Genomic DNA, 46,906 nt, shown 5'->3' on the forward strand with positions numbered 1-46,906 from the left:
TGAATCAACGGGACTGCCGGTCCGCCGGCATTCATCGCGTCCTGCCCGCGGGCGAGCATCCCCATCGAGATGTCGAGACCGACGGCCCGAGCACCGTGTCCGGCGAGCCATCGGGCACACGGCGCCGAGCCGCAACCCACTTCCAATATGTCTTTGTCGACTATGTCGCCGAGTAAGTGGTGATCGCCCTCGTGCAGCCCTTCGGGGCACCAGACGAATTCACCTTCCGCGCTGTTCACGCCCAGAAACTCGCCGTGGGTTCGGTGGTAATCGTCGGCGTCGGCGTCCCACCACGCACGGCTGGCACGGTCGCTGGCACTGGAATCGACACGGACCCGGCCGACACCGCTGGTGCCGAGAATGGAATTGGCGGCGGCATGGCGCTCGTCAGACATGAACAACACAGTAGAACGGGCGATGCGGGCGCAGGGTACCCGGGTTTGCCCGGCAAGATAGCCGACGCGTAGTCTTACTCACGCGAGTGTCTGTCATCCGACCGATTGTCTATACGGGATCTTTACCAAGGTCTCGGAATCAGTTGGACCGAGGGAGCTCGCGGTGCGCTTCCGTGGTGTGGGATGTGATCCGGTATTCGGTTGTTCGTTATTGATGCAGCTGGGTACTTCGATCTAGTACTTCACAAAAGTACTTCCAACATTTGTACGCCACAGTTGCGCATCTCGTCCGACAAAATCCATCAACCGACCACAACTCGTCCGGAGCAATTCAACATATGCCCTCCACAACCGTCACCTCGCCGCAGGTTGCCATTAACGACATTGGCTCCGCCGAGGACTTCCTCGCCGCCATCGATGCCACGATCAAGTACTTCAACGATGGTGACATCGTCGAAGGAACCATCGTCAAGGTCGACCGCGACGAGGTTCTGCTCGACATCGGTTACAAGACCGAAGGTGTCATCCCTTCTCGTGAGCTCTCCATCAAGCACGACGTCGACCCCAACGAGGTCGTCTCCGTGGGAGATGCGGTCGAGGCTCTCGTCCTCACCAAGGAGGACAAAGAAGGTCGACTGATCCTGTCGAAGAAGCGCGCTCAGTACGAGCGTGCCTGGGGCACCATCGAGGAGCTCAAGGAGAAGGACGAGGCCGTCAAGGGCACCGTCATCGAGGTCGTCAAGGGCGGCCTCATCCTTGACATCGGTCTTCGTGGCTTCCTCCCCGCTTCGCTCGTCGAAATGCGTCGCGTCCGCGACCTCCAGCCGTACGTCGGCAAGGAGATCGAGGCCAAGATCATCGAGCTCGACAAGAACCGCAACAACGTGGTCCTGTCGCGCCGCGCATGGCTCGAGCAGACTCAGTCCGAGGTTCGCAGCGAATTCCTGCACCAGCTCCAGAAGGGCCAGGTCCGCAAGGGCGTCGTGTCCTCCATCGTCAACTTCGGTGCATTCGTGGACCTGGGCGGCGTAGACGGTCTGGTTCACGTTTCCGAGCTGTCTTGGAAGCACATCGATCACCCGTCCGAGGTTGTCGAGGTCGGCACCGAGGTCACCGTCGAGGTTCTCGACGTCGACCTGGACCGCGAGCGCGTCTCCCTGTCGCTCAAGGCAACGCAGGAAGATCCGTGGCGTCAGTTCGCCCGCACGCACGCCATCGGCCAGATCGTGCCCGGCAAGGTCACGAAGCTGGTTCCGTTCGGTGCATTCGTGCGCGTCGAAGAGGGAATCGAAGGCCTCGTTCACATCTCGGAGCTCGCTGAGCGCCACGTCGAGGTTCCGGACCAGGTTGTCGGCGTCGGCGACGATGCACTCGTCAAGGTCATCGACATCGACCTCGAGCGTCGTCGTATCTCGCTGTCGCTGAAGCAGGCCAACGAGGATTACAACGCCGAGTTCGATCCGTCCAAGTACGGCATGGCCGACTCGTACGACGAGCAGGGCAACTACATCTTCCCCGAGGGCTTCGATCCCGAGACCAACGAATGGCTCGAGGGCTTCGACAAGCAGCGCGAAGAGTGGGAGAACCGCTACGCCGAGGCTGAGCGTCGTCACAAGATGCACACCACTCAGATGGAGAAGACCGCTGCAGACGAGGCCGCTGAGGCTGCCACCGCTGCTGCCGGCTACTCCTCGGAGACGGCTGCTGCAGACGATGCTGAGGCTCCGGCTGCTGCCGGCTCCGCTCCGGCAGAGTCCGCTGGTGGATCGCTTGCCAGCGATGCGCAGCTCGCCGCACTTCGCGAGAAGCTGTCGGGCAACGCATAAGGATTACCGCTTGATCTGATCAAGCGAGATCTTTGAAGAACCCCGCCCCTGCACTTGCAGCGGCGGGGTTCTTTTCTCGGTCAGGTACCACTGGCGCGCGAAGAACTCAGTGAGTGAACACAGAAATGACCGGCACCGTAGGGTTGCCGGTCATTTTGTACTTCGTGAAAAAACTCAGTTTGCGGGAGCAGGCACCCAGTAGGTGGCGGTCGCTTCGGCTGTGCGCTTACGCATCGATGCGAAGCTGTGTCGGCCTTGGCTCACGAGCATCGTGAACCACGTACGACGGTGCTCTGCCAGGGCAAAAGCAACTTCGGGAAACTCTATGCAGTGCACGCCGTTCGGCATTCCGAGGCGGTGCTGACCGTGATGGTCGCGATCTGCTCGCATGGCGTCCACTTTCTCGAGAAGGTGCAGGTACAGGTGCGTTCGCTAGAACATAACCGCACGGTCACCGAAATTGTGGTATTTGAGCCTCGAACGCCTCGGCGTGTTCGATCGGTAGGCGTGTCTCAATCTCTCGGGCGCGGAGATGAGAGACTGTCGAGTGTGTTGAGAGTAGGCCTCACTGGAGGCATCGGAGCCGGTAAGTCGACAGTGTCGAAAATCCTCAGCGAACTGGGAGCCGTCATCGTCGATGCCGACCTGATCGCCCGAGAAGTGGTCGAGCCCGGTACTCCTGGCCTTGCCGCTCTGGTCGATGCATTCGGCGACGGGATTCTGTCGGAGGACGGCAGCCTCAACCGCCCCGCGCTGGCCTCGTTGGCGTTTGCCGACGACACGTCACGCGGAACTCTCAATGGCATCCTTCACCCACTTATCGGTGCGCGGACGATGGAGCAGATCTCGTCTGCACCGTCGGATGCAGTGCTCGTTCAAGACATTCCGCTGTTGGTCGAGGGTTCGATGGCGCCGGCGTTCAACCTGGTCGTCATCGTCTACGTCGACGAGGAGGAACGAGTTCGACGCTTGGTGGGCTCACGCGGCATGCCGGAATCCGACGCTCGTGCGCGCATCGCAGCGCAGGCACATGACGATCAGCGTCGTGCGGTTGCCGACGTGTGGCTCGACAACAGCGGAGAGCCGGGTTCACTCGACGACGTGGTCCGCGACCTGTGGGCGAATCGACTTGTACCTTTCGAGAAGAACCTCCGCGAGCGCACGGTAGTACGTGCACTGCCGGAGCTGGCTCCAGCTGACCCGTCGTGGCCGGCACAGGCCGAACGGATCATCGGCCGGTTGTCGCTGGCGTCCGGCGACCGCGCGCGCCGTATCGATCACATCGGATCGACCGCGGTGCCTGGTCTCGATGCCAAGGACGTGATCGACATTCAGATCACTGTCGAGCACCTCGGCGTTGCCGACGACCTCGCGGAAGATCTGGCCGCTGCCGGGTTCCCCCGGATCGAGCACATCGCCGCCGACGACCCGAAACCGTCGTACCTCGGTGGTGAAACCGATCCGGCGGTGTGGGCAAAGCGGATTCACGGCAGTGCCGATCCAGGGCGCCGCGCGAATATTCACATTCGGGTGGACGGTTGGCCCGGTCAGCAGTTCGCGATCCTCTTCCGCGACTGGCTTCGCGCCGATGCGTCGGCGCGTGCCGAGTATGCCGAACTCAAGGTCAAGGCAGCCGAGAGTGCCGCAGGCATCGACGACTACGCCGCTGCGATCGACGCCTACCTGGGCGTCAAGACGCCGTGGTTCGACGCCGCTTTCCACCGGGCGTGGGAGTGGGCCGAGAAATCAGGCTGGTCCCTCTAACTGCTCAGCGCCACGTGACCGGCATGCCCACCGAGGTGAGCCAGGCGTCGAGATCGTGACCGTGGGCGGCGATGCCGTCGATAGCGCGGGCCGCGTTCAGCATCGCGCGCTCTGACGTCTTCGGGTCGAGAATCCCGGCGGTGTTCGCCTCGAGCAATTCGTCGACGTCGAGCAATTCGATGCTGTGTCCGGTCTGCACGATCAGGTCGAGGTAGTGGTCCTCGGAGGTCCAGACGTGCTCGCCGCGGATGAAGTCGCCGATGTCGACATAGAAATCCCAGTCGCGGACATGCTCTGGTGTGAAGTGGAAAATCGATGCTCGAATTCCGAGTTCGGGAATGATCCAGGACTCCAGGTAGTGAAACCGGGGATGGTCGGCGTGGCGCGCCATGTACAGCCCCCACGGTTCTTCGCGGTAGTGCTCGACCGGGCGAACGAAACCCTTGGGATCGACGTTGGTGCGAGCTGCGATGTCGAAGGTTTCGACCTTCGGCCGGTGAATGTGGGGACGTTCCTCGCTCATGGTCGAAGAACCTACCGCCGAACTGCATTTTCGGCTGAACGCGGACGAGCAGGCATTGTGTCGGTGGGTGCGCCTACCCTGGTTTCATGGCGTTTGCTTCCGAACATCCCGTGGTCGCGCATTCCGAGTTTCGGCCGGTTGGTGACATCGAGCGCTCAGACGCGCGCTTCGAGGTCGTCAGCCCGTACGAACCGGCAGGCGATCAGCCGGCAGCTATCGCCGAGCTTGAAAAACGGATCAATGAGGGAGAGAAGGACGTTGTCCTCCTCGGTGCGACCGGTACCGGTAAGTCCGCGACAACAGCGTGGTTGATCGAAAAGCTGCAGCGCCCGGCTTTGGTGATGGCTCCGAACAAGACCTTGGCGGCTCAGCTCGCGAACGAGCTTCGGGAAATGCTTCCCAACAACGCGGTCGAGTACTTCGTCTCGTACTACGACTACTACCAACCCGAGGCGTACATCGCCCAGACGGACACTTACATCGAGAAGGATTCGTCGGTCAATGACGACGTCGAGCGGCTTCGCCACTCGGCAACGTCCAGCCTTCTGTCACGACGGGATGTGGTCGTGGTGGCCTCGGTGTCGTGCATCTACGGCCTCGGTACACCGCAGTCGTATCTCGATCGCTCGATTCAGCTCGACGTCGGTGTCGAGGTACCGCGCGACGCGTTCCTCCGTCTGCTCGTCGACGTTCAGTACAACCGCAACGACATGGCGTTCACGCGAGGTTCGTTCCGCGTGCGCGGCGACACGGTCGAGATCATTCCTTCCTACGAAGAGCTGGCGGTCCGCATCGAATTCTTCGGTGACGAGATCGAGGCGCTGTACTACCTACATCCACTGACCGGGGACATCGTTCGCCAGGTCGACACGGTTCGCATCTTCCCGGCGACGCACTACGTCGCCGGCCCTGAACGCATGGAGCGTGCAGCCAAGGACATCGAGGCGGAACTGGAAGAGCGGCTCGCGGAACTCGAGGGCAAGGGCAAGCTTCTCGAAGCTCAGCGTCTGCGCATGCGAACGCAGTACGACCTAGAGATGATCAAGCAGGTCGGATTCTGCTCCGGCATCGAGAACTACTCGCGCCACATCGACGGCCGTGGCCCCGGAACTGCCCCCGCAACTTTGATCGACTATTTCCCCGAAGATTTCCTGCTGGTCATCGACGAGTCACACGTGACCGTTCCGCAGATCGGCGCCATGTACGAGGGCGATATGTCGCGCAAGCGCAACCTGGTCGAATTCGGATTCCGGCTACCGTCGGCAACCGATAACCGCCCTCTGACTTGGGAAGAATTCAGTAAGCGGATCGGTCAGACCGTCTACCTGTCGGCGACACCCGGTAAGTACGAGTTGGGTCAGTCCGGCGGTGAGTTCGTCGAGCAGGTGATTCGCCCGACCGGATTGATCGATCCCGAGGTCATCGTCAAACCCACCAAGGGGCAGATCGACGATCTCGTTCACGAGATCCGTGAGCGTGCCGAACGTGACGAGCGTGTGCTGGTCACGACGTTGACCAAGAAGATGTCGGAAGACCTGACCGACTACCTTCTCGAACTCGGAATTCGCGTCCGGTATCTGCACTCGGATATCGATACGCTCCGGCGAGTCGAGCTGCTCCGGCAGCTCCGCCTGGGCGAGTACGACGTGTTGGTCGGCATCAACCTCCTGCGTGAGGGACTCGACCTCCCCGAGGTGTCGCTGGTCGCGATCCTCGATGCCGACAAGGAAGGCTTCCTCCGTAGCTCCACCAGCCTCATTCAGACGATCGGTCGAGCGGCTCGAAATGTGTCCGGTCAAGTGCACATGTATGCGGACAAGATCACCGCATCCATGGCGCAGGCCATCGAGGAAACCGAGCGGCGGCGCGAGAAGCAGGTCGCCTACAACGAGAAGATGGGCGTCGACCCACAACCGCTACGCAAGAAGATCGCGGACATTCTCGATCAGGTGTACGAGGAGGCAGAGGACACTGCGGCGTCCGTGGACGTCGGTGGTTCGGGCCGCAATGCGACGCGTGGTCGGCGTGCGCAGGGTGAGGCCGGTCGTGCGGTCAGTGCCGGTGTGTACGAGGGGCGCGACACCAAATCGATGCCTCGGGCCGAATTGGCAGATCTGGTCAAGGAACTCACCGATCAGATGATGAACGCTGCACGCGACCTTCAGTTCGAGTTGGCTGGGCGATTGCGAGACGAAATCTCGGATTTGAAGAAGGAGCTCCGAGGGATGGACGCCGCGGGTCTCAAGTAGGTCGCCTCGCGTGGGTTCGTGCTCTCGACCGCTACGGTTTGAGGTATGGATGCACAGACTGCAGGCAAGACCGCGCGGACTCTCGAACTTCTCCACTCGTTGGCGTACTTCGTCCCGGAGACGGAGAAGGAGCTTGTCGGCGTCGGGTTGGAGCCCGGCCGAATGGTGTACTTCGCAGGGCGATCAGCACCGCTCGGCGCTCCACCGGCGACTGTCGTCACGGCCACCTTCTTCAACTTCAATCCCGAACTGATCGCCAGCGTCATCCCACGTGCCTGGGAATTGGCAAGGCCCACAGAGGTTGTCGCCGCGCGGTATCGGGCAATTGACGCGGCGTACGTCCGCCTGTTCGGTGCGGACGTGACAGGATCGGCAGACATGGCCGAGGCCGCCGAACTCGTGTCGATCGCGGCTCAGAACATCCCCGGAGTGGACGGCCGCCCCCTGTATGCGGGTTGGGCGTCGCTCGACTGGCCGACCGAACCGCACCTGCGTTTCTGGCACGCGCTGACACTGCTGCGTGAGTATCGCGGCGACGGCCACATTGCGGCTCTTCAGACCGCGGGATTGAACGGCCTGGACGCGTTGATCACGCACACCGCGACGGGAATCGGGTTTCAGCGCAAGTTCGCGCAGACTCGCCGCGGATGGTCGCAGGAACAGTGGGACGAGGCCGTCGAGAGTTTGAAGGACCGCGAACTGCTGGATCGTTCGTCCGGTGCACTGACCGAGGACGGGCAGGAACTGCGTGACGTCGTCGAAGACCTGACGGACGACCTCGCTTCGGCTCCGTGGGATGCGCTGGGTGAGGAGGGTGCCAAGCGGTTGCTGGAATTGGCGACGCCGTGGCGTACCGCCCTGGTCGAGCAGGAAGTTTTTCCGGCGGCGCTGTTCGGGCCCCGCTTCGGCAAACTTCGCTGAGTGGTCACCGCCGCACAAATGTGTCTGTGACGAAGAATCACATTCACTGCGGGCTTGTGGCGTGTACTGCAAATAACACTATCCGCGGCACAATCCCGCTAATGTCAGCGCAGCGGTTGTCGAGCGGGCGCAACAGCGTTGCGCTCGGTGCCGGCCGTACCGTCCGTCCCGTAACCATGGAGGAATGAATGAGTGCCTACCGGACCGTTGTCGTAGGAACCGATGGCTCCGAGTCGTCACTGAAGGCAGTCGACAGGGCTGCCGCCATTGCCAGTGGCTCGGACGCTCAGCTCGTCATCGCGTGTGCGTACTACCCGGCTGATCCCAAGGACGTGAGCGCTGCCGCTGATGCGTTGGGTAACGAGGCCTACCAGGTCACCGGTTCCGCTCCGACCTACGAGATCCTTCGCACCGCTCGTGAGCGCGCACATGCCCAGGGTGCAAAGGATGTTGTCGAGCGCGCTATCGTCGGCGCTCCCGTCGAATCGCTTCTCGCTTTGCTCGACGAGGTCAAGGGCGACTTGCTGGTCGTCGGAAATCGCGGACTGAACACACTGACCGGGCGTCTGCTCGGATCGGTGCCTTCCGATGCGGCGCGCAAGGCGACATCCGATGTCCTGATCGTGCACACCGTTCGCTGACCTACCGGCAGTAGTCGGCCTCGGCCGCATCGACGAACACTTCAGCCAGCTGATCGGCGCTGGGGGGCGTTGTCGATGCGGCCGAGTCGTTTCCGGTGGTGACCATCGGTTCGCTCGCGCCGTTCAGCGATACCGTCCGCAGATTCGCGATGATCATCGCTCGATCCGTGCCGGCCGCGAGCTGCTGGCAGACACCGTCACCGAGCGCCTGCAACATGTCGTCGGAAAAGGCTGGCTTGACCCCGGTAGATGCAAGCGCCGCCCGCAGCCGTTCTGCATCGTCTACCGGTTTTTCGGTCGGTGCGGCAGCAACGGCAGCGATGTCGTCGCTGCCTGCAGCAGCCGTTGAACTCGAATCATCCTCTGAACAACCGGCTGTCACCGCCGCAAGCATCCCGACACCGATCACCACGCGAGCGATCTTGCGGAAGGGTGCGGCGGAACTTGCGGGCAGGCCAAGCACGAGGGGTCATTCCTTCAGTCGTCGACACAAATTGGGGTGACACCACGATTCGTGGTGTCACGCACGAACCTACTCCGTGAGGCTCACGAATCGAAGGCCAACTCTGCTGCCGCGACGCCGTCGAGAACCGCGGGGAGCGACTCGACGTGAATGATGCCGAGCCTCTGGGTAGCGCGGGTCAACGCGACGTAGAGGTCGTTCATTCCGCGTGGTGACTCGTCGAGAATGTCGGCAGGTTCGACGATCAACACGGTGTCGAACTCGAGTCCCTTGACGTCCTTGACCGACAGGACACTTACGGTCTCACTCGCAATGCCCGCCAGATCGGCAACGACCTCGGAACCGGCGATCACTGCGGTGATACCGGGATGCGACTCGGACTCGATGCAACGGCGCACGGTCGATTCCAATTCTTCGGCCGTGGTCTTGAGTGCCCACGGCGCGAATCCGCTGTCGCGTACCGACCGGGGCACGGATTGCTCCGGGTCGATCTCTTCGAGCACACGGTGCGCGACATCCATGATCTCCGAGGGAGTTCGGTAGTTGACGGTCAGTTCGGTGAGCTTCCAGCGCTTGGCGACGTAAGGCTCGAGAATCTTCTGCCAGGACGAGGTTCCCGCGGGATCACCGGTCTGAGCTGTATCGCCGACCAACGTCATCCAGCGATTCGGTATGCGCCGCATCAGCATTCGCCACGCCATTTCGGAGAGCTCTTGGGCTTCGTCGACGATCACGTGACCGTAGGTCCAGGTTCGGTCGCCGGCAGCGCGTTCTGCCGTGGTCTGGCGCTGGCCCTGATCGTGGCGCTTGGCGAGTTGGCTGGCGTCGATCAAGTCGTACGCCATCAAGATCTCGGGGTCCATCTCGTCTTCGAGATCCTGTGGTGCAGAGCCGGTGAGGATGTCGAGGGCGCCCTGGGCGTCGGCGATCTGCGCGCGCCATTCACGTTGTGCGCGTTCGCGTTCGGCGGCATCGTCGACTCCGAGGATCTCGGCCAGTTCATCGAGGAGGGGAGCGTCTGCCGCACTGAAACCCGGTCCGACGCTCTGCAGAAGCTCGTCGCGTTGGGCGTCGTCGAGTTGCGGCGCTGCCTTGGCCAACCTCGCCGGAGAGGTCCACAGTTCCGCGAGGATTTGCTGCGGCGACAATTCAGGCCACAGCTTTCCGATGGCGGACATGATGTCCGCGTCCTCACGCATCTCGTCGCGAATGTCGGCGATGTCGTCGCGACTGAGGAGTGAGCCGCCGTCGACGAGGTTGCCGCCGATGAGTTCGGCCATCTGCAGTGCCAACGCCTCGATGACTGCTGCCACGAAGATCGGGCGCGCCAGGTTGTGTGGGCGACGCGACGACCGAGCACGTCCGCGAGCCTTCGTGACAGTCTTGCGATCCAGCTTCAAGTCGTACGTGTCGAATCGAAGGGTGATCGGCTTCGACGGGACTTCCTGCCGATCCCGGACGGCGTTCTTGAGTACGTCGAGGATCGCGAGGGAACCCTTGATCTCACCGGCGGCGAGGGAATCCGTACGAGTCGCACGCACTCCGGGGTACAGGTCCCCGATCGTCGAGAGCAGAACTCCGGTCTCACCGAGTGAAGGAAGGACCTGGCTGATGTAGTCGAGGAACGTCGCGTTCGGCCCGATGATGAGAACACCGGCCTTGGCCAGTTGCTGGCGGTAGGTGTAGAGCAGGAACGCGGCACGGTGAAGGGCGACTGCGGTTTTGCCGGTACCAGGACCGCCCTGGACCACCAGAACGCTTTTGTGCTCGGAGCGGATGATGGCATCCTGCTCACTCTGAATGGTCTCGACGATGTCGTTCATCTGACCCGTACGCGCTGCGTTCAGAGCGTCCAGGAGTGCGCTCTCACCGGCGACGCCGCCGGCTTCGGTCACCACGCCGGCGGCTCGGGCAGCGTCGAGGTCCAGGTATTCGTCGTTGATTCCGGTGACTGTTCGGCTCCGACTGCGGATATGGCGTCGTCGTTTCACGCCCTCAGGTGCCGCGGGCGTCGCCAGATAGAACGGGCGTGCCATCGGAGCTCGCCAGTCGAGCAGTAGCGTTTCGTAGTCGTTGTCGGTGTCCAGAATTCCGAGTCGGCCGACGTAGCGTCGCTCGTCGTCGAAGTCGATGCGTCCGAAACACATTCCGTTCTCGGCTGCGTCGTACTTGGCGAGATCCTCGGTGTACATGGCATTGAAGGATTCGCGTTCACTGCGTGCTTGCGGGGTTCCGCCGGTCTCGAGGAGGACCGTGCTCAAGCGAGTTTGGGCATACTTTCGAAGATCGTCGAGACGGGAGTACAACATCGTCACGTACTGCTGCTCGAGCTCTTGCTCGTTCAGTGACGGGTCCGCGTCGGGCAAAGGATCTCCTAGGCTTGATGAGAAATTCACGCGCTGCAAAAGCGCCAAGACAGTCTAGTTCCCCCAGATGAACTGCCGCATAGATACAGGTCAGGCCACCCGAAGGTGGCCTGACCGTGTTTTTCGGTGCACTCAGTGCGTCAATTCGTCCTTCTTGGCGCGAGCCTTTTCGAGCGCCTTCTCGGCGCGCTTTCGGGCACGCTTACCCAGCACCTCGGTCTGCTCCGACGCCGTTTCGGCCCACTCGTTGCTCTTTTCGAGCGCGAGTTCGGCGAACTCGGAGCTGCGCTTGCTCGCCAGCTCTGCCAGTTCGGCGCTGCGCTCACGTGCGGTCTCGGCCAGTTCGGAGCCGCGCTTCTGCGCGACTTCGAGGATGTCCGGGCCGCGTTCTTTGGCGACCTCTCCGAATTCAGCGGCACGCTTGCTCGCGATCTCCGCGAACTCGGAGCTGCGCTCCTTGGCAAGTTCGAGCCAATCCGTGCCGTGCGCCTTCGCGGTTTCGGCAAGTTCGGAACCGCGTTCGGACGCCACCGACAGAGCGTGTTCGACGCGATCGCTCGTGTGATCGGTCTGCGATGCGACCAACGGAAGTGCCGCGGCGATAGACGCCTGAGCCTTCTTCGCGGCGCGGCGGCCACGCCAGCCGAGCGACGGCTTGCCCTCGGTGTCGACGGACGCGATCATCAGTCCGCCGAGCAGGCTGACGTTCTTGATGAAGTTGGTTCGCTGCATCGCTCGCAGTGACGGATCAGTTTCGTTCCAGAAGTCGTGACCGGCAAGCGTGGTCGGTACCAGGCTCCCCGCGAGGACCAACGACGCGAGACGCGGCGCCTTGCCGGTGGCCAGCAGGGCGCCGCCACCGATCTGGACGGCTGCGTTGATCTTGACGAGTGTTTCCGGATCAGCAGGCACCTTCTGCGTCACTGCTCCTGGCAGCGTCTCGACGGATTTGTCGATCAGCGGTGACGCTTTGGCTGCTCGCTGAGTGGGGTTGCGCAAAGCATCGATTCCCCCGGCGATGAAGATCGTGGAAAGCAGTGGACGAGCAATTCGACGTACCAGCATGTTTCAAGCCTCCCGATGTAGGTTCGTTTTCCACCCTAGCGATCTCACAAGGAATTGGTCCGGTTCGGCGATCCCGCGACGCCTGACCCGGTTGACGGATTCCTGGTCGCCGAAGCGCGCTGTACTGCGTCGATGACTTCTCCACCGATCCGGACACACCGTTCTGAAGTATCCGTTACCGCGTATCCGCATACGGCGTGTTCGAAGGTGTCACACAATGCGCACCGTTCGAGCACGATGGTGTTGTGACCACGAAGGTATCGCTGAGCCGACGCCGTCCGTGGTCTTCGATTTGGGTGCGGTGCCAGCTGCGACTCCAGGGGCGTGGGCCGCTCGAGTTGATGCGATCAACGCCGAAGCGTTGCGCTGTTTTGTCATCGATTGGAACGACGATCCCAACTTTGTCGTCCTGGACTGGCAGCATCCGGGCTACACCTTCGACGCGGAGGCGCATGCTGCCGCGAAAGAGTTGGCGGAGTGGCGTGTCCCGATCTATCCGAACGGCGACTACTACATATTCAGTCGTGACGACTTCACGGAAGGGACCTTCGGCCATCCGTGGGAACGCACGCTGTGTGTGTTCGGGGAACGGATGGTCGAAGGACTTGGCCGGACTCTGTCGACCTGGCTTCCGTGACTTCGCGTCGACGGTGAACAGGTCGATAGTCAGGAAGTCGGTTAGCGGGGTCCAGTACGGAACAGGTGAAACGTCACCAACCGCGCTCGCGCCATTCCGCCAGGTGCGGGCGCTCGGTACCCAGCGTCGTGTCCTTGCCGTGCCCGGGGTAGACGACAGTCGCGTCGTCGTACCTTCCGAACAACTTGTTTTCCACGTCGTCGAGCAGGGAAGTGAACTTCTCGGGGTCGGCGGTCTTTCCGACGCCTCCGGGGAAGAGTGAGTCGCCGGTGAAGAGGTGAACCTGCCCATTCGGTTCGGTCAGAGCCAACGCAATGGAACCGGGCGTGTGGCCGGACAGGTGAATGACGTCGAGGCTCAGATTGCCAACTGTCACCTTGTCGCCGTCTTCGAGGAGTACGTCCGGGGTGACGGGAAGGACCTCCGCGTCGAGAGGATGAGCCGCGGTCGGCACCTTGGTGGCAGCGTGGACGTCCTGCAGAGCCAACCAGTGATCACCGTGTTGGTGGGTGGTGACGATGGAATCGAAAACAGGTGCTTCCTGTTCGATGAGCGCAATGATCTTCTCGGCCTCGTTGGCCGCATCGATCAGGAGAGATTTCCCGGTCGCGGAACAGACAACGAGGTAAGTGTTGTTGTCCATGGGGCCGACCGACATCTTCGTGATGACGGCACGGTCGACTGTGCGCCGCTGAGGGGCAGAATCGGGGGAGACCTGACCGGTGTAGGAGTCGTCGATCACGATGGGCTGATTCGTCATGAAACGCAGGCTACCTTCGAATAGGGGCAGGTAGAGCGATGGGCTCGCCTGGTGAGAAAAACGTGTCGGTGGCTCGGCCTACGATGACGATCGCTCGAGGACTCGCGTTTGCGAGGCCACTCGAGACTTCTCCGGGGGGACGGCCCCGGACGATTGACAATGAAGGGAATTGGTGTGGCGGATCGCCTGATCGTGCGGGGTGCGCGTGAGCACAATCTGCGAGGAGTCGATCTCGACCTCCCGCGAGACAGCCTGATCGTCTTCACCGGGTTGTCCGGCTCCGGCAAGTCCAGCCTCGCGTTCGACACGATCTTTGCCGAAGGTCAGCGCCGCTACGTCGAGTCACTCTCGGCATACGCGCGTCAGTTCCTCGGTCAGATGGACAAGCCCGATGTCGATTTCATCGAGGGATTGTCGCCGGCGGTGTCCATCGACCAGAAGTCGACCAACCGCAACCCCCGTTCGACGGTGGGCACGATCACCGAGGTCTACGACTACCTCCGGCTCCTTTATGCCCGCGCAGGTTCGGCGCACTGCCCGGTCTGTGGTGAGAAGATCGCACGTCAGACCCCGCAGCAGATCGTCGACCAGGTGCTCGAGATGGAGGAGGGCATCAAGTTCCAGGTCCTCGCACCAGTGGTCCGTACTCGTAAGGGCGAGTTCGTCGATCTCTTCGATCAGCTCAACACCCAGGGCTACTCGCGTGTGCGCGTCGACGGAGTCGTCCATTCGCTGGCCGATCCGCCGAAGCTCAAGAAGCAGGAAAAGCACGACATCGAAGTAGTGGTCGACCGATTGCAGGTCAAGGCGAGCTCGAAGCAGCGCCTGACCGACTCGGTCGAGACCGCACTTCGATTGGCCGAAGGCATCGTGGTCCTCGACTTCGTCGACCGTGAAGAAAATGCACCTGATCGTGAGCGTCGTTTCTCAGAGAAGCTGGCCTGCCCGAATGGCCACGCACTCGCGATCGACGATCTCGAACCGCGCTCGTTCTCCTTCAACTCGCCCTACGGCGCCTGCCCGGAATGCACCGGCCTCGGTATCCGCAAGGAGGTCGACCCGGATCTGGTGGTTCCGGACCCTGATCTGAGCCTCGAAGACGGAGCTATCGCACCGTGGTCGATGGGCCAGAGTTCCGAGTACTTCGGACGCCTGCTGTCCGGCCTCGGCGACATCCTCGGTTTCGACATGAAGACGCCGTGGAACAAGTTGCCGGCGAAGGCCCGCAAAGCCATCCTCGAAGGCAGTGAGGAGCAGGTGCACGTCCGGTACAAGAATCGGTACGGCCGTACCCGTTCTTACTACGCGGAGTTCGAAGGTGTGATGCCCTTCCTGCATCGCCGCCTCGAGCAGACCGAATCCGATCAGATGAAGGAACGCTACGACGGGTACATGCGCGACACCCCGTGCCCGGCGTGTGGTGGTGCTCGCCTGCGCCCCGAAATCCTGTCGGTAACTATCGCGGCGGGAGACTTCGGCAGTAAGTCCATCGCCGAGGTCTGTGAACTGTCGATCTCCGATTGCGCGGATTTCCTGAACAGCCTCACTCTCGGCTCGCGTGAAGAGGCAATCGCGGGTCAGGTCCTCAAGGAAGTTCAGGCGCGCCTCGGCTTCCTGCTCGACGTCGGCCTGGAATACCTTTCCCTCTCGCGAGCCGCGGGCACGTTGTCCGGTGGCGAAGCCCAGCGAATTCGCTTGGCAACACAGATCGGATCCGGACTGGTCGGCGTGCTTTACGTACTCGACGAGCCGTCCATCGGCCTGCACCAGCGTGACAACCGGCGACTGATCGAAACCCTGACGCGCCTGCGCGACCTCGGCAACACGCTGATCGTCGTCGAACACGACGAAGACACGATCCGTACATCCGACTGGGTGGTCGACATCGGACCGTACGCCGGCGAGCACGGCGGCAACGTCGTCCACAGCGGCCCGTACGAAGAACTGCTGACGTGTGAAGAGTCTTTGACCGGGGCCTACCTGTCGGGTCGCAGCTTCATCGAGGTTCCGGCCATTCGTCGGCCGGTGGATCGCAAACGCCAGGTCACGGTCGTCGGAGCTCGCGAGCACAATCTCGACGGCATCGACGTAAGTTTCCCGCTGGGTGTTCTCACCGCTGTCACCGGTGTCTCCGGTTCGGGCAAGTCGACGTTGGTCAACGACATTCTCGCGACCGTCATGGCGAACAAGCTCAACGGTGCACGCCAGGTGCCTGGCCGTCACACACGAATCAACGGTCTCGATCAGCTGGACAAGCTCGTGCAGGTCGATCAGTCTCCGATCGGCCGGACTCCGCGATCGAATGCGGCCACGTACACCGGTGTGTTCGACAAGATTCGAACCCTGTTCGCGGCCACCACGGAAGCGAAAGTCCGCGGTTATCAGCCCGGCCGATTCTCGTTCAATGTCAAGGGCGGACGCTGCGAGGCGTGCTCCGGCGACGGAACCTTGAAGATCGAGATGAACTTCCTGCCGGACGTGTACGTGCCCTGCGAGGTATGCCACGGCGCTCGGTACAACCGCGAAACGCTCGAGGTCCACTACAAGGGCAAGTCGATCGCCGAGGTACTCGACATGCCCATCGAGGAAGCAGCCGAGTTCTTCCAGCCGGTGACCTCTATTCACCGGTACCTCAAGACGCTGGTCGACGTCGGACTGGGCTATGTCCGACTGGGTCAGCCGGCTCCGACCCTGTCCGGTGGTGAGGCGCAGCGCGTCAAGCTGGCCGCCGAGTTGCAGAAGCGGTCCACCGGTCGCACGGTTTACATCCTCGACGAGCCCACCACGGGTCTGCATTTCGAGGACATCCGCAAGCTCCTGATCGTGATCAACGGTCTGGTCGACAAGGGCAACAGCGTGATCGTGATCGAGCACAACCTCGACGTGATCAAGACGTCGGACTGGGTCGTCGACATGGGGCCCGAAGGTGGATCCGGCGGCGGAACCGTTGTGGCGCAAGGTACCCCGGAGGACGTTGCCGCGGTCCCCGAGAGCTACACGGGCAAGTTCCTCAGTGAGGTTCTCACCGCACAGCACGCGCCCGTCAAGGCCAAGCCGATCACCAAGAAGCGTGCAACGAAGGCAGTTGCCGCTAAGAAGGCGGCGCCACGGAAGAAAGCTGCTTCCGTGAGCTAGTAGAAGGTGAGCAAGTAGAAGTCGGTCAGTGATGCCGGTCGGAATCCGATCCGGCATCACTGCTTTGTCGATCAGGAAGCGGCGGCCTCGAGGATCACCTGGGCGACGTCTTCGGGGCGCGACCACATCGGCCAATGTCCGGTCGGGAGGTCGACGTACGTCACGGGGAGTTTCGCCAGTTCGGCGGCCATCGGATGACCTCCGTCGGCCATCTGGGCAATCACCGCGGACGGGAACGTGCTGCAAACGACGGTTGACGGCACCTGGTAGCGCTTTTCGTTCGTCAGGACAATCGGCTCACGCGCCGGCCCGGCCGGTTCGGGGACGGCGTTGGCGCGAAACGCCTCGAGAGCCTTCTCGTCGAGTCCTTCGAGGCTGCTGCCGTCTGCTTCAAGTTCTGCCCACGTCGGCAGCGGTATCTCGACGACGTCAGCGGCCAGATCCGGTCGCAGCGCCGCGCCGTCGGGCATGGGACCTGAATCGACGTAGACGATCCGCGCGACTCGATCCGGGATGCGATCGGTTACCGCGTATCCCACCGGGCCGGCGCCGCTGTGTACGACCAGGACCGTACGTTCGTCTGAATCCGATACAGCGTCGATGACTGCGCGGACGTGGGCGTCGAAGGTGACCGCTGATCGATCTGCATCGACGGCGTCGAGTCCGGGCAGCGTCAGGCTGGTCACGCGGGTGGTGTCGGAGCGCTCGAGGTGGGGGAGGACTGCGTCCCAAGCCCATGAGCCGAGCCAGAATCCGGGAACAAGAACGATGTGAGTTTTCATGGACTCACTGTGCAATCAGGTTGGTGACAACAGAGTGTCACCAATTATGTCACTGTTTGGTATCGAAATCTGCGACACTGGTGAACGTGAATCGAGCTGCGAGATTGCACGCTCTCGTCGAAGAGCTTCGGCGACAGGGCGATCGAGGGGCTACGTGTTCCCGATTGTCCGAGGAATTCGGTGTCACCACCCGGACGATCAAGCGGGATATCGAGACTCTGATGATGTCGGGCGCGGCGATCGAGGCGCGCTCGGGCCCCGGGGGTGGATACCGACTCGTAGGTCGCGCCACGCTACCGCCGGTCAATTTCACTGTTCCGCAAGCAGTTTCAATCGCATTGGCCTTGACGGCGGCCGGTGACGCCCCGTTTGCGCCGGACGGACGAGCAGCTCTGGCGAAACTGCTCGACGTGATGGACGAGGAGAGTCGTCATAAGGTCGCCGAACTCGGTGGCCGTGTGTGGATTCGCGGCGACGGCGGGGTAGTAGCGGATTCGCGCACGAACCGGCGGGCCGTCGAGCAGGGGCTCGAACAGAGTCGCGTCGTGTCGTTGCACTACGTGGATGGGGACGGTGCGGAGACGGTGCGGGCAGTTGAGCCGCACATTCTGGCGCAGGACCGTGGGCAGTGGTTTCTCATCGGCTGGTGTCGCCAGCGCGACGCGGTGCGGTGGTTTCGACTCGATCGAATGCGTCGGGCCACGCTCACGAACGATCACTTCACACCACGGGATTCGACCCTGTTCGGCCAACCGCCCGAAGACGCTCGGCCTGTAGCCCCACGAAGGTGACCTGTTCAGTCGATCATGTTGCGGGCTGCGGCAACGGAATCCGCGATCAGTTCGGTCAGGACTGCCATGTCGACGTCGCTCAGCCGTTTGACGTACAGGCAGCCCTTGCCGATCTTGTGCTTGCCGAGGCGCGCCAGTGTGTCGGTGTAGTCGTCGAAGTTCAGCGACAAATACAACGTGAGCGCGGTGGCTCTGGGGGAGAACCCGATCAGTGGGGTGTCACCTTCGTGGCCACTCGCATACCGGTAGTGCCGTGCCCCGAAACCGATGATGCTCGAGCCCCACATGACGGCAGGCTCGCCGGTCGCGGCCGACAGCAAGGAGATCAGCTCCACGCTGTCGGCACGCTTGTGGTCGTCGACGCGTGAAATGAATGCGTCGACGTCCTCGGGCGTCGGTTGAGTCTTGTTGGCGGTTGCCAACTCAGTAGACCGGACCGGTGAACTTCTCGCCCGGTCCCTTTCCTGGCTCGTCCGGGTGCGAGGAGGCCTCACGGAATGCGCGCTGCAGGGCTTGAAGGCCTTCACGGATGGGTCCGGCGTGGGGGCCGAGGTATTCGACCGACGCAGTCACCAGTCCGGCAAGCGCCGTGATGACTCGACGAGCTTCGTCGAGGTCCAGATAGGGACTGGAAGACGGATCGGCGTCGGAGAGGCCGAGTTTTTCGGCAGCCGAACTCATCAGCATCACTGCGGCGCGGCTGATGACCTCGACCGCGGGAACTTCGGAGAGTTCGCGGACGTCGGGGTTCGCGCCGTCGGTGTTCTGATCTGCCTCGAAGTTCTCACTCATGGTTGTAAGGATTCCATCAGGCCGTGGTGGTGTTGAATCGGGCCTCTCCCGGCAGCACTGGGAGCGGCACCGATTTCTTTCATCTGTGGCGACCTGTTACTCTTGTTGCAACGACCGCCTCCGACTTGTTCGGGGGCAGCAAGTGGAGTCCGACTCCCACCTCTGCACGGCAGGTGAAACTGCAGTTCAGTGGTTCCGGTCACCTGTTATCGGAGATCAATTCTTCGTCAGGTTCCTCGCTCAGTCGAGGAGATAGGTTTCGGCGTGAGCTGGATCTTATGTGATCGGTCGACATCGGGCCCCGCGGATGAGCAATCATCACAGCGGGGCTTTTTTGTTGGGGTGCGGGCGGTACGGGCTGCGTGCGGTCATGAAGACCGCACCGTTCAACCTAGGAGGCCCCATCAGCACTGAGACCCGCATCAACGATCGTATCCGCGTTCCCGAGGTTCGTTTGGTCGGACCTGGCGGGGAACAGGTAGGCATCGTGCGTGTTGAAGATGCACTCCGCTTGGCCCTTGAGGCCGACCTCGACCTGGTCGAGGTAGCTCCTGATGCCCGTCCACCGGTCTGCAAGATCATGGACTACGGCAAGTTCAAGTACGAGGCTGCACAGAAGGCACGTGAGTCACGTAAGAACCAGCAGCTGACGGTCATCAAGGAGCAGAAGCTCCGACCCAAGATCGACGACCACGACTACGAGACCAAGAAGCGCAACGTCGTTCGCTTCCTCGAGGCCGGTTCTAAGGTCAAGGTCACGATCATGTTCCGCGGACGTGAGCAGTCACGCCCCGAACTCGGCTACCGCCTTCTGCAGCGTCTGGGAGCAGACGTCGCAGATCTCGGATTCGTCGAAACCTCGGCAAAGCAGGACGGCCGAAACATGACGATGGTCCTGGCACCGCACAAGGGCGCCAAGACTCGCGTCAAGGCGCAGGAGAGCGCTCAGGCGCCAGTGGCTCAGGCTGCTCCGCGTCCGGCTCCGGCCGCACCGGCTTCCAGTGAAGCAGCTCCGGAAGCACCGGCGACCGGCGATGCCGCTCCCGAGGCTCCGGCCAGCTAGTCGATTTCCCAAGATCCACCACGTAACAAGAACTGAGGACTCCATGCCCAAGATGAAGAGCCACAGCGGCGCCTCGAAGCGATTCAAGGTGTCCGGCAGCGGAAAGCTCATGCGCCAGAAGGCCGGCCGTCGCCACCTTCTCGAGCACAAGTCCAGCAGGGTTACCCGTCGTCTCGACGGTGTCGCTGTTGTCAGCCCTGACGACGCTCCGCGCATCAAGCGCATGCTCGGCATCTGAGTCGCCCCCTTACTGACCACCCGGGGCCGTACTTTCAGCCCCTAGATTGACAGGATTTTTCAAGTGGCACGCGTAAAGAGGGCGGTCAACGCCCAGAAGAAGCGTCGTTCAATTCTTGCTGCATCCAGCGGCTACCGTGGACAGCGTTCGCGTCTGTACACCAAGGCCAAGGAGCAGCAGCTCCACTCGCTCACCTACGCGTACCGCGACCGTCGTGCGCGCAAGGGCGAGTTCCGCAAGCTGTGGATCACGCGTATCAACGCTGCAGCTCGCGCAAACGACATCACGTACAACCGCCTCATCCAGGGCCTGCGTCTGGCAGAGGTCGAGGTCGACCGCAAGATCCTGGCCGAGCTCGCTGTCTCCGATGCCGAGGCCTTTGCCGGCCTGGTCGCACTCGCGAAGGCCGCTCTGCCGGCTGACGTGAACGCTCCTGCCGGAGAAGCAGCCTGATTCACGCATCACAGCAACGGCCCGTGGACCCGCTCACCGAGCGGACTCCGCGGGTCGTTTCTGCTGTCAAGCTCCTGCGCACAGCAGAACGACGCAAAGCAGGACGTTTCCTCGTAGAGGGCGAGAACTCGGTCACCGAACTGTTGAACGGTGCACTCTCGCACGGCGAGGCCCGCCCGGTACACGACCTCTTCTACACCGAGGACGCAGCCGAGCGCTATCAGCACGTCATCGATCGGGCGCTGACCGCTGGAGTTCGTGTTGCTCTTGTGACCGATCGAGCAATCAAAGCTCTGAGCGATACCGTCACGCCGCCCGGTCTCGTTGCCGTCAGCGATCTACTGGATGTACCGCTGAGCGCAGCCGTCCATCAGGAGACCCGACTGCTCGCAGTGCCGGTCGAGGTCAACGAACCAGGTAACGCGGGCACCGTCATTCGCATCGCCGACGCAGTGGGTGCCGATGCGGCAATCCTCGCCGGTGACAGCGTCGATCCGCACAACGGCAAGGTCGTTCGTTCGTCGGCGGGCAGCCTCTTTCACCTGCCAGTCGTCCGCGATCGAGACACGGTGTCGGTGATCGAGCAGATTCGCGCAGCCGGCATTCAGATTCTCGCGACTGCAGCTGACGGCGAGGTCGATCTCGACGAGGCCGACGAGTTGCTGAGCAAGCCGACGGCCTGGCTGTTCGGTAACGAAGCTCACGGTCTCGATCCGGCGATCGCCGCGCAGGCTGATCATCGGGTCAGGATTCCGATCCATGGCCGCGCCGAAAGCTTGAACCTCGCGACAGCGGCGGCAATTTGCCTGTACGCAAGCGCGCGGGTGCAAAATCGCGCCACCGATCACGGCTGAAAACGCACGCGAAGACCTCACGGAATCCCATTTGCGGAAGCCTGAGACAATACAAGAGCAGAGACAATGCTCGAGCGAGTTCGAATGCTCGCTCGCAGTACAAGAAGTAAGCAGTACAAGAAGCACGCAGTACGAGAAGTAAACCGAGAAGCGACAGGAGCGTCACAGCCGTGGCCAAAAATGAGGGCGCGACACCGCCGGAGGTCGACGCGAGTGTACTCACGGAAGAGGCGTTGACCGCTGCGGCTGAGAACGCCGAGAAGGCGCTGGCGGACGCCGCTGACCTGGACGCGCTGGCGCACGTCAAGGTGGAGCACCTGGGGGACAAGTCCCCGATCGCCCTCGCGCGCCGGGGACTCGGCAGCCTTCCGGGCAAGGAAAAGGCAGACGCCGGCAAGCGCGTCAACATCTTCCGCACTCGGATCAACAACGCGTACGACGCTCGTCGTGAGGTTCTCCTCGCCGAGCGTGACGCCGCGGTGTTGGTTGCCGAGGCAATCGACGTCACTCTGCCTTCCGATCGCCACCCCGTCGGGGCTCGTCACCCGATCAGCCTGATTTCCGAGCAGGTCGCCGACGTATTCGTCGCGATGGGTTGGGAAGTTGCCGAGGGTCCGGAGGTGGAGACCGAGCACTTCAACTTCGACGCACTCAACTTCTTGCCGGATCACCCTGCGCGCACGATGCAGGACACCTTCCACCTGGCACCCGAGAACTCGCGCCAGGTGCTGCGTACCCACACCTCGCCGGTGCAGGTCCGCACCATGCTCTCGCGTGAGGTGCCGATCTACGTGGTGTGCCCGGGCCGCACGTTCCGCACCGATGAACTCGATGCGACCCACACGCCTGTCTTCTCGCAGGTCGAAGGCCTGGCCGTCGACAAGGGCCTGACCATGGCCAACCTGCGCGGGACTCTCGACGCGTTCGCTCGTGCCCTTTTCGGCCCCGAGACGCGTACCCGTATGCGCCCCAACTACTTCCCGTTCACGGAACCGTCGGCCGAGGTCGACGTCTGGTTCGCGAACAAGAAGGGCGGCGCAGGCTGGGTCGAGTGGGGCGGCTGCGGCATGGTCAACCCGAACGTTCTGCGCGCCAGCGGTATCGATCCCGACGAGTACTCGGGTTTCGCATTCGGCATGGGCCTCGAGCGGACCCTGCAGTTCCGCAACGGTATCCCGGACATGCGCGACATCGTCGAAGGTGACGTGCGTTTCACGCTGCCCTTCGGTGTCGCAGGCTGACCGATCCGGTCCGCGGAACCTTCACAAAGACTTATCGACAAACGAGAGAGCTGAGCAGACGTGCGAGTAGCGCAATCCTGGCTGACCGAGATCCTGCAGCGGGCAACTCCGGACTGGGAGGTGACCCCGGAAGAGCTGGACGCCGGGTTCGTCCGGGTGGGACTCGAAGTCGAGGAACTCGACACACTCGAGGCGATCGACGGCCCGTTGGTCGTCGGCAAGGTCGTCTCCATCACCGAACTGACCGAGTTCAAGAAGCCGATCCGCTTCTGCCAGGTCGAGGTCGGCGAACCCGAGCCTCGCGGCATCGTCTGTGGCGCACGCAATTTCAACGAGGGTGACCTCGTCGTCGTTGCGCTGCCCGGCGCGGTGCTGCCCGGCGGATTCGAAATCGCCACTCGCAAGACGTACGGCCAGGTGTCCGACGGCATGATCTGCTCCGTCTCGGAACTCGGTATCGGCAAAGACCATTCGGGCATCTTGGTGCTCGAGCCTGGTACCGCCGAACCCGGCGCCGACGGCAACGAGTTGCTCGGTCTCGGTGACACGATCATCGAACTGAACATCACCCCGGACCGTGGCTACTGCTTCTCGGTCCGTGGTCTTACGCGAGAGCTCGCGTGCGGCTTCGATCTCGAATATGCCGATCCCGCTTCGGTTCCCGCGCACCCGGCTGAGGGTGAAGCCTGGCCGGTGCGCCTCGAACCGGAGTCCAAGGCTTCGCGTTTCGTGATGCGGAAGATCACGGGTATTGATCCGCAGGCAGTGAGCCCGTGGTGGCTGCAGCGTCGACTTCTGCTCTCGGGTGTTCGCCCGATCTCGCCGGCCGTCGACGTCACCAACTACGTGATGCTCGAACTCGGCCAACCTCTGCACGCGTTCGATGCGACCTCGGTGCAGGGCGACCTGGTGGTCCGTCGCGCCAAGGCGGGGGAGAAGCTGACGACGCTCGACGACGTCGAACGCACGCTCGATCCCGAAGACGTTGTCATCGCCGACGATTCCGGAGTCATCTCGCTGGCTGCCGTCATGGGCGGCGCAACCACCGAGGTGGGAACGGCAACGACGGACATCCTCCTCGAAGGAGCTACTTGGGATCCGCTCGCAGTCTTCAAGACGGCGCGCCGGCACAAGCTGCCGAGTGAGGCGAGCAAGCGTTTCGAGCGCGTCGTCGATCCGGCGATTCCGCTCGCGGCCGTCGACCGCGCAGCCGCTCTGCTGGTCGAGATTGCCGGCGGACGGATCGAGCCGGTCCTGACCGACGTGGGCGATGTTGCCCCTCGCGCTGCCATTCGCATGGATATCGACCTGCCCGATCGTGTCGCCGGAGTCACGTACCCCAACGGCACCGCAGCTCGCCGCCTCACCCAGGTTGGCTGCAACGTCGAGGTCGGCGTCAGCGAAGAGGGACACGGCCAGTTGGTCGCGACGCCGCCGTCGTGGCGTCCGGACCTGGTGCAGCCTGCGGACCTCGTCGAGGAAGTTCTTCGCCTCGAAGGTCTCGAGCAGATCCCGTCGGTGCTTCCCGCCGCTCCGGCCGGACGCGGATTGACTCCGTCGCAGCGGCGTAAGCGCACGGTGTCGAAGGCCGTGGCTCACGCCGGTTACGTCGAGGTACTTCCTCCGGTCTTCCTGCCCACCAACGTCTTCGACGTCTGGGGCCTCGACGCGGATGATCCGCGCCGCAACACCAGCAAGGTCCTCAACCCGCTCGAAGCCGATCGTCCGGAGTTGGCGACCACGCTGCTCCCGGGTCTGCTGGAGATCCTGGCTCGCAACGCTTCTCGCGGTCAGCGGGATCTTTCGCTGTACGGCATCGCGCAGGTTGTCCTGCCGGGTCCCGATACCAAGCCGGTCGATGCATTGCCGGTGGATCGTCGCCCGACGGACGAGCAGATCGCGAACCTGATCGCGTCGTTGCCGGCTCAGCCCGTGCACATCGCTGCAGTGTTGAGTGGTTTGCGTGAGCCGAGCGGCCCCTGGGGTCCTGGCCGTCAGGCCGAGGCTTCGGACACTTTTGCAGCAGTGCGGGTCATTGCAGCTGCAGCAGGCGTCGAGGTGGAACTGCGTGCGGCGCAGTACCTGCCGTGGCATCCCGGCCGTTGCGCCGAGGTTGTCGTTGACGGCAACGTAGTCGGTCATGCGGGCGAACTGCATCCGGCTGTTCTCGAGCGTGCGGGATTGCCTGCGCGCACTTGTGCACTGGAGATCGACCTCGACGCTTTGCCGTTGGTCGAGAACCTGCCGGCGCCGCGCATTTCGCCCTTCCCCGCAGTGCTCCAGGACGTGGCGGTTGTTGTCGATCGCGATATTCCTGCGGCGAAGGTCCAGGAAGCTCTGCGTTCCGGCGGCGGCGAACTTCTCGAAGACATTCGCCTCTTCGACGTCTTCGAGGGCGAGCAGGTCGGTGAAGGCCGCAAGTCGCTCGCGTTCGCGTTGCGATTCCGTGGTGTCGACCGGACACTGACCGAGGACGAGGCAAGCGCGGCTCGCGATGCAGCGGTCGAGGCTGCCTCCAAGGCCGTCGGTGCGCAGATGCGCGGCTGATTTACTCAACTGATCACAGAGCCCACGTCCACTCCCAGTGGTCGTGGGCTCTGTCGTGTTATCGGTTTTCCGGTGAATCGGTGCGGCTCGGCAACCACACATCCGGGGCGATCGTCGAGGTTCTGCGCCCGTCCTGATCGAGTACGTGACCGAGCAGTTTGCGCAGGTGCAGCACGATGGATCGTTCGGTGACGTAAAGCCCCGAAATCTCCTTGCGCAGACGAATTTCGAATGCATCGAGTTCTGCAGGAGAATGCAGCCACAACTGAACCACCAGGTTGTCGGCGCCCACCACCGCGAAACAGTTTCGGACTTCCGGCGCTCGGCTCAGTAATCGGCCCGCAGTATCGAGAAGTTCGGGTTCGACGCGGCACCATAGTGTGGCGAGCACGGGAAGCCCGGCCAGCGGCCGGGCAAATTCACACCGCAGCGCCACCAACCCCGAAGACGTGAGCCGGTCGATCTGGCGTTTGCACGCAGCCGGACTGACACCGATCGCGTCGGCCAACTCCTTCATGGGAGTGCGCCCGTCGTAGGCGAGGATCGTGAGAACCTTGCGATCCTGTTCGGAAATGCCGGTCGACCGAGCGCGCACGGCAGTACGGTTTTCGCTGGTGGTCAGCACACCCTTCTCGGACGGTGCCAGCGCATTGAGTCTCCATCGCCCACCTTCGGTGAACCAGCGTGTGATGATCGAGGTTCGTGTCGCGAGTACGCCGTCGATGGTTGCGATCTCTTCCGAGATGAAGCGCGACATCGACGCCAAGTCCGCAGTAGCGGCTGTGACGAGCAGATCGGCTCTACCTGTTGATACTTCGATGGTCACGGCGTGGGCCAAGACGGTGAGACGTGCCGCGACGGTGTCGAGAAGTTCTGGTGAGCAATCGATTTCGATGATCGCTGTGACGATGGTGCCCAGCACCTGTGGCCCCGGAGTAACCGTGACCCAGGCCAACGACGATTCGGACAGTCGATTCCAACGCCGGGCGAGAGTCGCGGCGTCGAGTTCGAGTGGGCCGGCCAACGAAAGCCACTTCGATCGCGGTGCGAGCTGCAGCGCATTGATTATCCTCAGATCGATTTCATCTATCCCGCGATCGTTGTCGGCATCGAGTGCGCTCATAACGTCATTATCCTGCACATTGCCGCAAGATTCGAACTATCTGCGACGCTCGACCCATGAGCACAGAGGCCAAGTACGCGCTGATCGGAGCGGGTCCGTCTGGATTGGCCGGCGCACGAAACCTCGATCGAGCCGGAATAGCGTTCGACGGCTTCGAGAGCCACGACGACGTCGGTGGGCTCTGGGACATCGACAACCCGCACAGCACCGTCTACGAGTCGGCGCACCTCATTTCGTCGAAGGGCACCACCGCATTCGCGGAGTTCCCGATGGCGGATTCGGTTGCCGACTACCCGAGCCACGTCGAACTTGCCGAGTATTTCCGCGACTACGCCGATACCCACGATCTTCGCAGGCACTTTGCCTTCGGCACTACCGTCATCGACGTTTCGCCGGTCGATTCGCTGTGGCAGGTCACCACGCGTAGTCGCAGCGGCGAGACGACAGTCGCGCGGTATCGAGGCGTGATCATCGCGAACGGAACGCTGTCGAAGCCGAACATACCGACGTTCCGGGGCGACTTCACCGGCACGTTGATGCACACGAGCGAGTACCGCAGCGCCGAGATCTTCCGCGAAAGGCGGGTACTGGTCATCGGAGCGGGCAACAGTGGATGCGACATCGCAGTCGATGCCGTCCACCAGGCCGAGTGCGTCGATTTGAGCGTTCGGCGAGGCTACTACTTCGTCCCCAAGTATCTGTTCGGGCGACCCTCGGACACCTTGAATCAGGGAAAGCCGTTGCCGCCGTGGATCAAACAACGCGTCGACACCTTGGTACTCAAGCAGTTCACGGGAGATCCGGTGCGGTTCGGATTTCCGGAACCGGACTACAAGATCTACGAATCGCATCCGGTCGTGAACTCGTTGATCCTGCACCACATCGGGCACGGTGACGTGCACGTGCGCGCTGACGTCGACCGGTTCGAGGGGAAGACGGTGCGGTTTGTCGACGGATCGTCTGCCGACTACGACCTCGTTCTCTGCGCCACGGGGTATCACCTCGACTATCCCTTCATCGCGCGCGAGGACCTGGACTGGTCGGGCGCTGCCCCGGACCTGTTCCTCAACGTCGCGAGTCGCCGTCACGACAATCTCTTTGTGCTCGGCATGGTCGAAGCATCCGGTCTCGGGTGGCAGGGCCGTTACGAGCAGGCCGAGTTGGTGGCCAAATTGATCACCGCACGCACCGAAGCCCCCGCCGCGGCGCGCGAATTCTCGGCGGCGGCGGCCGGCCCTCCTCCCGATCTGTCCGGGGGATACAAGTACCTGAAGCTGGGACGAATGGCCTACTACGTGAACAAGGACGCCTACCGATCGGCGATCAGACGGCACATCGGACTGCTCGATGCCGCTCTGACGAAGGGAGGACAGTGATGCCGATCGACGACGTGGTGCTCAACTTCAACCCGGGATCGTTGATGATCCTCAACGTGGTGCTGGCCGCGATCATGCTGGGGATCGCCCTCGACACCTCGGTCGACGACTTCCGTCGTGCGCTCACCAAACCCAAGGCGATGGCGGTGGGTATCGCTGCCCAGTTCCTGCTGCTGCCGGCAGTGACTTTTCTGCTGACGCTGATTCTCTCGCCCGCTCCCTCGGTAGCGCTCGGCATGATCCTGGTGGCGTGCTGCCCGCCGGGCAATATCTCGAATGTCCTGACTCACCGGGCGGGCGGCGACGTCGCACTCTCGGTGTCCATGACGGCGGTGTCGAACGTCCTCGCGATCTTCCTCATGCCGCTCAATCTTGCGTTCTGGGGGAGCCGACGCCCGGAGACCGACGCTCTGTTGCAGTCCGTGAACCTGAATGCGCTCGAGATGGTCGCGCAAATCGCCCTGATCATCGGCGTGCCGTTCGTTCTCGGCATCTGGGCGGCACAAAAGTTCCCGGAGATAGCCGCGAAAGCGCAGCCGTGGGTGAAAAACGGTTCGTTGGTGGCGTTGTTGATCTTCATCGTCGCGGGGGTGTCAGGGAATGCGTCGTACTTCGTCGACTACATCGGGGTGGTACTGCTTGCGGTCTTCCTGCACGACACGGTTGCCCTCGCACTGGGATACTTCTGCGGCGCCGTCACCGGGTTGAACGAATACAGCCGTCGCGCCGTCTCTTTCGAGGTCGGCATCCGCAATGCCGGACTGGGGCTTGGCCTGGTGTTCACGTTCTTCGACGGGCTCGGTGGCATGGCCATCGTGGCCGGCTGGTGGGGAATCTGGGACATCATCGCCGGGTTGGCTCTGGCGACGATCTGGTCCAAGCGACGCGCCCGAAAGGCGGTACCGGCATGACCGTCGCACTCGTCACGGGCGGGAACGGGTTCCTGGGTACCGCTGTCATCGACGCACTGATCGCGCAGGGCATCACCGTTGTCTGTGCCGACCTCACGGTCAAGGACACGCCGGACGATCGCATCCGCCGCGTTAGGGCGGACGTCTGCGACCCCACAGAATTGGGGCGGGTGTTCGGTCAGTACCGACCGAACGTCGTGATCCACCTTGCGTCCATCGTGAATCCCGGCAAGAACACGACAGCAGAGCAGGAGTACCACGTCGACGTCGACGGGACACGAAACGTGCTCGCGGCCTGCGTCGAACACGGGGTTGGACGGATCGTCGTGTCTTCGTCCGGAGCGGCGTACGGCTACCACTCCGACAACCCACCGTGGATCACCGAGTACGTACCTGTCCGAGGCAACGACGAATTCACTTACAGTCGCCACAAACGCCTGGTCGAAGAGATGCTCGCCGAATATCGCGTCGAACACCCGGAGTTGGAACAAGTTGTCTTCCGGATCGGCACGATCTTGGGTGAGAGCGTCGACAATCAGATCACCGCGTTGTTCGATCGCCGCAAGCTGCTCAAGGTTGCCGGGAGCGACAGCCCCTTCGTGTTCGTCTGGCACACCGATGTCGCGGGCGCTTTTGCGGAGGCCGTGACCGGAAACCAAGTGGGCATCTTCAATGTCGCGGGCGACGGCGCGTTGACCGTCGACGAGTTGGCTTCCCGGATGGGCAAGCGCACGGTGACGCTTCCTGCATGGCTGTTGCGAGGCGTTCTACGCGTCGGACGGCGACTGGGAGTAACGGAACACGGTCCGGAGCGCGTCGGATTTCTCCAGTACCGACCCGTTCTCGACAATCGGCGGCTCAAGGAACAGTTCGGGTACGTCCCCGCATATTCGAGCGAGGACGCGTTTGCCGCTTACCTCGCCTCACGCTGACCCCTTCGGCAGACAGTCGTGGAAGGATCGGAGTTGTCCGTCGGCATTTCGAGAAGGGACTGACAGTGTCACGAAATGATGGGCCCGAACATGATGGGTCCGAGCACGATGGTTCCGTGCACCAGGTAGTCGAGGCCGCCAGTGCACTCGACGACAAGGACTTCCTCGCGGTCGTTCGCGCAGTGGTCGAGCGTCGTCCGAGCTTGTCGGTCCTTCTTTCCGTGGTGGACACCGCTGCCGCGAGCCTCGAGCTGCACCGTGTAGAGGACGACAACACGATCACCGACGCCGAAGAAGTCGAACTGCCCGACACCGTTGTGGAGGTCGACGAGATGATCGACGTCCCGGTGGTACTTGCGACCGACCCGAGAGTTCCCGAACCCGACTACACCGAAGGGGGAGTCCCCACTTTCGACCGTGTTCGGGAGAAGATAGAGGGGCGCTTCGGTACTTCCATAGGTTCGGCCGAATTGGCACACGAGAGTCCTGCCGGAAAGTCCGTCGACGAGCAGTGGGACGAGCGCCAGAAGGCCGCAAAAGCCAAGCTCGAGGAGATCCGGCGATCCATGGGTAAGTAATTATGCATTCCGATGCACAATGATGCATACTGTGTGACATGACTGAAGGTGGTACGACCGAGAACGCACGCAAGCCGATCAGAGTCGCCGTTGCCGGCGCCAGTGGGTACGCCGGTGGTGAGGTTCTGCGTCTGCTCCTCGGGCACCCGTCCTACGCCGACGGCAGTCTGGTGATCGGTTCGCTGACCGCCGGTGGCAACGCCGGTTCGACGCTCGGTGAGCATCATCCGCACTTGCTCCCACTCTCTTCGCGGGTACTCGAAGAGACCACTGTCGAAATCCTCTCGGGTCACGACGTCGTCTTCCTCGGTCTCCCACATGGAAATTCGGCTCAGTACGCCAAGTTGCTGCCCGAGTCGACGGTCATCATCGACTGCGGCGCGGACTTCCGGCTGCAGGATCCCGCAGCCTGGGAGAAGTACTACAAGAGCACTCATGCCGGTACCTGGCCATACGGTCTTCCTGAATTGCCCGGTGCCCGTGAGAAATTGGTAGGCGCAACCCGCATTGCCGTTCCGGGCTGCTACCCGACGGCAGCGAGCCTCGCGCTGGCCCCCGCCGTTGCCGCGGGGATCGTGGACTCACACGTGAACGTGGTTGCGGTCAGTGGCACTTCGGGCGCCGGCCGGGCGCCGAAGGCCGATCTGCTGGGTTCCGAGGTCATGGGCTCCGTCCGCGCATACGGTGTCGGAGGTGTCCATCGCCACACCCCTGAGATCATTCAGAATCTCTCGGCCGCAGGCGGCAAGGACATCAGTGTTTCTTTCACTCCAGTCCTCGCGCCCATGCCGCGCGGCATCCTCGCGACCTGCACGGCAGCCACCACGGCCACCGAAGAGCAAGCGCGCGAAATCTACGAAAAGGCATACAACGACGAGCCGTTCATCCACGTGCTGCCTGCCGGAGTCTTTCCGCAGACCGGTGCCGTGATCGGATCCAATGCCGTGCAGATCGGGGTCACCGTTGACGCCGACGCCGGTCAGCTCGTTGTCATCTCGGCAATCGACAATCTCACCAAGGGCACCGCCGGTGGCGCGGTGCAATCGATGAATCTCGCCCTTGGCCTACCCGAGACCGCAGGTCTCTCTACCGTGGGAGTAGCTCCGTGAGCACCGACAATCCGCAGCAGATCGAGAACGCAACCGAGCCTGACGCGACCGTTGCAGACGTGGTTCACGTCGCCGGGGGACGGCTGCTCCGCACACAGGGCGTCACCGCACCTGCCGGATTCCGCGGTGCCGGAATTGCTGCCGGTATCAAGAAGAGTGGCAAGTCGGACCTCGCATTGGTGCTCAACGAGGGACCCGATCTGGCCGCTGCCGGTGTCTTCACCCTGAACAAGGTCAAGGCCGCTCCGGTGCTGTGGTCTCAGCAGGTTTTGACGACGGGCAAGCTGCGCGCGGTCGTGCTCAACTCGGGCGGCGCAAACGCGTGTACCGGCGCAGGCGGATTCCAGGATGCGCACAAGACTGCCGAGGAAGTTGCGTCGGCACTGAGCAATTGGGGAACCGAGACGGGCGCGATCGAGGTCGCCGTCTGTTCGACCGGCCTGATCGGTGACCGCTTGCCCATGGACAAGCTGATCCCCGGTGTCACCGAGGTAGTGCACGAACTGGCCGGCGGAATCTCCGGCGGCACCGACGCGGCATACGCGATCATGACCACCGATACCGTGCCGAAGCAGGCGTCGCTGCACCACGCGAACAAGTGGAACGTCGGCGGAATGGCCAAGGGTGCAGGCATGCTCGCGCCCGCACTGGCGACGATGCTGTGCGTCGTCACGACCGATGCTGTCGCAACGGCCGAGCAGCTCGATACCGCTCTGCGCGCCGCCACCCACCTGAGCTTCGATCGCCTCGACGTCGACGGCGCCACGTCCACCAACGACACGGTGCTCCTGTTGGCCTCCGGCGCCAGCGGTGTCACACCGACCCAGGACGAACTCAACGCCGCGGTCTTCGCAGTGTGCGACGATCTCGCGGATCAGTTGATGGCAGACGCCGAGGGCGTCACCAAGCGGGTCAAGGTGACGGTTCGCGGCGCAGCGTCCGAGTCCGATGCGTTGATCGGCGCTCGGACCATCGCCCGCGACAGCCTGGTCAAGACGGCACTGTTCGGATCCGATCCGAACTGGGGCCGCGTCCTCGCAGCAGTGGGTATCGCTCCCATCGAGCTCGATCCCGATCGAATCAGTGTGTCCTTCAACGGGAGTCCCGTCTGCATCGACGGCGTCGGCGCTCCGGGAGCGCGTGAGGTGGACCTGAGCGGGATCGACATCGAACTCGACATCGACCTGGGAATCGGCAACGAGTCCGTGAGCATTCGCACCACGGACCTCTCGCACGCGTACGTCGAAGAGAACTCGGCGTACTCGTCATGACCGAGACGTATCCCGTGATCAGCGAGCATCAGAAGGCGCATGTCCTCGCCGACGCGCTGCCGTGGCTGCAGCGATTCCGAGACAAGGTGGTCGTGGTCAAGTACGGCGGAAACGCCATGATCGACGAGACACTCAAGACCGCCTTCGCCGCGGACATGGCGTTCCTGCGGACTGTCGGCATCCACCCCGTCGTCGTGCACGGCGGCGGCCCGCAGATCAACGCGATGCTGGCACGCCTTGGCATGAAGGGTGAGTTCCGCGGTGGTTTCCGGGTCACGACGCCCGAGGTGATGGACGTCGTCCGGATGGTGCTCTTCGGTCAGGTGGGCCGTGAACTCGTCGGCCTGATCAACGCGCACGGTCCGTACGCGGTCGGTATCTCCGGTGAAGATGCGCACCTGTTCACCGCTACTCGACGCACTGTTGCGGTCGAGGGGGAGCAGACCGACATCGGCCTGGTCGGAGACGTCACCACCGTGAACCCAGACGCGGTACTCGATCTCATTGCGGCAGGACGCATTCCGGTGGTCTCGACCATCGCGCCCGATGCCGACGGCGTCGTCCACAACATCAACGCCGATACCGCCGCTGCCGCACTGGCCGAGGCGATCGGTGCCGAGAAGCTCGTTGTCCTCACCGACGTCGAAGGCCTGTACACCGATTGGCCGGACCGATCCTCGCTGGCCACCGAAATCGACACCGACGCCCTGGCCCAGTTGTTGCCGAGTCTCGATGCCGGCATGGTGCCCAAGATGGAGGCCTGCCTTCGCGCGGTGCGCGGAGGTGTGCCGTCGGCGCACGTGATCGACGGCCGGCTCGAACATTCAGTCCTACTCGAACTTTTCACCGGTGAAGGAATCGGCACGATGGTCGTGCCCGGCTCCTCGGTCGCCGGTCCCCAGCAGGGAGCTACTTCATGAGCACGATCGATCTGCAGCAGCGGTGGTCCGCTTCGCTGATGAACAATTACGGCGTACCCCGGGTTGCTCTCGTCCGCGGTGACGGCGCCGTACTCACCGACGCCGACGGCAAGCAGTACGTCGACTTCCTTGCCGGAATCGCCGTCAACATCCTCGGACACGGACATCCGGCCGTCGTCGAAGCCGTCACTACTCAGTTGTCGACACTCGGCCATGTTTCCAACCTGTACGCCAGCGAGCCGGTCGTCGAGTTGGCGGAGCAGTTGCTCGCTCATCTCGGCAACGTCACCGGGCGCGCGTTCTTCTGCAACTCCGGTACCGAGGCGAACGAGGCTGCCTTCAAGCTCGCACGCGCTACTGGCCGGAAGAAGATCATCGCGGCCGAGGGCTCTTTCCACGGTCGCACGATGGGGGCACTCGCTCTGACGGGTCAGCCGGCCAAGCGGGCGCCGTTCGAACCGATGCCCGCCGGTGTCGAGTTCGTGCCGTACGGCGATGTCGAGGCACTGGAGCGGGCAGTCGATTCCGACACCGCTGCTGTGTTCCTCGAACCGATCATGGGTGAGGGCGGCGTCGTGGTGCCACCCGAGGGATACCTCGTCGAGGCTCGGCGGATCACCGCCGAACGCGGGTCGCTGCTCGTACTCGACGAAGTTCAGACCGGCATCGGCCGGACCGGCTGGTTCTACGCACATCAGGCAGTCGGCATCGTGCCGGACGTCATCACTCTTGCGAAGGGACTCGGCGGCGGAATGCCGATCGGCGCCTGCATCGCGACCGGAGCAACGGCAGAGTTCTTCGGACCGGGCAAGCACGGTACGACGTTCGGTGGCAATCCGGTGTGCGCTGCGGCGGCGCTTGCCGTGCTGAAAACCATTGCAGCGGAAGACCTGATCTCACGCGCCGACAGCTTGGGCAAATCGATCTCGGCGGGCATCGAAGATCTGGGCCATCCGTTGGTCGACTACGTACGGGGATCGGGACTGTTGCTGGGTGTCGTGCTGACCGAGGACGTCGCGCCGGCGGTGGAAAATGCCGCGCGCGAAGCCGGGTACCTTGTGAATGCAGCGCAACCCGGAGTGATCCGGTTGGCGCCGCCGCTCATCCTCACGGATGAGCAGGCCGAAACCTTCGTGGCAGCACTACCTGCCATCTTCGACAGTGCACTATCGGCTGACCAGCCGGGGGAGAAGTGACTACCGTGGTGAAACACTTTCTCAGGGACGACGATCTGACTCCGGCGCAGCAGGCCGAAGTTCTGGAACTCGCTGCGATTCTCAAGAAGGACCCGTTCGCTCGGCGTCCACTCGAGGGTCCTCGCGGAGTCGGCGTCATCTTCGAGAAGAACTCGACGCGTACACGTTTCTCGTTCGAGATGGGCATCGCGCAGATGGGCGGCCACGCCGTCGTCGTCGACGGGCGCAGTACCCAACTCGGTCGTGAAGAGACGTTGGCGGACACCGGACGCGTACTCTCCCGCTATGTCGACGCTGTCGTGTGGCGCACGTTCGGCCAGAAGCGCTTGGAGCAAATGGCAACGGGTGCAACGATTCCCATCGTCAATGCGTTGTCCGACGAATTTCATCCCTGTCAGGTTCTGGCCGATCTGCAAACGCTGATCGAGCAGAAGGGTGAGCTCAAGGGACTGAAGCTGACCTACCTGGGCGACGGCGCCAACAACATGGCTCACTCGCTGATGCTCGGCGGAGTCACCGCAGGCATCGACGTCACCATCGCAAGTCCCGCTGGCTTCGAACCGGCGGACTGGGTAGTAGCAGCAGCGCGCACACGCGCCGCGGAAACCGGTGCAACCATCACGCTGACGCAGGACCCGCAGGCCGGCGTCGTCGGTGCCGACGCGTTGGTCACCGATACCTGGACCTCGATGGGTCAGGAGAACGACGGGCTCGATCGGGTCGGACCTTTCCGCCCGTTCCAGATCAACAAGGAACTGCTCGCCAAAGCAGATCCGAAGGCTGTCGTCCTGCACTGCCTGCCGGCCCATCGCGGCGAAGAGGTCACCGACGAGGTTCTCGACGGACCCCAGAGCGTCGTCTGGGACGAGGCGGAGAACCGTCTGCACGCCCAGAAGGCGTTGCTCGTGTGGCTGCTGGAACAGCGAACCCAACTGGACCAGGCGTGAGCGTCGCTCCCACTCGGGCCGGTCGCCAGTCGCGCATCATCGCGCTGCTGGCGGCGCATCCCGTCCGAAGTCAGACGGAGTTGGCGGCGTTGCTCGGTGCCGAGGGCATCGAAGCGACGCAGGCCACCCTCTCGCGTGACCTCGAAGAGCTGGGAGCGGTGAAACTGCGTGCCGCTGACGGCGGCGCCGGTGTTTACGTGGTGCCGGAGGACGGGAACCCGGTACGCGGTGTGTCCGGCGGTACCGACCGCCTCTCACGGCTGTTGGGTGAGCTGTTGGTCTCCACCGATTTCAGCGGCAACATGGCGGTTCTCCGGACACCGCCGGGAGCCGCGCACTACCTCGCGAGCGCACTGGATCGGTCCTCGATGCCCGACATCGTGGGAACGATCGCCGGAGATGACACCATCTTCGTGGTGGCCCGAGAACCGCTTTCCGGAGCGGAACTCGCGGCCATGATCGAATCGCTCGCCTGACCCCTTATTCTTTGATAGAGATTTTCAACCGAAGGAGCACAAAAACCATGGCCGATCGCGTCGTACTCGCCTACTCGGGCGGGCTGGACACTTCTGTTGCCATCAGTTGGATCGGTAAGGAGACGGGCGCTGAAGTTGTCGCCGTCGCCATCGATCTGGGGCAGGGTGGCGAGGACATGGAGGTCGTGCGTCAGCGCGCGATCGACTGCGGCGCAGTCGAATCCGTTGTCGTCGACGCCCGCGACGAGTTCGCGGACGAGTACTGCCTGCCGACCATTGCGGCCAACGCCCTCTACATGGACCGCTACCCGCTGGTCTCGGCCATCAGCCGTCCGCTGATCGTCAAGCACATCGTCGAAGCTGCACGCTCGCACGGCGGCACCATCGTCTCGCACGGTTGCACCGGTAAGGGCAACGACCAGGTTCGCTTCGAGGTCGGATTCGGCGCCCTCGCGCCCGACCTTCAGGTCATCGCACCGGTCCGCGACTACGCCTGGACCCGCGAGAAGGCCATCGCTTTCGCCGAAGAGAACAACATCCCGATCAACGTCTCCAAGAAGTCGCCGTTCTCGATCGACCAGAACGTCTGGGGCCGCGCCGTCGAAACCGGCTTCCTCGAGGATCTGTGGAACGCACCGACGAAGGACGTCTACGACTACACCCAGGACCCGACGGTCAACTGGAACGCGCCCGACGAGCTCATCATCAGCTTCGACAAGGGTCGCCCGGTTGCCATCGACGGCCGCCCCGTGTCGGTTCTCGAAGCGATTCAGGAACTGAACAAGCGCGCAGGCGCTCAGGGTGTCGGTCGCCTCGACGTCGTCGAGGACCGTCTCGTGGGCATCAAGAGCCGTGAGATCTACGAAGCTCCCGGCGCCATGGTTCTCATCACCGCGCACCAGGAACTCGAGCACGTCACCCTCGAACGCGAACTCGGTCGCTACAAGCGTCAGATGGAGCAGCGTTGGTCCGAGCTGGTCTACGACGGCCTCTGGTTCTCGCCCCTCAAGGACGCACTGGATACGTTCGTCAACAAGACGCAGGAGCGCGTCACCGGCGACATTCGTCTCTTCCTGCACGGTGGAGCCATCACCGTCAACGGTCGTCGTAGCCCCGAGTCGCTCTACGACTTCAACCTCGCGACGTACGACGAGGGCGACAGCTTCGACCAGTCCGCATCCAAGGGCTTCGTCGAGATCCACGGTCTGTCGTCGAAGGTCGCCGCGAAGCGCGATCTGGGACTCTGAGCCATGACGGCTCACGGTGACGGAGACGCCCAAAAACACGGCACCAACGAAGGCGCGCTGTGGGGCGGACGGTTCGAGTCCGGACCGGCCGCTGCCATGGCGGCGCTGAGCAAGTCGACTCACTTCGACTGGGTCCTCGCTCCGTACGACGTTCGTGCGTCGCAGGCGCATGCTCGCGTGCTGAACAAGGCAGGCCTGCTCAGCGAGGCCGACCTCGCAACAATGCTCGACGGTCTCGACCGTCTGGCGGCAGATGTTGCCAGTGGCGCCTTCGGACCGAGTGATTCGGACGAGGACGTACACGGCGCACTCGAACGCGGTCTGATCGAGCGTGTCGGGCCTGAGGTCGGCGGACGCCTGCGTGCTGGTCGTTCGCGAAACGACCAGGTGGCCACGCTGTTCCGAATGTGGCTTCGGGATGCGGTTCGCCGCATCTCCACCGGCGTTCTCGACGTGGTCGACGCATTGGCGACTCAGGCCGGGGCTCACCCGGATGCCGTGATGCCGGGCAAGACGCACCTGCAGGCTGCTCAACCGGTCTTGTTGGCACATCACCTGCTCGCCCATGCGCATCCGCTGTTGCGCGACGTGCAACGTCTTCGCGACTTCGACGTACGAGCTGCGGTGTCCCCGTACGGTTCCGGTGCACTTGCCGGTTCCTCGCTCGGTCTCGACCCCGAAGCCATTGCAGCGGAATTGAAGTTCGACAGCTCGGCCGAGAACTCGATCGACGCAACCGCTTCGCGTGATTTTGCGGCCGAGGCAGCGTTTGTGCTTGCGATGATCGGTGTCGATCTCTCACGCATGGCGGAAGAGATCATCATCTGGAGCACACCGGAATTCGGCTACATCACGCTTGCCGACGCGTGGTCGACAGGTTCGTCGATCATGCCGCAGAAGAAGAATCCGGATGTCTCGGAACTCACGCGCGGTAAGTCTGGTCGTCTGATCGGTAACCTCACCGGCCTGCTGGCGACGCTCAAGGCTCAGCCGCTGGCGTACAACCGCGATCTGCAAGAGGACAAGGAACCGGTCTTCGACTCGGTTGCGCAGCTGGAGATGTTGCTCCCGGCCATCACCGGCCTGGTGCAGACTCTCGAGTTCCACACCGCGCGTATGGCGGAACTTGCTCCGGCAGGGTTCACGTTGGCCACCGACATCGCGGAGTGGATGGTGCGCCAGGGCGTGCCGTTCCGGGTTGCACACGAGGCTGCTGGAGCGTGTGTGCGTGTCGCCGAAGCGCGAGGCGTCGGACTCGAAGATCTCACGGACGAGGAACTGGCCGGCGTCGACAGTGCGCTGACTCCCGCTGTTCGTGAGGTGCTGACAGTCGAGGGTTCCATCGCTTCGCGTAATGCGCGAGGCGGCACCGCGGGGGTGCGGGTAGCAGAACAGTTGGACGGAGTCCGAGCAGTGGCGCAGTCGCTGCGGGAATGGACCCTCTGACCTTGCGGTCACGAGTGTTTCCTCTCTCTTTTCGGCAGTAGTCCTTCGGTCGTACGCGGTCAGGGAGCAGAATTTGCTCCCTGACCGCGTACGCGTATTCGTCGTCAGTAGGCTTGTTGCGCGCGGGAAAAATGAGACTGACGTCACATGGTGAGTAACTTGGGAGTGAAATGGTGGGATTGAATTCCAAGTCTGTGCTGGGCCCGATTCGTCGGGTGGTTGCGACAGCACAAAACGGCCTCGAGGTCGTCCGGTTGGGTGGGCTGGAAACGGATGCGACCACGTCGCCGTTCGAGATCGTCGAGCGCGCTGCGATGTACCGGCTTCGCCGCTACTTCCCGGACAGCGATCCGGAAACCGTCGGTGCACCGATCGTGCTGATCCCGCCGATGATGATGTCGGCGAACGTGTACGACGTGACCCGCGACCAGGGTGCTGTGGGAATTCTGCACGAGATGGGCCTGGACCCCTGGGTAGTCGATTTTGGTTCGCCCGACTCCGAAGAGGGCGGTTGGGATCGCAATCTCGCCGATCACATCATCGCTCTCAGCGACATCATCGACCACATCCACCGTCACACCGGTAAAGATGTTCACATCTCCGGCTATTCGCAGGGCGGCATGTTCGCCTATCAAGCTGCCGCGTATCGGCGTAGTCGAAACATCGCCAGCGTCATCACCTTCGGCAGTCCGGTCGACACACTCGCCGCGTTGCCCTTCGGTATCCCGGCCGGACTGGCCACCAAGGGTGCGGATTTCCTCGCCGATCACGTCTTCAATCGCCTGGCGGTCACCGGGTGGATGGCTCGCACCGGGTTCCAGTTGCTCGATCCCGTGAAGACGTTGAAGATGCGCGTCGACTTCCTGCTTCAACTGCACGACCGTGAGGCTTTGCTGCCGAGGGAGCAGCAGCGACGCTTCCTCGCGACCGAGGGTTGGGTCGCGTGGTCCGGGCCCGCGGTTGCCGAACTGCTCAAGCAGTTCATCGTGCACAACCGAATGATGACCGGTGGTTTTGTCATCAAAGATCAATTGGTCTCGCTCGCCGAGATCACCTGCCCCATCCTGGCATTCGTCGGCGAGGTCGACGACATCGGTCAACCTCAGGCGGTTCGCGGGATCAGCCAGGCAGCGCCGCGGGCCAAGGTCTACGAATCTACCTTGCGCGCAGGTCATTTCGGATTGGTTGTCGGTTCCACCGCAGCCAATCACACCTGGCCGACCACCGGTGAATTCGTGCAGTGGACCGAGACGGGTGGACCCCTCCCGGACCGTATCGCGAACATGGTCTACGGCGCCGACCTCGAAGACCAGACCGGTGTGTCGATCAGCAATCGGATCATCCACACCGTCGCCTCGGTCGCTGAAGTAGGTGCAGGAGTCACCAAAGGAATCAGTGACCTTGCAGCCGGTGCGTTGCGCGGGACTTTCGAATTGTCCGGTGAAGCGGCACGCGCGTTGCCACGTCTTGCGCGACTCAACCAAATTCAGCCACACACCAAGATCTCGCTGAGTCAATTGCTCGCGGAGCAGCGTCGAAAAGCACCGAACGGCGAGTGCTTCCTCTTCGACAATCGTGTGCACACCTATGAAGCGGTCAACGCCCGCATCGACAATGTCGTGCGTGGATTGATTTCTGTGGGAGTACGTCCGGCAGCGCACGTCGGTGTCCTGATGGAGACCCGCCCCAGCGCGCTCGCGGCCATCGCGGCCCTGTCGCGCCTCGGTGCCGTTGCCGTCATGCTTCCGCCGGGGTCCGACATCTCGGCGGCGGTCAAGTTGGGATCGGTTGATCGGATCATTACCGATCCGGAGAACGTCGACGCTGCAGTGGTTACCGGTAGGCCGGTCTTGGTACTCGGCGGCGGCGATGCCCGCGGACTCGAGGTGGATCCGTCACACGACGTGATCGATCTCGAACAAATCGATCCGACGAAGGTCAATCTGCCCGGTTGGTACCGGCCGGATCCCGGGGTCGCCCGTGAACTCGCATTCATCATCTTTGCGGAATCGGGCGGTGTGCTCGAAGCCAAGCAGATCACCAACTACCGGTGGGCACTGTCTGCCTTCGGAACGGCCACGGCGGCAGATCTCGATCGCGGTGACACCGTGTACTGCCTTGCACCACTCCATCATTCGTCGAGTCTGCTCGCGACCATCGGTGGCGCCATGGCCGGTGGCTCACGGATTGCGCTCTCACGCGGACTGAATCCGGCTCGATTCGTCGAGGAAATCCACCGCTACGGTGTGACCGTCGTGAGTTACACGTGGTCGATGATGCGCGAGATCCTCGACGAGGATCTTCTTCTCATCGACGGTAGCCATCCGGTCCGACTGTTCATCGGTTCGGGAATGCCTCACGGGCTGTGGAAGCGGACCACGGAGGCGTTCGACCCCGCGCAGGTGCTCGAGTTCTATGCGTCGACCGAAGGTGACGTGATTCTTGCCAATGTCGCGGGCTCCAAAGTTGGTTCCAAGGGCCGCCCGTTGCCGGGTAGCGCGCAGGTGCGGTTGGCGGCATACGACCCGCTGAGTGGTCGGCTCCTCGAAAATGGAAACGGATTTGTCCGTGAGTGCGCCGAAGACGAAGTCGGGTTGCTACTCGGGCGCGCGGGATTCACTGCCGATCTCTCGGGCGGAGCCATGCGGGGACTCTTCCAAGCGGGTGATTCGTGGATTCCCACGGAGAATCTCTTCCGCCGGGACGCCGACGGCGACTACTGGCTGATCGATCACAAGAACACGGTCATTTCGACGCTCCGCGGTCCCGTGTTCACCCAGCCGATCGTCGACGCGTTGTCGAGTGTGGCGCGGGTGGATCTTGCCGTCGCATACGGCGTCGGTGACGCGCCGCATCAGCTGGCGGTCGCTGCCGTGACATGGCGTCCGGGGCGGCAGTTCCGTTCCGCCGAGCTTGCGGAGGCTCTCTCGCGCATCGCTTTTGATGCGCGCCCGGATATCGTGCACGTGGTAGACGAGATCCCGGTGGGTTCGTCGTACCGTCCGAGCTCCACTGCGTTAGCTGCCGCCGGATTGCCGGCGCCAGGACCACGGACCTGGTTCCTCGATTCCGAGACGCAGTCGTACAAGCGGCTGACCAAGGCAATTGCCGCGCAGTTGATGCCGACGAGGGTGGGCACCGGAGCACGGTAGCCTGAGGACATTCTGTTTGATCGGTTCGAGAGGACTCACGTGGCTATTGATTCGACGTTGCTCAGCATTTTGGCCTGCCCCCAGGACAAAGGCCCGCTGTTGCTGGTCGGGGACGAGTTGCTCTACAACCCGCGCCTGCGGCGTGCATACCCGATCGAGAACGGCATTCCCGTTCTGTTGATCGACGAGGCACGCGATGTGGCGGACGACGAGCACGAGAAGTTGCTCGCGCGGGCTGAAGGCTAGATCGGTAATTCACCGGTCAGGTACCGCTGGAGGTTCGGAGCCACCAGCGGTACCAAAGCGTCAACGCTCAATGATGCGAGTGGTTCGAGTCCGAGCACATATCGCGTGACCAGCAGTCCGGCCATCTGAGATGCCACCAATTCCGCTCTGATCAAGCCGGTACCAGGTGGTGTGTCCACCCGCGGAATGATGTCGCGCAATACGACATCGAGCAGAAAGCTCTGGATCAGCTGCGATCCGTCGCCGGAAACCGCCGATCGAAAAGCCGCCAGAATCGCCGGCTGGTGTTCCGATTCCCACAGCCCGATCACTGCTCTGAGTAGATTTTCGCCGAGATTTTCGGTCGGAGAGGCGTGAACCGGTCCCAATACCTGGACTGGATCGATCGGTAGCGCGATCGCAGCGGTGAACAACTGCTCCTTGCTTCCGAAATGATGATGAATCATGGCCGGATCGACGTCAGCGGCCGCAGCTATCGATCGAACGGTTGTTCGTCGAAAACCGTTCTGGGAGAACGCCCGTCGCGCCGAATCGAGGATCTGCGCGCGAGTCTCCGACTTGCCCGGTCGTCGCCCCGAACGAATCGGTGCCGGTGCGGGCGCCGTGTCGTTGTCGGTCATGGAGTGCGGCGATCGAGTGTTGCCGCGGCCAGCGAGAGTGCTGCGGCGGCGAAGCCCGCCATGACGGCGAGATCACGCCACATCTGACCCGTCGCGTCGGCATGCATCGACACTTGCTGAAGTGCGTCGACGGCGTAGCTCAAGGGGAGGACGTTGCTGATCCATTCGAGCCAGGTCGGCAATTGATCGCGGGGCACCAGGAGTCCACAGAGGAACAGTTGGGGGACCACAACTACCGGCATGAACTGCACCGCTTGGAACTCGGTCTTCGCGAATGCGCTGGCCAACAGGCCGAGCGCAACGCCGAGTATTGCGCCGAGAACTGCAATGACGATGACCCAGGCAAGACTGCCGGCGATGGTGAGTCCGAGAAATCCGAAAGCAACCGCGCACGCGAGAGCTGCCTGAGCGGCGGCCGAGAGCGAAAATGCCGCGCCGTATCCCGCCAGAAGATCGAGTTTGCCCATCGGTGTGGTGAGCAGGCGTTCGAGTGTTCCTGAACTGCGTTCGCGCTGCATGGCGATGGACGTGACCAGGAACATGACTACAAACGGCAAGATTCCCAGCATGGTGATCGCCACCCGTTGGAACAGTGAAACCTGGCCGGGCGGCGTGGGTACGTCTTGGTAGAGGAAATACAGCAAAATCATCAACAACGACGGGACCAACAAGATCATGGCCACCGTGCGATGGTCCTGGCGGAGCTGAAGCAGAATGCGTACGGTCGTAGCACCGAAGATCCTGATGCTCATGATATTTCGCCTCCGACGGGTGAAGTCCGAATCAGCTCGAGGAAGGCGTCCTCGAGGCGTTCACATCTGGTTTTGGCGCGCAATTCATCGGGTGTGAGTTGAGCGAGGAGATGCCCGTCTCGCATCAGGATCAGTTCAGCGCAGTGGTCGGCCTCATCCATGACGTGGCTGGAGACCAACAGGGTGGTTCCGCTGCGAGCAAGGTCGGCAAATCGTTCCCACAATTCGACACGAAGCACCGGATCGAGACCGACGGTCGGTTCGTCGAGGATCAACACATCAGGTGATGCCACCAACGCGCATGCCAGCGAGACTCGACCGCGTTGACCTCCGGACAGATCGGCGGCGGTCCGGTCGGCGTATCGGCTCAATCCGACGGCGTCGACCGCTGCTGCGACGTCTGCGCCGGACTTGCCGTACAGAGCTCCGAAGTACTGGACGTTTCGAGTGACCGTCAGGTCGCCGTACACGCTGGGGGATTGGGTGACGTATCCGACCCGGCGGCGAAGGGCAACGGACCCCGCGAGGTCGCCCAGGACTCTGACCTCACCACTTTCGACGATCTGGGTTCCGACTATCGCGCGCATCAGGGTTGTCTTGCCGCAGCCGGACGGGCCGAGCAGTCCGGTGATCGATCCTGCCGAAACCTGCAGGTCGAGTGAGTGAAGAACTTCGTGCTTGCCGCGAATGACTCGTAGTCCGCGGATGTCTATTGCCGGCGTGGTGGTCACGGTTCGCCTCATTTCAATAATTCATCACTTGTTGAATTATGCGACTCGGCCGACCGATGAGTCAACGGCGTGGGCACAATCGAAGGGTGAGTATCGAGACCTTGGAAAATGTGAAGAACCCGTTGGAAGCGGGCCTGACAATTCTCGGCTCGACCTTGATCGTCGACGACATCTCGCTGAGGATTGTCGAGGTCGAGGCGTACGGAGGGGAGAAGGACGGGCCCTGGCCAGATCCGGCAGCACATTCGTATCGGGGGCAAACGCCGCGGAACAGCGTGATGTTCGGGCGGGCGGGCCGTCTCTACGTCTACCGCAGCTACGGAATGCACTTTTGTATGAACATCTCGTACGGCCCGGATGGTGTCGCGGGTGGTGTTCTGCTCCGAGCGGCCGAAATCGAGGCCGGTCACGATGTGGTGTCGGCTCGGAGATCGCCGGATCGACCATCTCACCAATGGGCCAGAGGGCCAGGTAATCTCGGCGCTTCCGTTGCAATCACGTTGGCGGACAACGGAACAGACGTGTTCAACCCCGCTTCGCGGGTTCGGCTCGAATTGGGGGAGTCGAAGGAATGGGTCAGTGGACCGCGGGTGGGGGTCAGTACTGCGGCCGAGGTCCCGTGGCGCCTCTGGATTCCGGACTCGCGAGCGGTGTCCGCGTACCGCCGAAGCCCGCGAGCGCCGGTCATTTCGTGAAGATGGGATGATCGAGTCCGTGACTGAGAATATTCTCGACGAACTGACCTGGCGTGGGCTGATCGCCCAATCAACTGATCTCGACGCTTTGCGTAAAGATCTCGAGGCCGGACCGGTCACGTTGTATGCGGGCTTCGACCCGACCGGACCGAGCCTGCACGCAGGTCACCTGGTTCCGCTCCTCGCGCTCAAGCGGTTTCAGCGTGCCGGTAACCGTCCGATCGTTCTTGCCGGCGGTGCAACAGGCCTGATCGGTGATCCCCGTGACGTCGGGGAACGGACGATGAACTCCGCCGATACTGTCGCGGACTGGGCAGGTCGCATCCGTGGTCAGCTCGAACGATTCGTGGATTTCGACGATTCACCGACGAGTGCGGTCATCGAGAACAACATGAACTGGACCGGCAAGATGTCGGCCATCGACTTCCTGCGTGATGTCGGCAAACACTTCTCCGTGAACGTCATGCTTGCGCGTGACACCGTGAAGCGTCGTCTCGAGTCGGACGGGATGTCGTACACCGAGTTCAGCTACATGCTGCTCCAAGCCAACGACTACCTGCACTTGCGACGCGATCTCGGCTGCACTCTGCAGGTCGGTGGGTCCGATCAGTGGGGCAACATCATCGCGGGCGTCGAACTCAACCGTCGTGTCGACGGCGAGAGTGTTCACGCAATGACCGTTCCGCTGGTGACCTCGGCTGATGGGAAGAAGTTCGGAAAGTCGACCGGTGGCGGCAGTCTGTGGCTCGACCCCGAGATGACCAGCCCTTACGCGTGGTACCAGTACTTCGTGAACACCGGCGACGCCGACGTGATCAAGTACCTGCGCTGGTTCACGTTCCTGACCGCAGACGAACTCGCGGAACTCGAGACGGCAACGGCGGAGCGTCCGCATGCGCGCGAAGCGCAGAAGCGATTGGCTGCGGAGATGACGACCTTGGTTCACGGAGAACACAACACTCGCGCCGTCGAGCTCGCCAGCCAGGCGTTGTTCGGCAAGGCGGAATTGGCGGAACTCGACGAGTCGACGCTCGCCGCGGCGCTGAAGGAAGCATCTGTCAGCGAATTGGCGCCGGGGGAGCCGCGCACGATCATCGATCTGCTTGTGACGAGCGGTTTGTGTGAGAGCAAGGGAGCTGCTCGACGCGCAGTGAAGGAAGGCGGCGCTTCGGTGAACAACCAGAAGGTGTCGGCCGACGACTGGGAGCCCGCCGCATCCGATCTGCTTCACGGCAGCTGGTTGGTCGTCCGGCGTGGAAAGCGCAATTTCGCCGGCGTGAAAATACTTTCGAACTGACGTGTGTGGGGTCACAGTTGTCTCGCGGGGCTCCTGTGGCCGTTGGTGGCCCGCCTGCGGGCGGGCTACCAGCGGATTTAACCTGGCGAACACCTGTGACCTGCACGTTTGACGCTCAGTTTTCATTCGCGTAACTTTGTCCAAGTCAGAGCGACACGGACACCAACCCCGACCGAGAGGCCAGGGACACGCGGTTGGACGAAGTCGGAGACATTCACGCTCAACGGGAACTTGCTTCCTGGGAGCGAACAAGCTAAGATTGTAACCCTTGCCCCGGAGCTTTCAACCAGTTTGAAGCGATGGTGTGTGCGTGTTCTTTGAGAACTCAACAGTGTGTCGATGAATGTCAGTGCCAAATATTTTTTGGTACTTCAC

The 46,906-nt window shown here is 62.6% G+C and carries 44 protein-coding genes (1 of these 44 only partly in view); 30 read left to right on the forward strand and 14 right to left on the reverse strand.

The annotated features are described in order from the left end of the window. On the reverse strand, positions 1-395 hold the start of the coding sequence (locus AC3WQS_RS18935) for a class I SAM-dependent methyltransferase (protein WP_007728737.1). It extends 451 nt beyond the left edge of the window; 395 of the gene's 846 nt are visible here — the first part of the coding sequence; its start codon is at positions 393-395; its stop codon lies beyond the left edge, outside the window. A 338-nt stretch (positions 396-733) separates the two neighbouring features. Between AC3WQS_RS18935 and rpsA the strand changes: the two genes are divergently transcribed. Then, a complete protein-coding gene (gene rpsA / locus AC3WQS_RS18940) occupies positions 734-2,221 on the forward strand; it encodes a 30S ribosomal protein S1 (protein ID WP_019748632.1) in 1,488 nt (495 codons plus the stop codon). 174 nt (positions 2,222-2,395) lie between these two features. Here rpsA and AC3WQS_RS18945 read toward each other — a convergent pair whose 3' ends face one another. Continuing rightward, positions 2,396-2,611 carry a hypothetical protein gene (locus AC3WQS_RS18945; RefSeq protein ID WP_003944056.1) on the reverse strand — a complete coding sequence of 72 codons (216 nt, stop codon included), beginning with the start codon at positions 2,609-2,611 and terminating at the stop codon, positions 2,396-2,398. A gap of 159 nt (positions 2,612-2,770) precedes the next feature. On the opposite strand from AC3WQS_RS18945, the gene coaE reads away from it, so the two are divergent. Continuing rightward, positions 2,771-3,985, forward strand: a complete 1,215-nt coding sequence (coaE, locus tag AC3WQS_RS18950; RefSeq protein WP_113684195.1) for a dephospho-CoA kinase — start codon at positions 2,771-2,773, stop codon at positions 3,983-3,985. A 4-nt stretch (positions 3,986-3,989) separates the two neighbouring features. On the opposite strand, the gene AC3WQS_RS18955 is transcribed toward coaE, so the two are convergent. Next, positions 3,990-4,508 (reverse strand): ribonuclease FAU-1 family protein, encoded by a 519-nt coding sequence (locus AC3WQS_RS18955; protein ID WP_069147187.1) that lies wholly within the window; start codon positions 4,506-4,508, stop codon positions 3,990-3,992. Positions 4,509-4,594: 86 nt separating this feature from the next. Here AC3WQS_RS18955 and uvrB point away from each other — a divergent pair, with 86 nt between their 5' ends. The 3 genes from uvrB (at position 4,595) to AC3WQS_RS18970 (ending at position 8,319) form a co-directional block, all read left to right on the forward strand. After that, positions 4,595-6,757 carry an excinuclease ABC subunit UvrB gene (gene uvrB, locus AC3WQS_RS18960; RefSeq protein WP_019748629.1) on the forward strand — a complete coding sequence of 721 codons (2,163 nt, stop codon included), beginning with the start codon at positions 4,595-4,597 and terminating at the stop codon, positions 6,755-6,757. A gap of 45 nt (positions 6,758-6,802) precedes the next feature. Further along, a complete protein-coding gene (locus AC3WQS_RS18965; RefSeq protein WP_492713309.1) occupies positions 6,803-7,678 on the forward strand; it encodes an SCO6745 family protein in 876 nt (291 codons plus the stop codon). Positions 7,679-7,866: 188 nt separating this feature from the next. Continuing rightward, the gene (locus AC3WQS_RS18970; RefSeq protein WP_019748627.1) at positions 7,867-8,319 is read left to right on the forward strand and encodes a universal stress protein; all 453 of its coding nucleotides are present in this window, start codon (positions 7,867-7,869) and stop codon (positions 8,317-8,319) included. A 1-nt stretch (position 8,320) separates the two neighbouring features. Here AC3WQS_RS18970 and AC3WQS_RS18975 read toward each other — a convergent pair whose 3' ends face one another. From AC3WQS_RS18975 to AC3WQS_RS18985, 3 genes are all read right to left on the reverse strand, one after another. Next, positions 8,321-8,782, reverse strand: coding sequence for a DUF732 domain-containing protein (locus AC3WQS_RS18975; RefSeq protein ID WP_019748626.1), 462 nt, complete (start codon positions 8,780-8,782; stop codon positions 8,321-8,323). 83 nt (positions 8,783-8,865) lie between these two features. Continuing rightward, positions 8,866-11,148, reverse strand: a complete 2,283-nt coding sequence (locus AC3WQS_RS18980) for a HelD family protein (RefSeq protein WP_308370703.1) — start codon at positions 11,146-11,148, stop codon at positions 8,866-8,868. A 132-nt stretch (positions 11,149-11,280) separates the two neighbouring features. Beyond that, the gene (locus tag AC3WQS_RS18985) at positions 11,281-12,213 is read right to left on the reverse strand and encodes a DoxX family protein (RefSeq protein ID WP_019748624.1); all 933 of its coding nucleotides are present in this window, start codon (positions 12,211-12,213) and stop codon (positions 11,281-11,283) included. Positions 12,214-12,430: 217 nt separating this feature from the next. Here AC3WQS_RS18985 and AC3WQS_RS18990 point away from each other — a divergent pair, with 217 nt between their 5' ends. Beyond that, a complete protein-coding gene (locus AC3WQS_RS18990) occupies positions 12,431-12,850 on the forward strand; it encodes a DUF2716 domain-containing protein (RefSeq protein ID WP_492713308.1) in 420 nt (139 codons plus the stop codon). Positions 12,851-12,923: 73 nt separating this feature from the next. Here the strand turns inward: AC3WQS_RS18990 and AC3WQS_RS18995 are convergent, their stop codons facing one another. Continuing rightward, on the reverse strand, positions 12,924-13,610 hold the full coding sequence (locus tag AC3WQS_RS18995) for an MBL fold metallo-hydrolase (protein ID WP_492713307.1): 687 nt from the start codon (positions 13,608-13,610) through the stop codon (positions 12,924-12,926). 174 nt (positions 13,611-13,784) lie between these two features. On the opposite strand from AC3WQS_RS18995, the gene uvrA reads away from it, so the two are divergent. Beyond that, positions 13,785-16,745 carry an excinuclease ABC subunit UvrA gene (gene uvrA, locus AC3WQS_RS19000; RefSeq protein WP_492713313.1) on the forward strand — a complete coding sequence of 987 codons (2,961 nt, stop codon included), beginning with the start codon at positions 13,785-13,787 and terminating at the stop codon, positions 16,743-16,745. A gap of 71 nt (positions 16,746-16,816) precedes the next feature. On the opposite strand, the gene AC3WQS_RS19005 is transcribed toward uvrA, so the two are convergent. Further along, the gene (locus AC3WQS_RS19005) at positions 16,817-17,527 is read right to left on the reverse strand and encodes an alpha/beta fold hydrolase (protein WP_019748620.1); all 711 of its coding nucleotides are present in this window, start codon (positions 17,525-17,527) and stop codon (positions 16,817-16,819) included. An 80-nt stretch (positions 17,528-17,607) separates the two neighbouring features. Between AC3WQS_RS19005 and AC3WQS_RS19010 the strand changes: the two genes are divergently transcribed. Then, positions 17,608-18,318, forward strand: coding sequence for a helix-turn-helix transcriptional regulator (locus AC3WQS_RS19010; RefSeq protein ID WP_070387006.1), 711 nt, complete (start codon positions 17,608-17,610; stop codon positions 18,316-18,318). Between the two features lie 5 nt (positions 18,319-18,323). On the opposite strand, the gene AC3WQS_RS19015 is transcribed toward AC3WQS_RS19010, so the two are convergent. Then, the gene (locus tag AC3WQS_RS19015) at positions 18,324-18,740 is read right to left on the reverse strand and encodes a DUF1801 domain-containing protein (RefSeq protein WP_335743297.1); all 417 of its coding nucleotides are present in this window, start codon (positions 18,738-18,740) and stop codon (positions 18,324-18,326) included. 1 nt (position 18,741) lies between these two features. Continuing rightward, entirely contained in the window at positions 18,742-19,110 is a 369-nt protein-coding gene (locus AC3WQS_RS19020; RefSeq protein ID WP_020907885.1) for a DUF1844 domain-containing protein, read from the reverse strand. Between the two features lie 370 nt (positions 19,111-19,480). Between AC3WQS_RS19020 and infC the strand changes: the two genes are divergently transcribed. The 6 genes from infC (at position 19,481) to pheT (ending at position 25,506) form a co-directional block, all read left to right on the forward strand. Then, a complete protein-coding gene (gene infC / locus AC3WQS_RS19025) occupies positions 19,481-20,173 on the forward strand; it encodes a translation initiation factor IF-3 (RefSeq protein ID WP_003944008.1) in 693 nt (230 codons plus the stop codon). Between the two features lie 43 nt (positions 20,174-20,216). Next, positions 20,217-20,411: a 50S ribosomal protein L35 gene (gene rpmI, locus AC3WQS_RS19030; protein WP_003944043.1), complete on the forward strand. Its 195-nt coding sequence runs from the start codon at positions 20,217-20,219 to the stop codon at positions 20,409-20,411. Between the two features lie 63 nt (positions 20,412-20,474). Next, complete coding sequence (gene rplT, locus AC3WQS_RS19035) at positions 20,475-20,864, forward strand: 50S ribosomal protein L20 (protein WP_019748616.1); 390 nt, start codon at positions 20,475-20,477, stop codon at positions 20,862-20,864. A gap of 23 nt (positions 20,865-20,887) precedes the next feature. After that, complete coding sequence (locus AC3WQS_RS19040) at positions 20,888-21,718, forward strand: TrmH family RNA methyltransferase (protein ID WP_141488898.1); 831 nt, start codon at positions 20,888-20,890, stop codon at positions 21,716-21,718. 170 nt (positions 21,719-21,888) lie between these two features. Then, positions 21,889-22,959, forward strand: a complete 1,071-nt coding sequence (pheS, locus tag AC3WQS_RS19045; RefSeq protein ID WP_003944109.1) for a phenylalanine--tRNA ligase subunit alpha — start codon at positions 21,889-21,891, stop codon at positions 22,957-22,959. 60 nt (positions 22,960-23,019) lie between these two features. After that, on the forward strand, positions 23,020-25,506 hold the full coding sequence (gene pheT, locus AC3WQS_RS19050; protein WP_019748615.1) for a phenylalanine--tRNA ligase subunit beta: 2,487 nt from the start codon (positions 23,020-23,022) through the stop codon (positions 25,504-25,506). Positions 25,507-25,564: 58 nt separating this feature from the next. Here pheT and AC3WQS_RS19055 read toward each other — a convergent pair whose 3' ends face one another. Next, positions 25,565-26,629 carry an Lrp/AsnC family transcriptional regulator gene (locus tag AC3WQS_RS19055; protein ID WP_492713306.1) on the reverse strand — a complete coding sequence of 355 codons (1,065 nt, stop codon included), beginning with the start codon at positions 26,627-26,629 and terminating at the stop codon, positions 25,565-25,567. A gap of 56 nt (positions 26,630-26,685) precedes the next feature. Here AC3WQS_RS19055 and AC3WQS_RS19060 point away from each other — a divergent pair, with 56 nt between their 5' ends. The 14 genes from AC3WQS_RS19060 to AC3WQS_RS19125 all read left to right on the forward strand — a co-directional run bounded on the left by AC3WQS_RS19060 (position 26,686) and on the right by AC3WQS_RS19125 (position 42,436). Beyond that, positions 26,686-28,005, forward strand: coding sequence for a flavin-containing monooxygenase (locus tag AC3WQS_RS19060; RefSeq protein ID WP_492713305.1), 1,320 nt, complete (start codon positions 26,686-26,688; stop codon positions 28,003-28,005). After that, entirely contained in the window at positions 28,005-28,916 is a 912-nt protein-coding gene (locus AC3WQS_RS19065) for a bile acid:sodium symporter family protein (RefSeq protein ID WP_046378621.1), read from the forward strand. Before AC3WQS_RS19060 ends, AC3WQS_RS19065 begins: the two co-directional genes overlap by 1 nt. Next, entirely contained in the window at positions 28,913-29,848 is a 936-nt protein-coding gene (locus AC3WQS_RS19070) for an SDR family oxidoreductase (protein ID WP_492713304.1), read from the forward strand. The genes AC3WQS_RS19065 and AC3WQS_RS19070 overlap by 4 nt, the downstream gene beginning before the upstream one ends. Positions 29,849-29,964: 116 nt before the next feature. Next, positions 29,965-30,426, forward strand: coding sequence for a hypothetical protein (locus AC3WQS_RS19075; RefSeq protein ID WP_492713303.1), 462 nt, complete (start codon positions 29,965-29,967; stop codon positions 30,424-30,426). Positions 30,427-30,464: 38 nt separating this feature from the next. Further along, positions 30,465-31,535 carry an N-acetyl-gamma-glutamyl-phosphate reductase gene (gene argC, locus AC3WQS_RS19080; RefSeq protein WP_019748609.1) on the forward strand — a complete coding sequence of 357 codons (1,071 nt, stop codon included), beginning with the start codon at positions 30,465-30,467 and terminating at the stop codon, positions 31,533-31,535. A 59-nt stretch (positions 31,536-31,594) separates the two neighbouring features. Then, positions 31,595-32,806, forward strand: coding sequence for a bifunctional glutamate N-acetyltransferase/amino-acid acetyltransferase ArgJ (gene argJ / locus AC3WQS_RS19085; protein ID WP_020907877.1), 1,212 nt, complete (start codon positions 31,595-31,597; stop codon positions 32,804-32,806). Beyond that, positions 32,803-33,726 carry an acetylglutamate kinase gene (argB, locus tag AC3WQS_RS19090; RefSeq protein ID WP_019748607.1) on the forward strand — a complete coding sequence of 308 codons (924 nt, stop codon included), beginning with the start codon at positions 32,803-32,805 and terminating at the stop codon, positions 33,724-33,726. Before argJ ends, argB begins: the two co-directional genes overlap by 4 nt. Next, on the forward strand, positions 33,723-34,922 hold the full coding sequence (locus tag AC3WQS_RS19095; RefSeq protein ID WP_492713302.1) for an acetylornithine transaminase: 1,200 nt from the start codon (positions 33,723-33,725) through the stop codon (positions 34,920-34,922). The genes argB and AC3WQS_RS19095 overlap by 4 nt, the downstream gene beginning before the upstream one ends. Continuing rightward, entirely contained in the window at positions 34,919-35,869 is a 951-nt protein-coding gene (gene argF / locus AC3WQS_RS19100) for an ornithine carbamoyltransferase (protein WP_019748605.1), read from the forward strand. The genes AC3WQS_RS19095 and argF overlap by 4 nt, the downstream gene beginning before the upstream one ends. Then, the gene (locus AC3WQS_RS19105) at positions 35,866-36,345 is read left to right on the forward strand and encodes an arginine repressor (RefSeq protein ID WP_019748604.1); all 480 of its coding nucleotides are present in this window, start codon (positions 35,866-35,868) and stop codon (positions 36,343-36,345) included. Before argF ends, AC3WQS_RS19105 begins: the two co-directional genes overlap by 4 nt. Positions 36,346-36,392: 47 nt before the next feature. Further along, on the forward strand, positions 36,393-37,592 hold the full coding sequence (locus tag AC3WQS_RS19110; RefSeq protein ID WP_007736221.1) for an argininosuccinate synthase: 1,200 nt from the start codon (positions 36,393-36,395) through the stop codon (positions 37,590-37,592). A 3-nt stretch (positions 37,593-37,595) separates the two neighbouring features. Further along, positions 37,596-39,038 carry an argininosuccinate lyase gene (gene argH / locus AC3WQS_RS19115; protein WP_029255450.1) on the forward strand — a complete coding sequence of 481 codons (1,443 nt, stop codon included), beginning with the start codon at positions 37,596-37,598 and terminating at the stop codon, positions 39,036-39,038. 170 nt (positions 39,039-39,208) lie between these two features. Further along, positions 39,209-42,190, forward strand: a complete 2,982-nt coding sequence (locus AC3WQS_RS19120) for an acyl-CoA synthetase (RefSeq protein ID WP_019748602.1) — start codon at positions 39,209-39,211, stop codon at positions 42,188-42,190. Between the two features lie 39 nt (positions 42,191-42,229). After that, positions 42,230-42,436 carry a Trm112 family protein gene (locus AC3WQS_RS19125; protein WP_003944045.1) on the forward strand — a complete coding sequence of 69 codons (207 nt, stop codon included), beginning with the start codon at positions 42,230-42,232 and terminating at the stop codon, positions 42,434-42,436. Here AC3WQS_RS19125 and AC3WQS_RS19130 read toward each other — a convergent pair. Genes AC3WQS_RS19130 through AC3WQS_RS19140 form a run of 3 tightly spaced genes read right to left on the reverse strand, consistent with a single transcriptional unit; the run spans position 42,433 to position 44,539 of the window. Further along, positions 42,433-43,056, reverse strand: coding sequence for a TetR/AcrR family transcriptional regulator (locus tag AC3WQS_RS19130; protein ID WP_047888968.1), 624 nt, complete (start codon positions 43,054-43,056; stop codon positions 42,433-42,435). The two genes, AC3WQS_RS19125 and AC3WQS_RS19130, sit on opposite strands and share 4 nt — an antisense overlap. Next, positions 43,053-43,808, reverse strand: a complete 756-nt coding sequence (locus AC3WQS_RS19135; RefSeq protein ID WP_003944033.1) for an ABC transporter permease — start codon at positions 43,806-43,808, stop codon at positions 43,053-43,055. The genes AC3WQS_RS19130 and AC3WQS_RS19135 overlap by 4 nt, the downstream gene beginning before the upstream one ends. After that, positions 43,805-44,539, reverse strand: coding sequence for an ABC transporter ATP-binding protein (locus tag AC3WQS_RS19140; protein WP_020969718.1), 735 nt, complete (start codon positions 44,537-44,539; stop codon positions 43,805-43,807). Before AC3WQS_RS19140 ends, AC3WQS_RS19135 begins: the two co-directional genes overlap by 4 nt. An 86-nt stretch (positions 44,540-44,625) precedes the next feature. Here AC3WQS_RS19140 and AC3WQS_RS19145 point away from each other — a divergent pair, with 86 nt between their 5' ends. Both AC3WQS_RS19145 and tyrS read left to right on the forward strand, forming a co-directional pair. Continuing rightward, complete coding sequence (locus tag AC3WQS_RS19145) at positions 44,626-45,234, forward strand: DNA-3-methyladenine glycosylase (RefSeq protein WP_020969717.1); 609 nt, start codon at positions 44,626-44,628, stop codon at positions 45,232-45,234. Between the two features lie 19 nt (positions 45,235-45,253). Continuing rightward, the gene (tyrS, locus tag AC3WQS_RS19150) at positions 45,254-46,531 is read left to right on the forward strand and encodes a tyrosine--tRNA ligase (protein WP_020907871.1); all 1,278 of its coding nucleotides are present in this window, start codon (positions 45,254-45,256) and stop codon (positions 46,529-46,531) included. Positions 46,532-46,906: the final 375 nt, after the last annotated feature.

It is taken from the genome of Rhodococcus sp. FW305-130 (assembly GCF_058788335.1).

Coding starts and splice junctions, on each gene's coding strand:
- rpsA (WP_019748632.1), top strand. CDS start 734: ATGCCCTCCACAACCGTCACCTCGCCGCAGGTTGCCATTAACGACATT.
- AC3WQS_RS19005 (WP_019748620.1), bottom strand. CDS start 17,527: ATGAAAACTCACATCGTTCTTGTTCCCGGATTCTGGCTCGGCTCATGG.
- AC3WQS_RS18955 (WP_069147187.1), bottom strand. CDS start 4,508: ATGAGCGAGGAACGTCCCCACATTCACCGGCCGAAGGTCGAAACCTTC.
- AC3WQS_RS19120 (WP_019748602.1), top strand. CDS start 39,209: ATGGTGGGATTGAATTCCAAGTCTGTGCTGGGCCCGATTCGTCGGGTG.
- AC3WQS_RS18970 (WP_019748627.1), top strand. CDS start 7,867: ATGAGTGCCTACCGGACCGTTGTCGTAGGAACCGATGGCTCCGAGTCG.
- AC3WQS_RS19135 (WP_003944033.1), bottom strand. CDS start 43,808: ATGAGCATCAGGATCTTCGGTGCTACGACCGTACGCATTCTGCTTCAG.
- AC3WQS_RS18965 (WP_492713309.1), top strand. CDS start 6,803: ATGGATGCACAGACTGCAGGCAAGACCGCGCGGACTCTCGAACTTCTC.
- AC3WQS_RS19060 (WP_492713305.1), top strand. CDS start 26,686: ATGAGCACAGAGGCCAAGTACGCGCTGATCGGAGCGGGTCCGTCTGGA.
- AC3WQS_RS19020 (WP_020907885.1), bottom strand. CDS start 19,110: ATGAGTGAGAACTTCGAGGCAGATCAGAACACCGACGGCGCGAACCCC.
- AC3WQS_RS19055 (WP_492713306.1), bottom strand. CDS start 26,629: ATGAGCGCACTCGATGCCGACAACGATCGCGGGATAGATGAAATCGAT.
- AC3WQS_RS19130 (WP_047888968.1), bottom strand. CDS start 43,056: ATGACCGACAACGACACGGCGCCCGCACCGGCACCGATTCGTTCGGGG.
- infC (WP_003944008.1), top strand. CDS start 19,481: ATGAAGACCGCACCGTTCAACCTAGGAGGCCCCATCAGCACTGAGACC.
- AC3WQS_RS18995 (WP_492713307.1), bottom strand. CDS start 13,610: ATGACGAATCAGCCCATCGTGATCGACGACTCCTACACCGGTCAGGTC.
- AC3WQS_RS18985 (WP_019748624.1), bottom strand. CDS start 12,213: ATGCTGGTACGTCGAATTGCTCGTCCACTGCTTTCCACGATCTTCATC.
- argH (WP_029255450.1), top strand. CDS start 37,596: ATGACGGCTCACGGTGACGGAGACGCCCAAAAACACGGCACCAACGAA.
- rpmI (WP_003944043.1), top strand. CDS start 20,217: ATGCCCAAGATGAAGAGCCACAGCGGCGCCTCGAAGCGATTCAAGGTG.
- AC3WQS_RS19095 (WP_492713302.1), top strand. CDS start 33,723: ATGAGCACGATCGATCTGCAGCAGCGGTGGTCCGCTTCGCTGATGAAC.
- AC3WQS_RS19110 (WP_007736221.1), top strand. CDS start 36,393: ATGGCCGATCGCGTCGTACTCGCCTACTCGGGCGGGCTGGACACTTCT.
- AC3WQS_RS19065 (WP_046378621.1), top strand. CDS start 28,005: ATGCCGATCGACGACGTGGTGCTCAACTTCAACCCGGGATCGTTGATG.
- argB (WP_019748607.1), top strand. CDS start 32,803: ATGACCGAGACGTATCCCGTGATCAGCGAGCATCAGAAGGCGCATGTC.
- argC (WP_019748609.1), top strand. CDS start 30,465: ATGACTGAAGGTGGTACGACCGAGAACGCACGCAAGCCGATCAGAGTC.
- AC3WQS_RS19070 (WP_492713304.1), top strand. CDS start 28,913: ATGACCGTCGCACTCGTCACGGGCGGGAACGGGTTCCTGGGTACCGCT.
- uvrB (WP_019748629.1), top strand. CDS start 4,595: ATGGCGTTTGCTTCCGAACATCCCGTGGTCGCGCATTCCGAGTTTCGG.
- AC3WQS_RS18945 (WP_003944056.1), bottom strand. CDS start 2,611: ATGCGAGCAGATCGCGACCATCACGGTCAGCACCGCCTCGGAATGCCG.
- AC3WQS_RS18990 (WP_492713308.1), top strand. CDS start 12,431: ATGCGCACCGTTCGAGCACGATGGTGTTGTGACCACGAAGGTATCGCT.